This window comes from Acinetobacter sp. KB005, assembly GCF_049949095.1.
Classification (GTDB): Bacteria; Pseudomonadota; Gammaproteobacteria; order Pseudomonadales; family Moraxellaceae; genus Acinetobacter; species Acinetobacter calcoaceticus.
Genome location: NZ_CP188191.1, coordinates 1,498,671 through 1,556,341, shown reverse-complemented (window position 1 = coordinate 1,556,341; position 57,671 = coordinate 1,498,671). Strand labels below are relative to the sequence as shown.

48 protein-coding genes, 2 tRNA genes and 3 rRNA genes (2 of these 53 cut by a window edge) are annotated in these 57,671 nt (G+C 38.9%); 17 read left to right on the top strand and 36 right to left on the bottom strand.

From position 1 onward, the window contains the following. The 6 genes from filF to filA all read right to left on the bottom strand — a co-directional run. Window positions 1-854 carry the beginning of a putative pilus system protein FilF gene (filF, locus tag ACPF64_RS07575; RefSeq protein WP_426455923.1) on the bottom strand. It extends 1,096 nt beyond the left edge of the window, so the window shows 854 of its 1,950 coding nt (coding positions 1-854); the start codon lies at window positions 852-854; its stop codon lies off the left edge, out of view. An 18-nt stretch (window positions 855-872) separates the two neighbouring features. Further along, a complete protein-coding gene (gene filE / locus ACPF64_RS07570; protein ID WP_426456120.1) occupies window positions 873-2,225 on the bottom strand; it encodes a putative pilus assembly protein FilE in 1,353 nt (450 codons plus the stop codon). A gap of 14 nt (window positions 2,226-2,239) precedes the next feature. After that, window positions 2,240-3,904 (bottom strand): putative pilus system OmpP1/FadL family transporter FilD, encoded by a 1,665-nt coding sequence (filD, locus tag ACPF64_RS07565; RefSeq protein ID WP_426455922.1) that lies wholly within the window; start codon window positions 3,902-3,904, stop codon window positions 2,240-2,242. Window positions 3,905-3,922: 18 nt separating this feature from the next. After that, window positions 3,923-5,089, bottom strand: coding sequence for a putative pilus system protein FilC (gene filC / locus ACPF64_RS07560; protein WP_426455921.1), 1,167 nt, complete (start codon window positions 5,087-5,089; stop codon window positions 3,923-3,925). A gap of 44 nt (window positions 5,090-5,133) precedes the next feature. After that, window positions 5,134-5,967: a putative pilus system C39 family peptidase FilB gene (filB, locus tag ACPF64_RS07555; protein ID WP_426455920.1), complete on the bottom strand. Its 834-nt coding sequence runs from the start codon at window positions 5,965-5,967 to the stop codon at window positions 5,134-5,136. 308 nt (window positions 5,968-6,275) lie between these two features. Continuing rightward, complete coding sequence (filA, locus tag ACPF64_RS07550; protein WP_198078959.1) at window positions 6,276-7,151, bottom strand: putative pilus system protein FilA; 876 nt, start codon at window positions 7,149-7,151, stop codon at window positions 6,276-6,278. Window positions 7,152-7,506: 355 nt separating this feature from the next. Here filA and ACPF64_RS07545 point away from each other — a divergent pair, with 355 nt between their 5' ends. Beyond that, window positions 7,507-8,865 (top strand): anthranilate synthase component I family protein, encoded by a 1,359-nt coding sequence (locus tag ACPF64_RS07545; protein ID WP_426455919.1) that lies wholly within the window; start codon window positions 7,507-7,509, stop codon window positions 8,863-8,865. A gap of 3 nt (window positions 8,866-8,868) precedes the next feature. Here ACPF64_RS07545 and hisC read toward each other — a convergent pair whose 3' ends face one another. The 12 genes from hisC to ACPF64_RS07485 all read right to left on the bottom strand — a co-directional run bounded on the left by hisC (window position 8,869) and on the right by ACPF64_RS07485 (window position 21,344). Then, window positions 8,869-9,954, bottom strand: coding sequence for a histidinol-phosphate transaminase (hisC, locus tag ACPF64_RS07540; protein WP_426455918.1), 1,086 nt, complete (start codon window positions 9,952-9,954; stop codon window positions 8,869-8,871). A gap of 69 nt (window positions 9,955-10,023) precedes the next feature. Continuing rightward, window positions 10,024-11,313, bottom strand: coding sequence for a histidinol dehydrogenase (gene hisD / locus ACPF64_RS07535; protein ID WP_005043028.1), 1,290 nt, complete (start codon window positions 11,311-11,313; stop codon window positions 10,024-10,026). A gap of 106 nt (window positions 11,314-11,419) precedes the next feature. Beyond that, window positions 11,420-12,103: an ATP phosphoribosyltransferase gene (hisG, locus tag ACPF64_RS07530; RefSeq protein WP_003655841.1), complete on the bottom strand. Its 684-nt coding sequence runs from the start codon at window positions 12,101-12,103 to the stop codon at window positions 11,420-11,422. After that, window positions 12,103-13,359 carry a UDP-N-acetylglucosamine 1-carboxyvinyltransferase gene (gene murA, locus ACPF64_RS07525; RefSeq protein ID WP_092711078.1) on the bottom strand — a complete coding sequence of 419 codons (1,257 nt, stop codon included), beginning with the start codon at window positions 13,357-13,359 and terminating at the stop codon, window positions 12,103-12,105. The genes hisG and murA overlap by 1 nt, the downstream gene beginning before the upstream one ends. A 6-nt stretch (window positions 13,360-13,365) precedes the next feature. Further along, on the bottom strand, window positions 13,366-13,617 hold the full coding sequence (gene ibaG, locus ACPF64_RS07520) for a BolA family iron metabolism protein IbaG (protein ID WP_004641297.1): 252 nt from the start codon (window positions 13,615-13,617) through the stop codon (window positions 13,366-13,368). Between the two features lie 138 nt (window positions 13,618-13,755). Next, window positions 13,756-14,094 carry a ribosome hibernation-promoting factor, HPF/YfiA family gene (gene hpf, locus ACPF64_RS07515; RefSeq protein WP_049838342.1) on the bottom strand — a complete coding sequence of 113 codons (339 nt, stop codon included), beginning with the start codon at window positions 14,092-14,094 and terminating at the stop codon, window positions 13,756-13,758. A gap of 167 nt (window positions 14,095-14,261) precedes the next feature. Next, window positions 14,262-15,710, bottom strand: coding sequence for an RNA polymerase factor sigma-54 (locus tag ACPF64_RS07510; RefSeq protein WP_151745347.1), 1,449 nt, complete (start codon window positions 15,708-15,710; stop codon window positions 14,262-14,264). A gap of 267 nt (window positions 15,711-15,977) precedes the next feature. Beyond that, window positions 15,978-16,092: ribosomal RNA gene (gene rrf, locus ACPF64_RS07505) — 5S ribosomal RNA — on the bottom strand. Between the two features lie 182 nt (window positions 16,093-16,274). Next, a 23S ribosomal RNA gene (locus ACPF64_RS07500) occupies window positions 16,275-19,168 on the bottom strand. A gap of 370 nt (window positions 19,169-19,538) precedes the next feature. Then, window positions 19,539-19,614 (bottom strand) — tRNA-Ala (locus ACPF64_RS07495). A gap of 56 nt (window positions 19,615-19,670) precedes the next feature. Beyond that, a tRNA-Ile gene (locus ACPF64_RS07490) sits at window positions 19,671-19,747 on the bottom strand. A 59-nt stretch (window positions 19,748-19,806) separates the two neighbouring features. Next, window positions 19,807-21,344: ribosomal RNA gene (locus tag ACPF64_RS07485) — 16S ribosomal RNA — on the bottom strand. The 16S, 23S and 5S rRNA genes sit together here with 2 tRNA genes alongside, the layout of an rRNA operon. A 573-nt stretch (window positions 21,345-21,917) precedes the next feature. Between ACPF64_RS07485 and ACPF64_RS07480 the strand changes: the two genes are divergently transcribed. The 7 genes from ACPF64_RS07480 (at window position 21,918) to ACPF64_RS07450 (ending at window position 26,863) form a co-directional block, all read left to right on the top strand. After that, window positions 21,918-22,796, top strand: coding sequence for an MlaA family lipoprotein (locus tag ACPF64_RS07480; RefSeq protein WP_426455917.1), 879 nt, complete (start codon window positions 21,918-21,920; stop codon window positions 22,794-22,796). Window positions 22,797-22,907: 111 nt separating this feature from the next. Further along, window positions 22,908-23,876, top strand: coding sequence for an RsbU family protein phosphatase GigA (gene gigA / locus ACPF64_RS07475; RefSeq protein WP_005044699.1), 969 nt, complete (start codon window positions 22,908-22,910; stop codon window positions 23,874-23,876). 102 nt (window positions 23,877-23,978) lie between these two features. Continuing rightward, window positions 23,979-24,500: an anti-anti-sigma factor GigB gene (gigB, locus tag ACPF64_RS07470; protein ID WP_002117273.1), complete on the top strand. Its 522-nt coding sequence runs from the start codon at window positions 23,979-23,981 to the stop codon at window positions 24,498-24,500. 26 nt (window positions 24,501-24,526) lie between these two features. Beyond that, window positions 24,527-25,351: a carbon-nitrogen hydrolase family protein gene (locus tag ACPF64_RS07465; protein WP_426455916.1), complete on the top strand. Its 825-nt coding sequence runs from the start codon at window positions 24,527-24,529 to the stop codon at window positions 25,349-25,351. 14 nt (window positions 25,352-25,365) lie between these two features. After that, on the top strand, window positions 25,366-25,740 hold the full coding sequence (locus tag ACPF64_RS07460; protein ID WP_151744283.1) for a DUF4951 domain-containing protein: 375 nt from the start codon (window positions 25,366-25,368) through the stop codon (window positions 25,738-25,740). Between the two features lie 165 nt (window positions 25,741-25,905). Further along, window positions 25,906-26,343 carry a MarR family winged helix-turn-helix transcriptional regulator gene (locus ACPF64_RS07455; protein ID WP_003655075.1) on the top strand — a complete coding sequence of 146 codons (438 nt, stop codon included), beginning with the start codon at window positions 25,906-25,908 and terminating at the stop codon, window positions 26,341-26,343. A gap of 88 nt (window positions 26,344-26,431) precedes the next feature. Then, window positions 26,432-26,863, top strand: a complete 432-nt coding sequence (locus ACPF64_RS07450) for an organic hydroperoxide resistance protein (protein ID WP_003655074.1) — start codon at window positions 26,432-26,434, stop codon at window positions 26,861-26,863. A 58-nt stretch (window positions 26,864-26,921) separates the two neighbouring features. On the opposite strand, the gene gspE is transcribed toward ACPF64_RS07450, so the two are convergent. Beyond that, a complete protein-coding gene (gene gspE / locus ACPF64_RS07445) occupies window positions 26,922-28,412 on the bottom strand; it encodes a type II secretion system ATPase GspE (protein ID WP_004641278.1) in 1,491 nt (496 codons plus the stop codon). Between the two features lie 96 nt (window positions 28,413-28,508). Between gspE and ACPF64_RS07440 the strand changes: the two genes are divergently transcribed. Both ACPF64_RS07440 and ACPF64_RS07435 read left to right on the top strand, forming a co-directional pair. Beyond that, window positions 28,509-29,330, top strand: coding sequence for a hypothetical protein (locus ACPF64_RS07440; RefSeq protein ID WP_151744286.1), 822 nt, complete (start codon window positions 28,509-28,511; stop codon window positions 29,328-29,330). A gap of 9 nt (window positions 29,331-29,339) precedes the next feature. Beyond that, complete coding sequence (locus ACPF64_RS07435; RefSeq protein WP_045435174.1) at window positions 29,340-30,257, top strand: mechanosensitive ion channel family protein; 918 nt, start codon at window positions 29,340-29,342, stop codon at window positions 30,255-30,257. Here ACPF64_RS07435 and ACPF64_RS07430 read toward each other — a convergent pair. Continuing rightward, window positions 30,247-33,051 (bottom strand): DUF2339 domain-containing protein, encoded by a 2,805-nt coding sequence (locus ACPF64_RS07430; protein ID WP_426455915.1) that lies wholly within the window; start codon window positions 33,049-33,051, stop codon window positions 30,247-30,249. The genes ACPF64_RS07435 and ACPF64_RS07430 overlap by 11 nt on opposite strands. A 154-nt stretch (window positions 33,052-33,205) precedes the next feature. On the opposite strand from ACPF64_RS07430, the gene polA reads away from it, so the two are divergent. After that, entirely contained in the window at window positions 33,206-35,977 is a 2,772-nt protein-coding gene (gene polA, locus ACPF64_RS07425) for a DNA polymerase I (RefSeq protein WP_426455914.1), read from the top strand. Between the two features lie 54 nt (window positions 35,978-36,031). Here polA and ACPF64_RS07420 read toward each other — a convergent pair whose 3' ends face one another. From ACPF64_RS07420 to ppx, 5 genes are read right to left on the bottom strand one after another with little or no spacing between them, the layout of a single operon-like run. Next, window positions 36,032-36,601 carry a YggT family protein gene (locus tag ACPF64_RS07420; protein WP_003655065.1) on the bottom strand — a complete coding sequence of 190 codons (570 nt, stop codon included), beginning with the start codon at window positions 36,599-36,601 and terminating at the stop codon, window positions 36,032-36,034. Window positions 36,602-36,622: 21 nt separating this feature from the next. Beyond that, window positions 36,623-37,459 (bottom strand): pyrroline-5-carboxylate reductase, encoded by an 837-nt coding sequence (proC, locus tag ACPF64_RS07415; RefSeq protein WP_426456119.1) that lies wholly within the window; start codon window positions 37,457-37,459, stop codon window positions 36,623-36,625. Further along, window positions 37,431-38,714, bottom strand: coding sequence for a tRNA lysidine(34) synthetase TilS (tilS, locus tag ACPF64_RS07410; RefSeq protein ID WP_426456118.1), 1,284 nt, complete (start codon window positions 38,712-38,714; stop codon window positions 37,431-37,433). The genes proC and tilS overlap by 29 nt, the downstream gene beginning before the upstream one ends. 56 nt (window positions 38,715-38,770) lie before the next feature. Then, the gene (locus ACPF64_RS07405; RefSeq protein ID WP_003655062.1) at window positions 38,771-39,592 is read right to left on the bottom strand and encodes an acetyl-CoA carboxylase carboxyltransferase subunit alpha; all 822 of its coding nucleotides are present in this window, start codon (window positions 39,590-39,592) and stop codon (window positions 38,771-38,773) included. Between the two features lie 18 nt (window positions 39,593-39,610). Continuing rightward, window positions 39,611-41,131 carry an exopolyphosphatase gene (gene ppx / locus ACPF64_RS07400; protein ID WP_017388337.1) on the bottom strand — a complete coding sequence of 507 codons (1,521 nt, stop codon included), beginning with the start codon at window positions 41,129-41,131 and terminating at the stop codon, window positions 39,611-39,613. 279 nt (window positions 41,132-41,410) lie between these two features. On the opposite strand from ppx, the gene trxA reads away from it, so the two are divergent. Next, window positions 41,411-41,737, top strand: a complete 327-nt coding sequence (trxA, locus tag ACPF64_RS07395; RefSeq protein ID WP_003655060.1) for a thioredoxin — start codon at window positions 41,411-41,413, stop codon at window positions 41,735-41,737. Between the two features lie 322 nt (window positions 41,738-42,059). Continuing rightward, a complete protein-coding gene (gene rho / locus ACPF64_RS07390; protein ID WP_003655059.1) occupies window positions 42,060-43,328 on the top strand; it encodes a transcription termination factor Rho in 1,269 nt (422 codons plus the stop codon). A 164-nt stretch (window positions 43,329-43,492) separates the two neighbouring features. Here rho and ACPF64_RS07385 read toward each other — a convergent pair whose 3' ends face one another. Further along, on the bottom strand, window positions 43,493-43,645 hold the full coding sequence (locus tag ACPF64_RS07385; protein ID WP_080026324.1) for a hypothetical protein: 153 nt from the start codon (window positions 43,643-43,645) through the stop codon (window positions 43,493-43,495). 94 nt (window positions 43,646-43,739) lie between these two features. Here ACPF64_RS07385 and ACPF64_RS07380 point away from each other — a divergent pair, with 94 nt between their 5' ends. Beyond that, on the top strand, window positions 43,740-43,982 hold the full coding sequence (locus ACPF64_RS07380) for a hypothetical protein (protein WP_198078968.1): 243 nt from the start codon (window positions 43,740-43,742) through the stop codon (window positions 43,980-43,982). Window positions 43,983-44,150: 168 nt separating this feature from the next. On the opposite strand, the gene ACPF64_RS07375 is transcribed toward ACPF64_RS07380, so the two are convergent. From ACPF64_RS07375 to pheS, 3 genes are read right to left on the bottom strand one after another with little or no spacing between them, the layout of a single operon-like run. After that, window positions 44,151-44,447 (bottom strand): integration host factor subunit alpha, encoded by a 297-nt coding sequence (locus tag ACPF64_RS07375; RefSeq protein ID WP_000126166.1) that lies wholly within the window; start codon window positions 44,445-44,447, stop codon window positions 44,151-44,153. Continuing rightward, the gene (gene pheT / locus ACPF64_RS07370; RefSeq protein ID WP_426455913.1) at window positions 44,444-46,825 is read right to left on the bottom strand and encodes a phenylalanine--tRNA ligase subunit beta; all 2,382 of its coding nucleotides are present in this window, start codon (window positions 46,823-46,825) and stop codon (window positions 44,444-44,446) included. The genes ACPF64_RS07375 and pheT overlap by 4 nt, the downstream gene beginning before the upstream one ends. A 32-nt stretch (window positions 46,826-46,857) precedes the next feature. Beyond that, window positions 46,858-47,838, bottom strand: coding sequence for a phenylalanine--tRNA ligase subunit alpha (gene pheS / locus ACPF64_RS07365; RefSeq protein WP_003655056.1), 981 nt, complete (start codon window positions 47,836-47,838; stop codon window positions 46,858-46,860). A gap of 159 nt (window positions 47,839-47,997) precedes the next feature. Here pheS and ACPF64_RS07360 point away from each other — a divergent pair, with 159 nt between their 5' ends. Beyond that, window positions 47,998-48,990, top strand: coding sequence for a hypothetical protein (locus ACPF64_RS07360; protein WP_426456117.1), 993 nt, complete (start codon window positions 47,998-48,000; stop codon window positions 48,988-48,990). A gap of 273 nt (window positions 48,991-49,263) precedes the next feature. Here the strand turns inward: ACPF64_RS07360 and ACPF64_RS07355 are convergent, their stop codons facing one another. From ACPF64_RS07355 to rpmI, 3 genes are all read right to left on the bottom strand, one after another. Beyond that, window positions 49,264-50,514: a hypothetical protein gene (locus ACPF64_RS07355; protein ID WP_426455912.1), complete on the bottom strand. Its 1,251-nt coding sequence runs from the start codon at window positions 50,512-50,514 to the stop codon at window positions 49,264-49,266. A 228-nt stretch (window positions 50,515-50,742) separates the two neighbouring features. Further along, window positions 50,743-51,102 (bottom strand): 50S ribosomal protein L20, encoded by a 360-nt coding sequence (gene rplT / locus ACPF64_RS07350; protein WP_000124858.1) that lies wholly within the window; start codon window positions 51,100-51,102, stop codon window positions 50,743-50,745. A gap of 11 nt (window positions 51,103-51,113) precedes the next feature. Beyond that, window positions 51,114-51,308, bottom strand: a complete 195-nt coding sequence (gene rpmI, locus ACPF64_RS07345) for a 50S ribosomal protein L35 (RefSeq protein WP_003655048.1) — start codon at window positions 51,306-51,308, stop codon at window positions 51,114-51,116. Window positions 51,309-51,544: 236 nt separating this feature from the next. On the opposite strand from rpmI, the gene nreB reads away from it, so the two are divergent. Further along, entirely contained in the window at window positions 51,545-52,798 is a 1,254-nt protein-coding gene (gene nreB, locus ACPF64_RS07340) for a nickel resistance MFS transporter NreB (RefSeq protein ID WP_426455911.1), read from the top strand. A gap of 42 nt (window positions 52,799-52,840) precedes the next feature. Here nreB and ACPF64_RS07335 read toward each other — a convergent pair whose 3' ends face one another. The 4 genes from ACPF64_RS07335 to thrS form a co-directional block, all read right to left on the bottom strand. Next, a complete protein-coding gene (locus tag ACPF64_RS07335; RefSeq protein WP_426455910.1) occupies window positions 52,841-53,269 on the bottom strand; it encodes a YqaA family protein in 429 nt (142 codons plus the stop codon). A 57-nt stretch (window positions 53,270-53,326) separates the two neighbouring features. Then, the gene (locus tag ACPF64_RS07330; protein WP_003655042.1) at window positions 53,327-53,947 is read right to left on the bottom strand and encodes a glutathione S-transferase N-terminal domain-containing protein; all 621 of its coding nucleotides are present in this window, start codon (window positions 53,945-53,947) and stop codon (window positions 53,327-53,329) included. A 229-nt stretch (window positions 53,948-54,176) separates the two neighbouring features. Next, window positions 54,177-54,728: a translation initiation factor IF-3 gene (gene infC, locus ACPF64_RS07325; RefSeq protein WP_080592984.1), complete on the bottom strand. Its 552-nt coding sequence runs from the start codon at window positions 54,726-54,728 to the stop codon at window positions 54,177-54,179. Window positions 54,729-54,733: 5 nt separating this feature from the next. Further along, window positions 54,734-56,656: a threonine--tRNA ligase gene (thrS, locus tag ACPF64_RS07320; protein ID WP_005302419.1), complete on the bottom strand. Its 1,923-nt coding sequence runs from the start codon at window positions 56,654-56,656 to the stop codon at window positions 54,734-54,736. 393 nt (window positions 56,657-57,049) lie between these two features. Between thrS and ACPF64_RS07315 the strand changes: the two genes are divergently transcribed. Beyond that, a protein-coding gene (locus ACPF64_RS07315) for an acyl-CoA synthetase (protein WP_426455909.1) crosses the window boundary here: on the top strand, window positions 57,050-57,671 show its 5' portion. It continues 1,016 nt past the right edge of the window; only the first 622 of its 1,638 coding nucleotides appear in the window; the start codon lies at window positions 57,050-57,052; its stop codon lies off the right edge, out of view.

The window sequence follows — 57,671 nt, the reverse complement described above, 5'->3', positions numbered from 1 at the left end:
TGGGTATTAACCCCATTTTTTGGACAATCCGCCAAATTCGTTAGATTACATCCATAAAAATTTTCAGCTACTAAAGAAGGTTGATTCGATCCTAAAACAGGTTTAACCAAAGTAAGATAATCAGATTGATATAGTCCTACTAAACTTAAGTTTGCTAATTGTATTACTAGTTCAAAAGCTTGTTCATCTGATATCTGATTTACATCTAACCAAGGTTTCAAAATATTGGCATAAGCACCATTTTTCCATTCTGTAGCGGTAATATTTTGAACTAAAATATTTAGAGTATTTTTCTTGTCATCGGTAAATCGTGTTGGCTGCAAATCGCCAACAACATTCTCACCGCGCTCTAAGCCAATGCTTTGAAAGAGTTTTACCAATGCCATTGCAACACGAACTGTAGGATCATCTTGGCTAAGTGATGTTGGAGTTTGTCCAGTTAATCCGATAGCCATATCCATAACTTTTAAACGTGGTGGAACAGTCATCTGAATTTTTGAAACAGTGTCCAGCTTGACGGAGCCTAGTTCAATTTTTCTTGTATTTTTAGCATCTTGCAAATAAAAATTAGCAGTATCTCCAACTTTACAAGATCCAATAACACTATTACCTGAAGCCTTAGTAACAAAGCTTAGATTGGCCGCACTACTACATGTAAAATTAAGACCAGCAATTGGGTAATCTAAAGAAAATTGTAGACAATCACTGCTTGTTACCGAACAACTTCCATTAGCGGTAGCTCCTCCTGATCCATTTGTAGGATTCTCATTTATTGTGGAACTACCACCACCACATCCATTTAGCATAATCGCTAATGTGGTTAATGCAAAAGGCCATAAAACTTTTTTATTCATTAGATACCCTACTTATTTTTAACGTAATACGGAAATTTGAATTTGTCCCTGATTAGATAACTCGGTTTCTGCAACATCTACGGCAGAGGATAAAGGTGTCATCATCATGTAATGTGCTGATGGTGGTACTTTTAAAACGCCTTGAATTGATGCATGTTGTAACATGGTAGAAGGATAAGATTTACTCTTAAATCCACTTACTCCCTCTAAAATACAACCTTTGTCATCTAAAAAAACAGCTAAAGGCCAATAATATAAAGGTTTCTCATTACTAGCAGCGAACGACATAAGTTTTAAATGTTGGACTGAGGGATCAAGCTTAATCAACTCATACTCAAACTTCTCTTTCAGTGGTTTTCTTGGCCATACATTTACTTCCTTATTTATACTAAGCGTCTTAATTGACTTGTTATAACCCTTAATAAAACATTGATCTTGTTCAAAAGCTGCTACTAAGTCTTTCGAAGATAAACGCATATATGTTGGTGCTAATACAACTGTAGACTCTTTATCTTGAGTATGGCGATTAAAAAGCTGATCTAACGTTGATCGGCTTACACCTTTTTTCCGCTCTACTGATTCGGTTCTTCCTAAGCCATCTGGCACCAGATAAAAACGTTTTTTTCCTTCAAGATTAAACTCCTGATCTTCAAGATATTCATTATTTACATATTCTACGCCATCGATAGTAGTAAATTTAGACTTATCTTGTGTATAAGTTGACGCTGGGGAAGCTTGCGAAGTATTTTTTATCGGTGGTGGAATTAAGAGTAACTGTTTTTGCCATTCGTTCTTAGATGCCGTTTGAACTTTTACATTTTCAAGATTTTTATTTTTTTCAATAGGTGTTTTTAATTCACGACTTTCTGCTAAGGCAGACTGAGTATCCTTCTGAGTTTTTTGTGGTGCAGTTGGTGCAGTTGGTGCAGTTGGTGCAGTTGGTGCAGTTGGTGCAGTTGGTGCAGTTGGTGCAGTTGGTGCAGTTGGTGCAGTTGGTGCAGTTGGTGCAGTTGGTGCAGTTGGTGCAGTTGGTGCAGTTGGTGCAGTTGGTGCAGTTGGTGCAGTTGGTGCAGTTGGTGCAGTATTTAATTTATTTTCTACTTGTTGTTCTAATTTTTTCGGTAAATCTTTAATTTGCTCTTTTTCTTTATAATTTTTTTGAGAAGGAAGAATTACCGTCTTATCTGGTGAATTTTGAGGTTGTATTTTTATTTGAGGGATAGACTGTTTTTTTTGATCAACTCTTTTACTAGGCACAATCATAGGACGACCATCTGGGCCGATAATCGTATAGAAACCGTCTGCATAAGATATAGAAACATTTGCTATCGCAATACATAAAATTGAAATAGCAAATTTAGGCCGAAACATCCATTTATATTGTCTTACCATTTTGTTCTGTAACTCAAACCAAGCACTGTAATTTTAGTATTTGTTTTTACATCCAAACCAGCATAAGGATTTAATAAAATATTATCGACACCACATTTATTCGATAAAGTACTCGTACATGCTGGAATATTATCTCGACTGCGTAAGAAACCAACTGAAAGGTCTAGGTCAGTATCTGTATCAAAACGATAACCCAATCCCAAACCAAACAATTGCGCATTGTTAATTGGAACCATAGTATTACGTTTGTCATTAGGAATAGCGCTAGCACGGGGCTCATAACCTGCTCGTAATTTCAAACGATCCGTTGCCGAATACTCTAAGCCAATTCCCCAACTCCATGGTGAAGTAAACTTTAATGGCAATGCTAAAGAGTTATCGGTCACATCATTAGATAATAGTTTTGCAACTTTAAGTAATGAAATCTGGCGATCAAACTCAAATTTAAATTTATCCCATGCTGAATAATCGGTCCATCCAACATCAAAGTTTACTTGTAAGTCTGGAAAAATCTTATATTTAATACCTGCCTGAAAATGTGCGGGATATTCTAAATCCATCGCTACTAAACCCGATTCAATATCAGGTACATAGCCAGGCAAGCCTAGAATTCGCGCTAAAATTTGTCCGGTCGCAGATGAGTTCAGCCCGCGTATCAATTCTTGAGGCGCTTTAGCATTATCAATCATGTATTTGCCTTTCATACGCATCTTGGCTGAACTTTGGTAGACCATACCCAAGCCAAAATCATCTGTCGGCTCCCACAGCAAGCCCAAGTTATAACTTGGGCTTAAAGACTGCTCCATGGAAACTTGTAAGGCTCCCATTTTATTAAATGGATTCATGCCTTCTTGAGCATTACACATCCCGAATAATAATAGACTAGTAATCATGTCATTATTATTCTTAAATGGCGCACAAACCACTTCATCAACCATGCGTAAGACACCAATCATCTCATTCGGAAAACGAAGATCTGTCTTTAATGCTAGTGCGTTATATGACATACCAATTGAAGCACCAATTGATAAATGGTCATTCACTTGATAACCAAAAGATGGGGATAAATATGTGATTCGCTCTACAGCGACTTGTTGCCCCATATAGTTACCAGCATTACCATTTTCTGCACCGAAACCTGCTACTAATGGTGCATATACTGCTGTTGCATAGGTGACTTTCGAACCTGGAGGCTTATAGGCAATTCCTGCTGTAGGAGCCACGAGTGGATAACCAGCTCCTAAATCAACCATTTTTTTAAGAATGGGCACATATAAGCTGGCATATTCCACATCGCCACGTACAGGCCCTTTAAAGTCTGTACAAATATTAGCAGTAACTTCTGGACCATCATTACAAACCAGAGGGTCATCTGAATAACCAAAAACGTTATAACCAGGGGGGGCTGAAAACTCGCGTTGGATATCAAAATTAGCAAGAATACCCTGTACATCAGTTTGTAGCCCATCAATCTTGGCTAACGCTGCAGGGTTAAAATGAACAGCACTAATTCCTGGCGGATCTGCTGTTACAGCATTCCCCATCGATAATGAACGAATATCAACAGCTAGGTTTTGTCCTAATTGAGCATTGGCAAAGCTAGAAAAACCAGAGATCACAATTGCCACTGTTAAAGGACATAATTTAGGATATTTCACCTGCCTATCTCCTTATTTTTATTTTTTGCGCAAACCTAAGATATCTAGCGGGAACGACAGACCAAGCGAAACATCTGGTGCATCCTCTGTTAAACCAAAGCCAACTGTACCGTTAACAATCGTGTCAGGTGAAACACGTACCCCCAAAGCAAAAGCCATCATCGCACTACTCTGATCTGGCGACTGATATGATTCACCACTTTCAAATTGAAACTCAGAATTTAAGTTAAAACTTTGCTGATATGACATGGTTAATGACACGTCATAGTTAAATGAATAGGCGAAACCGAAAGAGAACCCGCCACTAATTCCAGGATCAAATGACTCTAAAACACGACCACCACCACGTACCTGATTTAAACCAGTCTCTTTAAAACCATAATTGGCAGAGGCAGATGCAAATAAAACAACTGGATCGATGTACTTACGAGTACTCGCTCCTACTCCTACAGAGTAATAACCTTTACCAGTTGAAAGTTCATTTTGGGCAACTTCATATGGGCTATCCCCAGTTTTAGTAGATACACTACCAAACAGGACTAAAGGTAAACGTCCTTGTTTCAATGGGAAAGGTTCCCAACGTGCACCTAGAGAAATATCACCCAATCCTGCAGTAGTTGAATCACTAGCAATATCAGATTTAGCAACTAGAGGTACTGTTGCTGAAAGTGTTAAATTATCTAAAACACCATATTGAGCTGTAAAACTGTTAGTCAAAGTATGTTGAGCATCTTCCCTAATACTTAAACGACTAATACTAGAGTTATCATCAGCTAGTGCTAAATCCAAAATACTATCGCGGTAATAGGTATAATCAAGATCATAATATGTAGAAATTTCCCCTCTTTTAATTAACGAATATTGTCGTTCATTCGAGGTAAATACTTCTTGTAAGTTTGTTTCTTGACTCGCATCGCCTTCTTTTTTCTGCAAAGCGGTAGCAGCTTGATTAGCTCCAGTATTTGCTGTTACAGGATCACTAGTTGCCACGTCTGTAGACGAAGTTACACTTCCATTTTGAACTGAATCTGTTGCTGGCGTTACTTCTGAGGCCGTATTCGGTTCAGAAACAACTGCAGTATTTTGAACTTCCGTTTGCGCAACTTGATCCTTTGCATAGATTGTTCCTGTAATGGCACTCATACTTAAAGCCAATACACTCATCTTCATCCATCGATTATTCATATTCCTTCCACCCAATTTATTTATTTTACTAAATCAAAAATTCATTACTTACGTTTGTAATAAAGACGCATAAAAGTTTCTATCGGCTGATTATGATTTGAAGAATGACTGTCATTATCCAAAACCCGTCGCATTGTTGAGGCTTTATTTGCTAAACGATCATAATTAAATGTCGGATATTGCACATCAACAAAGGCATAACGGTTAACAGTTGCATCTTCTACATGACGCATATCCGCATCTTTCAATGCCAATAAGTCTTTACGTTGTGATTCAGGAACAGAGATAACAAATAAAGTATTATTATCCCAAATTTCTTTAAAGCGATTTTCATCAAAGCTGATATTACCTAGTGCTGGATCAGCAACATAGACTCGTCCATCTTTATAAGCTTTATATACGACAAAATGTTTAAATCCAGCATATGAAATGGGAACAATTGCAGGCTGACCTAATCTAACTAAATCAGAGAACTCACCCCGATATCCCCCACTATCTAAACCAATAGCAGTCACAAAACGCTTCATATCAAGTAGAGAGAAACTGCGACGTTCAATAATGCGTTGATATTCGCCGTACTGTAGCAAACCACTCATCGTTTGTTGCTCAGTCAAGCTAGTGCCCACATAACCATTTAGCAAAGTGGTAAGTGCAGCCGAACCACAACTATAGTCATAGGCTTGTCGAACAATACCGCGAAATTGATCCTCTATCGCAGGTCTAATCGTAACGGGCTCAATATGATTTCGGCGAAAAGATAAATTACGTGAATCGGCAGTCTCTGTGTAATAAACAGTTCCCGGCGGCTTTTTTTCTATTTCGAAGGCTTCTGTCGCAAAGTAATATATCAATGCTGAGCCTAAAACAATCTCTAACATAAGCACTTGGTCTAAATGGTGGCCTAACTGGCCTTATTCATTTTATTCTTAGAGCAATAGCTCTACATCCCTGTGACTTGAAGATACCTTGTTTTTTTGTAAAAAACAGCTTTTTTTTAATCTTTTTGATGAACGCATAGTTCTAGTCTAACTAAACTGTTAATTAGCTCTCATTCTTAACTATGAACACTTTTAATATATTTAGTATACATATAACAATATTATTAATTCTTAAGAGAAATTTAATTAAAACCTCAATAAAAAAGCGCGTATAAAACGCGCTTTTTTAAATTTTGGACTTTTTTAAATTAGTGACCAGAAATTGTAATTGTAGAAGTACCTACATTAATACCCTGAAGTTCAACATCTCCAATTGATGCATTACCCGCAGCACCTAAGTGTATGCCTTGAGCATAAACATTCATGCCTTGAGTACTATTATTTTGAATTTTCAAGCCAGTTGGTACAACCGAAATATTAGCATCTACATCTAAATTACCAGTTGTATTACCAGCACCACGTACCATTACTTTGTCTAGAACGATTTTACCACCACCAGTAGCATCGTTAATACCTAAGTTAGATAGTGTTAAACCACCTTGTAAACTTGAATTTACCTTAATCATTGCACCTTGTGGAGTAGCACCCAATTGTACATTCGCAGAAATTGCACCTAAAGATAAATCTAGACCAGAAATAATTTCAGTTGGCGCTGCTTCTGTAATACCACGTATAGCAGTTGTTTCATTCAAAGTACCAGAACTACCAACACCAATAGACCCAACTTTCACATTAACGGCCCCTACGTTTGCAGCAACATTTAAAAATGCGCCATTTGTACCAGATGCACCAACGCTATCAATTTTAAGGTCTAATAGGTTCTTTGTTGCATCTACCTGCGTAAGAGTTATCGCTTTACCACCTGTTGCCGTTGTACCCGTAATTGTAATTGCACCGGCAGTTGCTGCAGCACCAGTAATACCTGTAGAAGTAGCTAAACCATCGTTATCATGAATATATAATTTGTCGATAGAAATACCGCCAGAACCTAGAGCGATACCGATGTTAATACCATCTTGACCTGTAGCAGCACTTAGCGCAGCATCATCCATTGACTGCATTGCCATTGCATTTGCGCTGATAGCTAAAGAAGAAACTAAAGCAAGTTTAGTGAACATTTTCATTGAGCACTCTCCCAAGAGCATTTATTTTTTGACTTTAACCACTCTCATTGTCTCAAGTTGCATTTTTCTTTATATAGCAACCGAAACTTCCAATCCTTGAGTAGTTTTGCTTAGCAATTACTAAATTACATCTACGTTACTTTTTGTTCAACTAGTGTTGTGCATTTTTTGCCAACTACCCGACAAACGGTACGCTCAATTTATTCAGCATTTAACTTCCAAATATCCCCCAATCCCATATTAAAATTCGACTATTTTATCAGCAAAAAACACCTCCTCTATAAGTCTTCTCCCTGACGATCCACAAGTTGTAGTAAACTAATATTTCCCTCATTAACTATTCTCTTATTTAAAAATGTCTCAGTTAAAGAAAAAAATCTCATTAAATGGTAAAAATTCTGCCGAGATTTTAAAAAATTTACAAGGATTAACTGGGCTCATTTATTTAAATGACAATAATAATCCTATTATTGGCTTTCTTCCTCAACAATACATTCTTATTCAAAATAAAAATGATTTAGTTTTTCAGCGTCAAAATTTTAATGAATATAAAAATATATCAAAATCGAATCAGTTATTAGATTTTATTCAACTTAAAGAAAATAATTTAAAAGAAAATAAAGATAATAAATCGATAACAAGTTTTAACGGTGGCTATATTGGTTTTATTAGTTATGATTTTTCTGCACATCAATTTATTAACGGTCAGAATCATATACAGCCATCTTTATTCTTAGGCCAATATCGTTCTTTTTTAAAATATATAGATAATGACTGGTATTTTTTTAGCGATGAAGAAAACGCTCTTGATCTCGTCACATATATTGAAAAAGAATTAGAGACTCCTATTGTCAATAATTCTAAAAATACATTTAAATTAAAGAATGCTATTCAGCCAAGGTGGTCTAAAGAACAATATTTTGAAGCCTTTTATAAAATACAAGAATATATTAAAGCTGGCGATTGTTATCAAATTAATTTAACCCAAGAATTTAAAACATCTTTCACAGGGTCGCTATTAAATAAAGCAGAAGATTTATGGAATCTTACTAATGCACCATATGCAGGTTATTTAAAATTAGATCAATTTGAGTTATTAAGTTGTTCCCCTGAGCTTTTCATTGAATTCAATCAAAATAAACAAATTAAGACCAGACCGATTAAGGGAACTATGCCTCGATATGAGAATATTGAAAGAGATTTTATTTCTAAACAAACTTTAAAAAACTCGCAAAAAGATCAGGCAGAGAATGTCATGATTGTTGATTTATTACGTAATGATTTGAGCATTTATGCCAATACAGGGTCGGTAAAAACAACACAATTATTCGAAATCGAAAGTTTTAATCAAGTCCATCATATGGTCAGTGAGATTGTTGCGACTCTTAAAGATGATATCAACCCTATGCAAATGTTGCTCTCTGCTTTACCGGGAGGATCAATTACAGGGGCACCAAAAATTCGGGCAATGCAAATTATTGAAGAATTAGAAGAAGAAGCAAGAGGTGCATATTGCGGGACATTAGGTTACTTCAATTTTGATGGAACGGGTCGCTGGAATATTCTTATCCGCAGCTTTCAACAATATCAAAATCAGCTCTCTTTATGGGCGGGTGGTGGTATTACGATTGCCTCAAATGCAGAAGCAGAATATCAAGAAAGCCTTGATAAAATTTCTGCCATGCTGAACTTGATGAACAGCACAGCAGACTAAAACTTAAAGAATATCTTGTTTTAACGTTTGCACTAAACGCATATTCTGCTCATCAGTACCCACTGTAATACGCAAAAATTGATTAATACGAGGCTTATTGAAATAACGCACAATAATACCTTGTTCACGTAATTGCTGTGCAAGTTTGCCTGCATCATGGACTGAGTGTGAAGCAAAAATAAAGTTCGCTTTAGAAGGTAAAATTTTAAAGCCCAAAGCAGTTAAGTCATCTACTAGCTTTTCACGACTGGAAATAACTCTCTGAAGTTGCTCTTCAAAATAAGCCTGATCTTCAAAAGAAGCTACCGCGGCTGCAATTGCAAAACGGTCAATAGGATATGAGTTAAAACTATTTTTGACAGCTTCAAGCGCTGCAATTAAATGTGGCTGAGCGATTGCAAAACCAACGCGCAAACCAGCTAATGAACGAGACTTCGAAGTTGTTTGACAAACAACCAAATTCTCATAGCGATTTACAAGACCAACTGCAGATTCTGCTCCAAAATCAACATAAGCCTCGTCGATCACCACCACCCGATCTGGATTTGCTTTTAAGATTTGCTCGATATCAGGCAAACCCATTGCAATACTGGTTGGTGCATTAGGGTTTGTAATAACAATCCCGCCATTTGGTTGTATATAGTCCTTAGCTTCTATCTCGAAATTCTCATTAAGTGGAATTTCTTTAGTTTTTGTTCCAAAGAACTGACTATAAACTGGATAAAAACTATAAGTAATATCTGGATAAAGAATCGGTTCATCTTGAAGGAAAAATGCTTTAAAAATATGAGCAAGTACTTCGTCTGAGCCGTTACCCACAAAAACTTGAGAAATCTCAATATTCTGTTGCTTAGCAATTGCTTGCTTTAAAGCTGTAGCATCTGGGTCTGGATATAAACGCAATGCATCAGCTTGCTGAGTTAAAACAGCTTGAACTGCTTCAACTACTTTTGGTGATGGCGGATATGGATTTTCATTCGTATTAAGTTTCAATAAATTCTGAATTTTAGGCTGTTCACCAGGAACATAAGGCTCTAATTCACGAACTTCTGGACTCCAAAAGCGCATTTGTGCTGTAGATAAAGTCATGGTCTTATCTCAAAAAAGGGCTGAAAATCAGCCCTGAGTAATAATTAAAAAACTACAAGGTTTATAAGCTTATTGATAACGATAGCGTGCTGAGCGTGCATGGGCATCTAAGTTCTCTTGGACAGCTAATATGTCGGCTGTTTTAGCTAAGGTTTTAACCCCATCTTTCGAACACATAATCAAGCTCGAACGTTTTTGGAAATCATAAACGCCTAATGGAGAAGAAAAACGAGCAGTTCCAGATGTCGGTAATACATGGTTTGGACCCGCACAATAGTCACCGATTGCTTCAGGTGTATAACGCCCCATGAAAATTGCTCCAGCATGACGAATATCTTCACTCATTGCTTCTGCGTCATCTAGACACAGTTCCAAATGCTCTGGTGCAACCTGATTAATCAACTCAATTGCTTCTGCACGGTCTTTGACCAATACCAAAGCACCACGGTTTTCAATTGAAGTTCGCGCAATATCTGCCTTTGGCAATTCATTTAAATGCTTTTCAATTGCCAACTCTACTGCATTGAGCAAAGCTTCATCTGGAGTTATAAAAATAGCTTGAGCCACTGTGTCATGTTCAGCTTGTGATAAAACATCCATAGCCAACCAATCAGCATTATTCTCACCTTCTGCATATACTAAAATTTCAGAAGGCCCAGCAATCATGTCGATGCCGACTTGACCAAATACAGCACGTTTAGCAGCGGCTACAAAACGATTCCCCGGACCGGTAATTTTATCTACTGGTGGAATGGTCTGAGTACCATAAGCCAAAGCTGCTACAGCCTGTGCCCCACCAATGGTAAATACTCGGCTAACTCCCGCAAGATAAGCTGCGGCAAGAACCAATGGATTTAACTCACCATTCGGTGCTGGAACAACCATAATAATTTCAGGTACACCCGCAACATGAGCAGGTACAGCATTCATTAGAACTGAAGATGGATAAGAGGCTAAACCACCTGGCACATAAATACCGACACGGTCTAGAGGCGTAACTTTTTGTCCTAGTGTATTGCCCAAGTCATCTATATAAGTCCAGCTATCTTGTTTCTGAGCTTCATGAAATGTACGAATACGCTTTGCGGCTAACTCTAGAGCATCACGAATTTCTGGGCTTAAATTATCAAAAGCAGTTTTAAGTTGTTCTTGAGATAATTCTAAATCTGAAAATTGATGCGCAGGATGTCGATCGAACTGTTGAGTAAGCTTTAAAACATGATCATCACCATGCTGACGAACATCAGCAATAATTTGATCTACTGTTTGCACTAAATTAAGATCATTCACGGTTTCAAATGCCAATAGCTCAGCAAAAACCTGTTTAAAGTTTTGATCTTGAGTCGATAAACGTCGCATCAATTTACCCACAAGGCGAAAAAGAAAAAGTAAGTTTACCCTTTTTCTATGCGCTTGTGGGCATCATCTAGCTTAACTATCGCAAAAGCATGATGGGAAATTGCTTTTAACGCGATTGAACAGCTTGCTCAAGCTGTGAAATGATTGGATTTAACAAAGTTTGTTTACGTTTAAAACTGGCTTTATTTACAATTAATCGAGAAGATACTTTGCAAATCTCTTCTAATGGCTCAAGACCATTCGCTCTTAAAGTATTACCAGTATCAACCACATCTACAATGTAATCGCCTAAACCAACCAAAGGTGCCAGCTCCATAGAACCATAGAGCTTAATAACATCAACCTGCTCACCTAAGCTTGCATAGTATTGACGTGTAAGATTGACATATTTCGTGGCAATTTTTAAACGACCCTTTGGATGCTCCATGCCTACTTTACCAGCAGTCATTAACTTACATTTAGCAATTTGCAGGTCAAGTAACTCATAGACATGCTGAGCACCATGTTCCATCAACACATCTTTACCTGCTACACCTATATCTGCTGCACCATTTTCTACATAGGTCGGTACATCAGACGCACGTAAAATCAAAATACGTACTTGTTTATGCGTAGTAGGGAAAATGAGCTTACGAGACTTTTCCGGATCTTCGAGCAAATTAATACCCGCTGTAGCCAATAAAGGTAACGTCTCTTTTAAAATACGCCCTTTACTTAATGCCAAGGTCAAACCATGATCAAAATTACCCATCACATCAAAATTAGGATCATCGTTTCTTACATCATTCATTAACTTACTCGCTTAATTTTGGCACCTAAACCTTGAAGCTTCTCTTCGACATGTTCATAACCACGGTCAATATGGTAGATACGATCAATTAAGGTATCACCCTCTGCAACTAAAGCAGCCAGAACTAAAGAGAATGAAGCACGTAAATCTGTTGCCATAACAGGTGCTGCCTGTAAGGTTTCAACTCCGGTTACAACAGCATCGTGACCTTCCACCTGAATATTAGCGCCCATTCGTGACAATTCAGGAACATGCATAAAACGATTTTCAAAAATCGTTTCAGAGATTGTCGCGAATCCACGGCCAATAACATTTACTGCCATCAATTGTGCTTGCATATCAGTTGGGAATTCTGGATGTGGCAAAGTTCTAAAACTTACAGCTTTAGGACGTTTACCCATCATATCAAGTTCAATCCAGTCATCACCACGAGTGACTTCAGCACCCATTTCTTCAAACTTATCCAGAACAGACTCAAGCAATGCCGGATCCGTATGAGTTGTTTTTATACGTCCACCCGTAATTGCAGCAGCAGCTAAATAAGAACCTGTTTCAATACGATCAGCAACAACGGCATATTCACAGCCATGTAAACTTTCTACGCCAGTTACAACAAGAGTATCTGTATCAAGACCTTCAATCTTTGCGCCCATTTTAATTAACATTTGAGCAAGGTCAGTAATCTCAGGTTCACGTGCTGCATTACGAATAGTTGTAACACCGTCTGCCAATGCTGCTGCCATTAAGATGTTTTCGGTACCGCCAACAGTCACCATATCAAAAACAACTTCACCACCTTTTAAGCGACCATCAACAGAAGCATGGACATAACCATTTTCAACTTCAATATGTGCACCCAAAGCTTCTAAAGCTTTTAAATGCTGGTCCACAGGTCTTGAACCAATCGCACAACCACCTGGTAAAGAAACTTTAGCATTACCATAACGTGCTAATAATGGTCCTAAAACCAAAATTGAGGCACGCATTGTTTTTACTAGTTCATAAGGTGCAAACTGATTATCTAAAGTAGAGGTATCTGCTTTTACTGTGTCATTTTCATAGCCAATCGTTACCCCTAATCCACCAATTAGCTTTACCAAAGTATTAACATCTTTAAGATTTGGAACATTGGTTATTGTAATTGGAGAATCTGCAAGAATAGTTGCAGCAAGTAAGGGTAAAGCAGCATTTTTAGCACCAGAAATGCGCACTTCACCTTCGAGCTTAACACCACCCGTAATTAAAAATTTATCCATTAATATTTAAGCTCCGAAAAGGCTTGCTTTACGCCATTCATCTTTGGTCATTGCACGAATTGTTACCGCGTGAACTTCCCCACTTGCAATATAAGTATTTAATGGTGCATAAACTAACTGTTGACGAGCCACTGTACGCTTACCTTCAAATTGATCATCCACTATACGGAGGTCAAATTTTCCGGCCTGTCCGCTCACCACCACTTCCGCTACAGGGAAAGCTTCTTTTAAAATTTGAGTGAGCTGTTCACTATTCATTGCAAAGACCTCTGACACAACCTAAGGGGTAAAACGGAGTATTTTACTATAACTTTTTCCAAGAATTCAGTACGTGTTTATATTTTATCAATAAAAAAGAGGCTATCTTTCAAGCCTCTCTTAACTTCAAAAAACTTATTAAATAGAAACAGTAACTTGCGAATAAGTACATTGCATTTTTCGATATCTTAATAATTGTCTTTTTAATTTTTCAGTCAATTTTTTAATTGAAGTATACATATCATCAGCAGTTGCCTGAGCAAACAACTCAATCCCCGGCAATCTTACAATAGCCTCTGCAACATGATTTGAACTGCCCTTATGAGAGCGCTTATCAATTTGATGATCTTTTGTTAATTTAATCTGCATACTGTTCACCTGATCTAGGTGTTTCGTTAATTGATTAAATTTTGATTTAATATTTTCTTCTATAGCTGGTGTAATTGCTAAATGATGACCACGAATCGTTATTTGCATAATTCTATCCCTCACCTTTTTTAGGTTATTTAAAGAAGAACCAAAACGATTTAATGCTATCAAAAAGAAACTTAGGACAACTAAACCATTTTAGCTACTCCTCTTGGTGAAATTGAAATTTCATTATTTCGTCATAATGAATCTCTAGAATAGCCATACTTCAAAATTCAGATCAAGACTTTTCTTTCAGACGATGAAGGAATATGTAACGATTCTCGATATTTTGCGACAGTTCTTCTTGCCACTTCAATCCCCTCATCTTTTAATAATGTAGCAATCACATTATCTGACAAGGGTTTACGTGGATTTTCATTTGCTACAAGTTTTTTAATCATTGCACGAATTGCAGTAGAAGAAGCCTCCCCTCCAGCAGTTGTGCCTACATGGCTAGAGAAAAAATATTTCAACTCAAAAAGGCCACGTGGGGTAAGCATATACTTATTTGTTGTTACACGAGAAACTGTAGATTCATGTAATTCTACTTCTTCAGCGACATCTCGAAGAACCAGCGGTTTCATTGCCTCTGCACCGATCTCCAAAAAAGCTTTCTGATGCTCTACAATACATGATGCTACTTTTAATAGCGTTTTATGTCTTTCATCAATGCTTTTGATAAAGTTTTTCGCCTCAAGCATCTGATTACGCAAATATAAATTATCTTCACTCTGATCTGCTCTACGAATCATACTAGAGTAAAAACTATTAATTCTTAATTTAGGCAGCACATCTGGATTTAGTTGAACCTGCCAATGTAAATCTTTTTTAGAAACCACCACATCTGGAATTTGATAGTCTGATTCTTCTTTATCAAAGTCCATACCAGGATAGGGTTTTAATGTTTTTAAAAGATTGATTGCAAACTTCAATTGATCTTTCGTTAGGCCTGTCTGCTTGAGTAATTTATTTAGATCATTTGCTATTAAAAGCTCATAATATTGCAATAGGCTTTTTGCCTCATTTAAATATTCAACGTCTTTAGATAAAAATTCGAGTTGTATCTTTAAACATTCTGCTAAATTACGAGAACCAATTCCTAATGGATCAAGTCTTTGAATATGTTTTAAAACAACTAAAACTTCATCTTCCTCTATCTCTTCCTCGATATCCATTTCATTCAATAATTGCTGTGACGCTAAAATGATTTCCTCTAATTCAGCATCCAAGAATCCTTTATCATCTAATGCATCAACAATACAGTAAGCAATTAATTGATCTATTTTAGAAAAGTGCAGAAGATTAACTTGTTCTAGAATATGTTCTTTTAAAGATAATTGAACTTGGCGATTATCCTCTCGCTCTTCAAATTCTGGAGTGGCCAAAGCCGTCGATTGATGAGTATAAATATCATCCCACTCTGTATCGACTGGTAAATCATCAGGTAAATGGTTTGCATTTAATTCAGTTGTTAAGTCATCAGAGTCTTTGCTTTCTAATGCAGACAGACTTTCTGTTAATGACTCTTCTTCTATTTTTTCAAGTAAAGGATTACTATCTAGTTGGATCTGAATTTCTTGTTCAAGCTCTAAACTAGAGAGTTGTAACAAACGAATTGCCTGCTGCAATTGAGGTGTTAACGATAGAGAATTCGCAACTTTCAACCCAACAGATAATTTCATATATTTTAAATTCCATAAAACAAGCAAAAATCATGCCTATTCAATATTTATAACATATAGTTTCTATTTATCATACATGTCAGTTTAAAATTTTCAGAAGAAAAAGTGGATTTTTTATTAAAAAGCCTTGCTAAAGAATAACCTTATTTATCGATTAGCTATTTTTATTAATTAATTGATACTTACGCTAAATTCTTTATTTTCGTCATTTAATTTAGTCATAAAAAAACACCCCCAACTGTTAAGTTGAGGGTGTTTTGAATAATGAGCTGGCGATGACTTACTCTCACATGGGAAACCCCACACTACCATCAGCGCTAAGAGGTTTCACTTCTGAGTTCGGGAAGGGATCAGGTGGTTCACTCTTGCTATGGTCGCCAGCACAACTGGTATGGATACTTGCATTGGTCTTATTGGCTGCCGATGCGTTTTCCAAATCTTTACAGATGGGCTGATTGAATCTTACTTTATTTTGTTCATTTTAGCTAAGCGTATAACTAAATCAAGTTGCTTTGCATATTAATGAATCGATTGATGCTTTATATACAACTGCTTGGGTGTTGTATAGTCAAGCCTCACGAGCAATTAGTATTGGTCAGCTTCACATATCACTATGCTTCCACATCCAACCTATCAACGTCCTAGTCTCGAACGGCTCTTTAGAGGACATAAAGTCCTAGGGAAATCTTATCTTGAGGTAGGCTTCCCGCTTAGATGCTTTCAGCGGTTATCCCTTCCGAACATAGCTACCCGGCGATGCGACTGGCGTCACAACCGGTACACCAGAGGTTCGTCCACTCTGGTCCTCTCGTACTAGGAGCAGATCCTCTCAAATTTCCAGCGCCCACGGTAGATAGGGACCGAACTGTCTCACGACGTTCTAAACCCAGCTCGCGTACCTCTTTAAATGGCGAACAGCCATACCCTTGGGACCTGCTTCAGCCCCAGGATGAGATGAGCCGACATCGAGGTGCCAAACACCGCCGTCGATATGAACTCTTGGGCGGTATCAGCCTGTTATCCCCAGAGTACCTTTTATCCGTTGAGCGATGGCCCTTCCATACAGAACCACCGGATCACTAAGACCTACTTTCGTACCTGCTCGACTTGTGGGTCTCGCAGTTAAGCGCGCTTTTGCCTTTATACTCTACGCGTGATTTCCGACCACGCTGAGCGCACCTTCGTACTCCTCCGTTACTCTTTAGGAGGAGACCGCCCCAGTCAAACTACCCACCAGACATGGTCCTCGCCCCGGATTACGGGGCAGAGTTAGAACCTCAACATTACCAGGGTGGTATTTCAAGGACGGCTCCATTGGAACTAGCGTTCCAACTTCAAAGCCTCCCACCTATCCTACACAAGTAAGGTCAAAGTTCAATGTCAAGCTGCAGTAAAGGTTCACGGGGTCTTTCCGTCTAGCCGCGGGTACACTGCATCTTCACAGCGATTTCGATTTCACTGAGCCTCTGCTGGAGACAGCGCCGCCATCATTATGCCATTCGTGCAGGTCGGAACTTACCCGACAAGGAATTTCGCTACCTTAGGACCGTTATAGTTACGGCCGCCGTTTACTGGGGCTTCGATCAAGAGCTTCGCTTACGCTAACCCCATCAATTAACCTTCCAGCACCGGGCAGGCATCACACCCTATACGTCCACTTTCGTGTTTGCAGAGTGCTATGTTTTTAATAAACAGTTGCAGCGGCCTGGTTTCTGTGGCTGTCATCAGCTCAGGAAGCAAGTTCCATCACCAACAACAGCGTACCTTCTCCCGAAGTTACGGTACCATTTTGCCTAGTTCCTTCAGCAGAGTTCTCTCAAGCGCCTTGGTCTACTCGACCTGACCACCTGTGTCGGTTTAGGGTACGATTCCTGTGTAACTGAAGCTTAGAGACTTTTCCTGGAAGCATGGTATCAGCCACTTCGCTGTACAAGTACAGCTTGCTATCAGATCTCAGCATAGAGCACCCCGGATTTGCCTAAGATGCATGCCTACTTCCTTTCACCTGGACAACCAACGCCAGGCTGACTTAACCTTCTCCGTCCTCTCATCGCATTACACAGAAGTATTGGAATATTAACCAATTTCCCATCGACTACGCCTTTCGGCCTCGCCTTAGGGGTCGACTCACCCAGCCCCGATTAACGTTGGACTGGAACCCTTGGTCTTTCGGCGAACGGGTTTTTCACCCGTTTTGTCGTTACTCACGTCAGCATTCGCACTTCTGATACCTCCAGCATACTTCTCAATACACCTTCATCGGCTTACAGAACGCTCCCCTACCACTTGACTTAAAAGTCAAATCCGCAGCTTCGGCACATAGTTTTAGCCCCGTTACATCTTCCGCGCAGGCCGACTCGACTAGTGAGCTATTACGCTTTCTTTAAAGGGTGGCTGCTTCTAAGCCAACCTCCTAGCTGTCTATGCCTTCCCACATCGTTTCCCACTTAACTATGATTTTGGGGCCTTAGCTGGCGGTCTGGATTGTTTTCCTCTTGACTACGGACGTTAGCACCCGCAGTCTGTCTCCCGGATAGTACTCATAGGTATTCGGAGTTTGCATCGGTTTGGTAAGTCGGGATGACCCCCTAGCCGAAACAGTGCTCTACCCCCTATGGTATTCGTCCGAGGCGCTACCTAAATAGCTTTCGGGGAGAACCAGCTATCACCAGGCTTGATTAGCCTTTCACCCCTATCCACAAGTCATCCCCTGGCTTTTCAACGACAGTGGGTTCGGTCCTCCAGTTAGTGTTACCCAACCTTCAACCTGCTCATGGATAGATCGCCTGGTTTCGGGTCTATACCCAGCAACTAAACGCCCTATTAAGACTCGATTTCTCTACGGCTCCCCTATACGGTTAACCTCGCTACTGAATATAAGTCGCTGACCCATTATACAAAAGGTACGCAGTCACCGAACAAGTCGGCTCCCACTGCTTGTATGCATGCGGTTTCAGGATCTATTTCACTCCCCTCACAGGGGTTCTTTTCGCCTTTCCCTCACGGTACTGGTTCACTATCGGTCAGTCAGGAGTATTTAGCCTTGGAGGATGGTCCCCCCATATTCAGACAAGGTTTCACGTGCCTCGCCCTACTCGTCATCATTATGTGTGCCCTTTCGTGTACGGGAATATCACCCTCTACGTTCGCACTTCCCAGAGCGTTCCACTAAAACACACATAACTTAATGGGCTGATCCCCGTTCGCTCGCCGCTACTAAGGGAATCTCAATTGATTTCTTTTCCTAAGGGTACTGAGATGTTTCACTTCCCCTCGTTCGCCTTGCAACACTATGTATTCATGTTGCAATACCTACCTTAAAGTAGGTGGGTTCCCCCATTCAGAAATCTCCGGATCAAAGGATATTTGCCGCCTCCCCGGAGCTTATCGCAGGCTATTACGTCTTTCATCGCCTCTGACTGCCAAGGCATCCACCACATGCACTTAATTACTTGACTATACAACCCCAAACAGTCGTTATTACCTACAAGGAGTAATAAGACATGATCAATGATTTCTCATCAATCTCTTACAGTTTGAAGTACTGTGTATTTAAACACTGTACAGCTTCAATCTAATTCATATACCAAAACGCTTGATTCAGTTAATTTGCTAGTTCTCAATTAATTCCAAGATCAGAATTACTTCCTCTCTTTTCATTATTGAGTGAACAATTTATTTCAGACTCAATTTTGCCAATCTGTTAATGAATAAACATGCCTTCGTCAGGTCATGCTTAATACCGTGATACTTAAATCACAGAAGTTAATAAACCAAGATCTAAATCTTTATTTACTAATTTCTGTAATCCGAACTTCTCTTAAGTTCTGGTGGAGACTAGGAGAGTCGAACTCCTGACCTCCTGCGTGCAAAGCAGGCGCTCTACCAACTAAGCTAAGTCCCCAGCTTACATCATCAGTTATGTATCTTCTTTTCTATAACTTCAACCAGTCAAAGTCATGGTGGGTCTGACAAGACTTGAACTTGTGACCCCACGCTTATCAAGCGTGTGCTCTAACCAACTGAGCTACAGACCCTCAGATACATCTATGAAGAACAACTTGTTGTGGATTCTTACCAATCGTCAATCTTTCGTTAAGGAGGTGATCCAGCCGCAGGTTCCCCTACGGCTACCTTGTTACGACTTCACCCCAGTCATCGGCCACACCGTGGTAAGCGTCCTCCTTGCGGTTAGACTACCTACTTCTGGTGCAACAAACTCCCATGGTGTGACGGGCGGTGTGTACAAGGCCCGGGAACGTATTCACCGCGGCATTCTGATCCGCGATTACTAGCGATTCCGACTTCATGGAGTCGAGTTGCAGACTCCAATCCGGACTACGATCGGCTTTTTGAGATTAGCATCCTATCGCTAGGTAGCAACCCTTTGTACCGACCATTGTAGCACGTGTGTAGCCCTGGCCGTAAGGGCCATGATGACTTGACGTCGTCCCCGCCTTCCTCCAGTTTGTCACTGGCAGTATCCTTAAAGTTCCCGACATTACTCGCTGGCAAATAAGGAAAAGGGTTGCGCTCGTTGCGGGACTTAACCCAACATCTCACGACACGAGCTGACGACAGCCATGCAGCACCTGTATGTAAGTTCCCGAAGGCACCAATCCATCTCTGGAAAGTTCTTACTATGTCAAGGCCAGGTAAGGTTCTTCGCGTTGCATCGAATTAAACCACATGCTCCACCGCTTGTGCGGGCCCCCGTCAATTCATTTGAGTTTTAGTCTTGCGACCGTACTCCCCAGGCGGTCTACTTATCGCGTTAGCTGCGCCACTAAAGCCTCAAAGGCCCCAACGGCTAGTAGACATCGTTTACGGCATGGACTACCAGGGTATCTAATCCTGTTTGCTCCCCATGCTTTCGCACCTCAGCGTCAGTGTTAGGCCAGATGGCTGCCTTCGCCATCGGTATTCCTCCAGATCTCTACGCATTTCACCGCTACACCTGGAATTCTACCATCCTCTCCCACACTCTAGCTAACCAGTATCGAATGCAATTCCCAAGTTAAGCTCGGGGATTTCACATTTGACTTAATTAGCCGCCTACGCGCGCTTTACGCCCAGTAAATCCGATTAACGCTTGCACCCTCTGTATTACCGCGGCTGCTGGCACAGAGTTAGCCGGTGCTTATTCTGCGAGTAACGTCCACTATCTGAAGGTATTAACTTCAGTAGCCTCCTCCTCGCTTAAAGTGCTTTACAACCATAAGGCCTTCTTCACACACGCGGCATGGCTGGATCAGGCTTGCGCCCATTGTCCAATATTCCCCACTGCTGCCTCCCGTAGGAGTCTGGGCCGTGTCTCAGTCCCAGTGTGGCGGATCATCCTCTCAGACCCGCTACAGATCGTCGCCTTGGTAGGCCTTTACCCCACCAACTAGCTAATCCGACTTAGGCTCATCTATTAGCGCAAGGTCCGAAGATCCCCTGCTTTCTCCCGTAGGACGTATGCGGTATTAGCATTCCTTTCGAAATGTTGTCCCCCACTAATAGGCAGATTCCTAAGCATTACTCACCCGTCCGCCGCTAAGTGATAGTGCAAGCACCATCACTCCGCTCGACTTGCATGTGTTAAGCCTGCCGCCAGCGTTCAATCTGAGCCATGATCAAACTCTTCAGTTAAAAATCATTTTGCACCTTATTAAAGACAAGGTGCCAATTCTGGCTCATCAATTTTCTGACTTAAATTTCGCTCAAATAAACTTCGAGTAATTTAAACCAATCAATCAATGATAATATTTCGATCAATCAATCAGTAAAAATCCACACAAGTTGTTCTTCATAATCTCTTAATGATCTTCTTACTGGTTCATCACCAGCAAGCTAGGTCGGCTATATTACTCTTAATCTCTTAAAAGTCAACAGGTAATTTCGATATTTTTAAAACTTATTCTCAAAACCAACTTCTTATCAAATCTACTGCTCAAAGCAATCAACTTAATTCCAAGTAACTGTTTTTCAACAAGTTTCTATCTGCATCACCGCCGATGGATGTGCATTATAGAGGATTAATAACCCTTTGCAATATCTTTTTTAAATTAATCATATCGCATGGCTACTTTTTAGCCATTTTAGCATATTATCTATATTATTTGATCAATTTTACATTGATAATAGGTTATCGATTTTGTATTAAAACATATCTCCACCCAACTGCACATTAAGTATTAGCCTGGCTGGCGGTTAAGGAATTATATGAATTATTCTAATTTAATTTTACTAAGCGTGTTATCTGTAGGTGTTTGTACCTCTATATATGCTCAAGAAAACACGATAAGTGAATCTCCTAATGCTAACTCAGCAGCAGAAGTTGGATCTCATCATGTTCGATCACAAATTATTAATGATTTAAAAAATATTAAAGTTAAAGATTTAAAAATTAATGCAAATGCAGCACAACCAGATCCTGTAAAAGATCCTTTGCAATCTCTGAACCGTCCAATTTATTCTTTTAATGACATGTTGGACCGAAACTTTTTGCGTCCTGTTGCAGTTCAATATAAAGAAAAAACACCAGAAGACGTACGCGGTTCTTATCGCCAGTTCCGTAAAAACCTAGGAGAACCATGGAATGCTGTTAATCAGCTTATTCAAGGTCGCCCGAGTCGTGCAGCAAAAACTTTAGGTCGATTTACAATTAATACCTTAACTACTCTTGGTTTGGCAGACCCAGCCAGCCGCCTAGGTTTACCAACTGAGGAAGAGAATTTTGGTGTAACTCTCGGTTACTATGGTGTGCCTTCTGGTCCATTCCTTATGCTACCTTTCTTTGGGCCGAGTACTTTACGTGATGGTTTTGGTTTGGCAGTAGATGCCCAAGCTCGTCCACAAAAATATGTTATGGATGATCAAGACGGTATTTATTGGTCGAGTAACTTATTACAAGCTGTTGATACCCGTGCTCAATATCTGGACTTGGATCAAACTTTACAGGGTGATCAATACGCTATGATTCGAGACTTGTACCTCCAACGTAAAGCATTCCAGATTGCAGAGAAAAAGGGCGACTCAGCTGATGTGTCTTTTATTGATGATGACTCAGAAGATACACCGGATGAGAATCAAAACCCTTAAAAGATGAAATCAAGGTATTGCTTGGATTGAGAATTCGGCAATACCTTGATTTTGATGATACATACTCTATGATGAATAAAGTGATCATATAAAAGGACTACCATATCTTCTATGTATTTTATTAAACCGACACGCTCTATCCCTTATTTAGAGCAAGCTTTGGATAAACTACCAGGCTTACAAGTCATTAACATAGATGATTTAGACTTATATGATCCAACCATTATTGCAATTGCAGATGTACAAGATTTCCTGACTTTTAAGTGGAATTTACCGACTATTGTAATTGCCTTTGAAAATGAAGGTGGCGCTTTAGCTCATGCATGGGAAGCAGGTGCTCTTGCAGGTTGGGTATGGAATCAACTACCTAACGATTTAAACAAAGCCTTATCAAGAATTGATGCTCAATATAAGCGTAATCAAGATAGCCGTGACTTACCTTCGGCTGCTGAATTGCAAAAACGATTATTACCAAACCCCATCGATTTATTAAATTATGAAGTCGAAACTTTCTTTCAGCCTTCGGCTTATCTTTCCGGTGATTGGTATGACTATTGGAAATTAAACGATAAAGAGGTTTTATTTTATCTTGCAGATGTTTCAGGTCATGGTGTAACGAGTAGTTTGCTAACATCATGGATGGCAGCTTTCCATGGTCGATCTAAAACCCCAAGACAATTAATTAAAAAATTAAACGGGATGTTGGTTCAAGAAAATATTGAAAAGCACATTACGATTGTTGTGGGTATTTTAAATCTTGAAACGCACACTCTTCGTTGGTCAAGTGCAGGGCATTATCCCCCTCCTATCATTTTTGAGCCCAATCAAGCACCTAAAATTCTAACAACGAGCAGTTTTCCATTAGGTTTAACTGATGAACTCGAAGTTGAAGAACATATTTGTACACTAAATCGCCATGCGCGCTTCATTGTTTGCTCTGATGGAGCCCTCGAACCCTTTGATGGTGGTTTGAATGATCAGTTCCAACAATTGGTCCATCATTTGCAAAATCAATCATTTCAAGCACCCGATCATGTGGCCGATGATATTGCTATCTTCAGTCTTTGTCGAATGAATTAATTTACGAATCAATTAATTACATAATATACGACCTAAGGACTCTTGAGTCTGAGATGGCACTATGTGATAATTTTTCTATCCTTCTCTGAAAATGGCATTTATATGTCAACAGGTCATGTTGAATATGCAAGCTTAAATGGAACGCATATTTTCAAACTTATTGGTGAAGTGCGAGCCCATTCTTGTATAAGTCTAGACAAACTTTTAAACAGAATTGAACAGCAAGAGAATGTTGTTGGTGCAATCGTTGATTTAACCCAAACAACATTTATTGATAGTACTGTGTTAGGTATCTTAGCTAAGCTAGGTTTAAAGCTGAAACAGACTCATCATATTCAAGCTGTGATGCTATCTACCAATCCAGATATCACAACCTTAGCCAACAGTATGGGGCTAGGGCAGGTTTTTGTCATTTTGAATTATTGTGGTGATCCTAATGTTTGTACGTTAACGTTAACAGATGAACAAATCACTCATAATGCAATGCTAAGAACTGTTCTGGATGCACATAAGACATTGATGAAACTCAATGCAAACAATCAGAATATGTTTGAGCCACTTGTGAAGCAGTTACAGAAAGAACAAGATACGCTTGAGCAGGTATCGGATAAGCAAAATGCCTGATTTTCACGATTAAGCCGGATTAGAATATGACTCTTGTTTCTGTTGCTCAAATGAACTCTCAAGATGATATTGAAAATAATTTTCAAGTCATTGAGTCTTTGATTAAACAAAGCAAGGCGCAAAATGCTAGCCTGATTGTTTTCCCTGAAAACTTTGTATGTTTTGCTGCTGGAAAACAACGTGAAACTGCTGAGCAATTTGAATCTATTCAACAAAGGCTTGAGCAACTAGCACATCAATATCAAATCTGGATTGTGGCTGGGACCTTACCATGTCCATTCCGTCCAGATGGATCTACGATTCAAGATGGTCGCGTCCGAACCGTTAGCCTCTGTATCAGTCCTGAGCGTACAGAAGCACGTTATGACAAGATCCATTTATTTGATGTACAAGTTGGTGATGCGGTCGGTGGTTATCAAGAGTCTCTTTTCTTTGAACCAGGAACAGACGTAGTAGTCACATCTACCCCTTTTGGCAATATTGGCTTAATGGTATGTTATGACTTACGTTTTCCAGAGCTTGCTCTAACACTAAGACAACAAGGCGCTCATCTTCTTACTGCTCCTGCTGCATTTACCTACACAACTGGACAAATGCATTGGCAACTTCTGCTACAGGCTCGAGCAATGGATAGCCAATGTTATGTTTTAGGTGCAGCACAACAGGGCTGGCATGGTGAAAAACGACAAACCTGGGGACACTCTGGGGCAACAGATAGTCGTGGTCAAATTTTAAGTATGATTGGATATGAAGGGAATGGTTTAATCACTGTACCTTTTGATTTAACAGCACAAGATCTCGTCCGCTCTTCAATGCCTCTAATGACACACCGTAAATTGATTCACTATTAAAAGTTTAATTATTCATGTGGAAATACTTATTTAGCTTTTTTTGCTTGGGGGCAAATATTCATTGTTATGCAGAGTTTGGTACAACGAATCATTTCGTTTCACCAACCGCACAACTCAAATCAGATATTCTTCCCTCTACTCCTAAAGATATTCCTTTGCCTGCATTTGGCCAAAGAATAATTGGATGGGGAACTGGCGCAGAAGGTGCAAGACAACGTTTAGAAAATATTCAACCAGCAGATGTTTCTATGATTAAAAAACAAGGAACAACACTTGAAATGATTACTGCTTGGCAAAATTTTTATGAACAAGAGCAACAACGTAGTGTAAATAATCCGACTGCTAAATATCGTGCACGTTTAATGAAAAAAATTGCAGATCTATGGTAGACAATTTTATCTAAAAGATTTTTATCTTATGGAATAATTGATTTAATTATTCCATTTTTTATGCCCCTTAATTTACTTTATTCATAACCTATTCTTATGAACATTTAAGAAACTGAATAGAACGCGATATACTACAAAAGCAATATTAGTTTCTTTGAGGAAGATATGGACCAAGACTGTAAAAACTTAAAGCTTGAGAATCAACTATGTTTCCTCGTCTATTCAACAAATTTAGCTCTTAATCAGCTCTACCGAAAACTCCTAACGCCTTTGGGTATTACTTATCCTCAGTATTTGGTGATGTTAGTTTTATGGGAACAGGATGAAGTTACTGTTTCAGAAATTGGTGCTAAGCTTTTTTTAGAATCATCAACTCTCACCCCTATTCTGAAAAAATTAGAAGCCCTACATTTTCTTCACCGCACTCGCTCAACGCAAGATGAACGCCAAGTTATTATTACGTTAAGCGATGAAGGAAAAAAATTAAAAGATCAGGCAATGAATATTCCAGCCGAAGTACTAGATGCAAGTTCATGCGATATGACAACGCTACTGGACCTAAAAGATCAACTTACTAAACTCCGTACAAACCTAGTCAAATAAACAGCAATTTTTTCAAAAAATATACTTGTCAAAATATTTAAGTCGTGTACGATATATTTGTATTCAATTTATTTTGGGAATAAAAACGATGTCATTAGAAAAAGTTGTTTATCGCGCAAAAGCTAAGGCAACCGGTGGTCGTGATGGCCGCGCAACCTCATCAGACGGTGTATTAGATGTACAACTTGGCGTACCTAAAGAAATGGGTGGCGCTGGTGGTGCTGTAACAAATCCTGAGCAATTATTTGCAGCTGGTTATTCAGCATGCTTTTTAGGTGCTTTAAAATTTGTTGCAAACCGCGATAAATTTAATATTAGCAAAGATGCGTATGTAGAAGGCGAAGTAGGTATTGGTCCAATTCCTACAGGTTTTAGTATTGAAGTAACTTTAAATGTTTACTTAGTTGGCATGGACCGTGAAGAAGCTGAAAAATTAGTTGCAGCAGCTCATATCGTTTGCCCATATTCAAATGCAACTCGCAATAATATTGATGTGAACTTTAATATTGTGACTGAGTAATTTTTTAAGTTTAAAAAAATGCCCGAATCTTATCGGGCATTTTATTGCACGTTACAAATTATGCTTCACTTGCTTCATTGGTTACTCGAAGCACTTCTTCGAGTGTAGTTTTACCTGTAAGTACTTTGCGTAAACCATCATCACGAATAGAGCCAGAGTACTGACGAGCATGATTTTCTAATTCATATTCAGCCGCATTTCCGTGAATCTGACGGCGCATAGAATCATCAACAGGCACGATTTCATAAATAGCTGTACGCCCATTAAAACCTAAATGTGAACAATGATCACATCCTTGAGCCTGTGGTAACTTCAACATAGACTCACTATGAATATGCTGAAATACCTGCCTTTCGAAAGTATCTGCTTCACGCCATGTCATACAATGTTGGCATAAGGTACGAACCAAACGTTGAGCAATCACTCCAATTAAAGAGCTCGATAATAAGAATGGTTCAATCCCCATATCTTTAAGTCGGGTGACCGCACCAATAGCTGTATTGGTGTGCAGCGTAGATAAAACCAAATGACCTGTTAGTGATGCTTGTACTGCAATTTCTGCTGTTTCTAAATCACGAATCTCACCAACCATGACTACATCGGGATCTTGACGCAACATTGCCTTTAGAGCACGAGCAAAAGTCATATCCACTTTAGTATTGACTTGTGTCTGCCCAATACCTTCAAGTTGATATTCAATCGGATCTTCAGCTGTCAAAATGTTACGCGTATTGTCATTTAGATCCGATAAGGCTGCATACAAGGTCGTCGTTTTCCCCGAGCCTGTAGGACCTGTTACTAAAATAATGCCATGGGGACGATGTACGAGTTGAGTTAAACGCTCATAGTCATTTGCCATCAGACCCAAATGGATCATATTAAGACGACCAGCTTGTTTATCAAGCAAACGCATTACAACCCTTTCACCATGCGATGAAGGTAAAGTCGAAACACGTACATCTACTTCACGCCCAGCAAGACGTAAAGAAATGCGGCCATCTTGCGGCACCCGTTTTTCCGCAATATCGAGTTTTGCCATGACTTTAATACGTGAAACCAGCAAAGGTGCCAACTCACGGCGTGGCTGTACAATTTCACGTAATTGACCATCTACACGCAATCGTACAGATAATTTCTTTTCAAAAGCCTCAATATGAATATCAGAAGCTCCTACCCGTATTGCTTCTGAAAGTAGCGCATTAATAAGACGAACAATTGGGGCATCATCTTCTTGGTCCATCAGATCTTCTGTTTCTGGAACTTGATCGGCCAAGCTTAATAAATCAGGATGATCTTCTAAACCTGCTGCAACTTCTTGTGACTCCCCCGTATCTCGCGCATAACTTGTACTAAGCAGTGCATTAAATTCTTGTTCAGTACATAATTGGTAGTGAGCTGGCTTACCTAGAATTCGTCTTGCTTCCTGCAATGCAATTTTTTCAGTATTTTGACGTCTAATAATAAATACTTGATCACCGTCATAACGAAATAAAACACCATGACGCTTGGCAAAACTATATGGAACTTGTATTTGTTTCAATATTTGCATCACAATTTATAATGATGAGTAAGATGATTTTGAGTGTACTCTAAGCAGATTACAGCGTGAAGTCTGTTTAACAACTCGGTAGAGGAATTTTACGTCTTGTTTGAAAATAATGAATATCAGCCTCGTCCCCAGAATTCTTTAAAATGGTGGGGCGAACAGCACTTTGAAATTAATCAGGCTAAAGCATGGCAATTCGGTTCAATGCTTTTTCGTCTAACGCGCGGTATAAAAGAATGGCGTATCGAATATTATCGCCCATCTCTTCAAGACGATAATGAGCAAGATTGGCACCCAATCGCAGATCCGAATTTTGCCTTTCCGCATACCGTTCAAGTAGAACGCTACATGTTCCGGAAAACTAATCCAGAATTTCTACTTATGCCACGTCTGGCAGACCGTTCCGTAGTAATTAAACCCGTTGATCCTATCTACATTCCAGCGGGACAACGCGGAACTCTTTATATCAGTACACCACTATGGATTGCCGGTTTAGTTGAAAGTCAGCATGAGCCTTTGTTTGAAATTCCTCTAATTCAGCCCAAAGATACATGGTTTGGTCCAAATGCCCAGCAAGGCGAAATCTGTTATGCCACTTCGGTAGATGGACGTACCGATTTGAACTTATTAACACCCCGTGCATTTCGTGCCGTTACTCCAATTGATTTTCACAATACCAGTAATCATCAATTGCGTTTTGACCGCATGAATGTACCAGTTACCGCCCTGCCTCTTTTTTATAGTGAAAGTACGGGGCGTTTATGGACTTCTCAAATTAAAGTTTATTATGAAGGCTCTGATCGTCCCGCACGCATTCGTATTGAAAACCGCACTCCACCACTTGCGGGTGAAGTGACCTATGTTCATCCACCACGTTCACCTGGTGGAGCATTATTCAATATGTTTGATTCATTCTTTTAAGAGGTTTATATGGCTGATACAAGTATTCCTAAGGATATCGCTGATAGCCTCACCAGTATATTTACCAATATCAATACCGAACGTATTAGTGAAATTTTAGTCGGTGTTGTGCTCTGTTTTATTGGTTTTGTTCTTGCCCGTATTATTTCAAATACATTTATTAGAACCATTGGCTCACGTTTTAATGCTCATCAACGTTTGGTGTGGCGGCGCGGTATTTTCTATTTTATTTTCTTACTCTTCATTATGACGAGTTTAAAAGAAGCTGGTTTTAAACTCAGTGTATTCCTTGGCGCGGCAGGGATTCTAACAGTAGCACTTGGTTTCGCATCGCAAACGTCTGCCAGTAACTTAATCAGTGGTTTATTTTTAATTGGTGAAGGTTCGTTTGAAGTCGGTGATACGATCCAGATTACTCTCATTCGTGGAAATACGATTGAAGGTGAAGTGATCTCGATTGATTTGCTCTCTGTAAAATTACTTACACTCGACAATGTTTATATTCGTCTGCCAAACGAACAGCTTATTCGTGCGCCTGTACACAACTTATCTAAATACCCAATACGGCGTATTCCAATTACACTTGCAATTAACTTCCATGAAGACATCATTAAAGTTCGCGAAGTTCTACTGAATGTAGCAGCGCATTATCCGCTTGTGTTAGATGACCCAAAGCCTGCTGTTACAGTTACTGCATTCAGAGAATCATCGATTGAGCTTTTATTCACGATGTGGTGTCGACAAGAGAACTCTTTAAAAGTTCGGGATGAAATGCAAGAAAGAATTCGAAATGGATTTTTAGATAACCGAATTGAAATTCCTGTTCCTAAAATGGGATTGATTGATCGACCATCTACTGTTTTTGCTGAAGATGATATCGATCAATACACTAATCAAAATGAGTTAAAACGAGAGCCTAAAGCTTAGGCTCTTCATTTTTCTGTACAGCGGATGACGGTGGTAATGGTGCAATATAAGCAATAATTAGCATTACCCCACCTGCTCCAATAAATGAAATGACCCGAGTTAAAGTCGCACTTTGCGATAGATCAAGTAAAATTAGTTTTAATACGACAATTCCTAAAAGCGCAGCACCCACAAACCACAATTGACGAATCATTTTTCGACTTGAGAATGTGGTTAAAATGAACGCTAATACGACCCAAAGTAATGTCAAACTTAACTGTACTACGCCATTTGTCCAAATTGCAGCGCTCCATAGTGGCGTCGCCCAGTAATGGTGCAAACCTCTGACCACCACACTACTGAATACTAATAATCCCACTAGAATTGTTGTAATTTTAAAAGTCCACTCAAGCGATTTATCTTGATCAAAAGCATGTTGATAGATAATAAAGAGAAGACCTGCAAATACTGCAATTGAAAGGAAGTCAGTTAAGTTGAACAAAGGAACAAAATAAAGGTACTCAGCAGAATGAATATCAACACTCACCGCAAGCAACCAGAGTAGACTTAAACACCACACTGGAATTTGATGTAACAAAGCAGTTTTATGAGACTTATATGCCCAGAGTGAATAAACTACGGGTACAAAAGCCAGAGCAACAAGTGGCATTTGTGGAAAGATCGCCAGCCCCACCGTTGCTAATGCCGACCAACTTAAACCAGCCCAGACCTTTAAAGATCCAAACTGACCTGATTGCGGTTGAGCCATAACGAATAAAGAACTAAGAAGCGTTGCTGTGATGAGAAAAGTACCCTGCTGTAATATACTCGGCCATTTAAACATGGTGAATACTTGGCTGGAAAAGACCTCACCAAAAATTAACAACAGTAACAGGCTAACTAAAATTAACTGCAAACTTTGCCATTGCACACGTAATTTATAGTGCACGACTAAACTAAATATTGATAATAATAGTATCGCAATCATCAAATATGGACTTAAGTCGTGATGTTGCCATGTCAAAATTTCTATACCAGCGATAGCACCTGCATACATCCCTAAGCACAAGAAAATACCGCTAAACATACTGGCACTAAAATAGTGTTGCTCTTTGCTGTTGTACTGCAACAAATAGAAGGCTGAAATAAATTGAGCAATTGCATAAATGCTTGTGCTTAGAGTCGGGAACTCTGCATTCGCCCAAATCTGATAAAACAGTGCAAGAGAGCTGAGTAAGACTAAAACTACACCAATATATCGGCTTAAACGGTAGCGCTCAGTTACTCCCCATACAATGAGGGCCGTACCTTGAGCAACCCAACCAATTGCAGTCCAATGTGCCCCTTTCGCAAGTGGAAAGATTAAAGCAAAGAATGCAACGGCAAGAATGAAAAAGCTTTTTGCTAGTACTGAAAGTTGAGGATGACTCTTTTTGATCCAGAAAGTTAATACTGCATAGGTACCCGCTAATACTGCAGCACCAATCGTCAACGCTTGTGTAGACTCATGAACTAAATAGGCATGTAATGTAAAACCTAATACTGGAACACTAAAAATAAGACCAACATCCAACAAAGGGGGTAAACGAATGCCTTCTTGTTGTTCACGTGCTGAAACTCGAGATATATTTTGGCTATAACGAACACTAAGCCAAATAAACAGGGCTATATGTAGCCATAAAATCCAGTCTAATGTGTCAAATTTTGCTGGTTCTGCATAAAATGCGATTGCCGTACCACCAATAAACATCGTGGCAAAGAAAGCGATTTGATTTAAGATTTTCCAAGGTTGAATAAAATTAACGGCGGCAACCGCAAGATTAATAACCAAATAGTAGCTGAATAAGAAAACCACATCAGGGTGATATTGCGGAATCACCAATGGGGCAGCATAAGCCATGCCGAGTGCTAAAATTGCCAAATAAATAGCTTGTTGTTTTAAACTCAGGAATACCGTAATAGCTAATAAGATCGTAAACAGAATACTCGCTGTAGTTAGATTGGCAATCACACCAAAATGATGCGAGAACACAAGTGTTAGGAACACAACTGCTAGCCCTACACCTTGCAATGCCACAGCAAAAAGCTGATTTTTCTTTTGTAAGGTATATCCAAATGCGGTTAATACACCTCCAGCAATAGCGATAAATCCAAGTTTCACACCTAAACTCAGCTGCCAGTGTTCACTTGCAAAACGCAGTAATAACACTACCCCAACCATGAGCACAGCAACAGCAACTCTTAAAATTGGATTACCATGGACCATCCAGTCGACTGCTGGTTGCCACCATGCAGTTTGTACAGGAACTAGATTTTCTTTTTGATCTAAAGTGTTCGTTGCAGGTATAGCTGGCTTGATCATATTGTTTGGATCAATTGGCTCTAGTACGGGTGTTACAGCATCTGTATTTACAACTTCATTTACATGAACAGTTTGTTTTGCTGACTCGATATACAACAGTCGAGTATGAAATGCACTAATCATTTGGACCAAACATAACAATAAAACTAGTAATGCACCGCCAGCAATCCACATCCAATGATTCATATAAGCAACTAATGCAACCAAAGCGGCTGCATAAATTGCTGTTGTTTGCATATGAATAGAATAAAGAGAAGTTGCTTGATGAGAAAACTGTTGTTCTAAATGTGTCAAACGCTGATGCAGATTTGACAATAACTGAACCAGTACTACCACGAGTGCAATAGATAAAACAACAACGGCACTATGAAATTTAAAACCAATTGATATGGCTAAAAACAAAGTCAAAGCGATCAAAACAATGATCATTCCCTGTTTGTCTTTTTTATACATGGGCTTAGCAATATGACACCTTCATTACATGTCATCTTACTTTAAGCAAATACAAGCGTATATTTATACATACAAAATACTGCAAAAATCATAAATCTGCATTCATATCCGTTTTCACGTAAAATACCCGTAATTCAGATTAAGGAATTGTTCAATGCCACCATTTGTCTTGGTTGATGGGTCCTATTTTTTATTTCGTGCATATCATGCATTACCACCATTGACGACCTCTACAGGGTTACATACCAATGCAATACGTGGAGCAATTTCTGCGATTCAAAAATTGATGCGTCGTATGCAACCTACGCATATGGCTGTAATTTTTGATACCCCCGAACCAACCTTCCGTCATAAGCTTTCACCGATCTATAAAGGTGACCGCCCGAGCATGCCCGAAGAGTTGTCTCAACAAATTCCATATTTACATGCATTGATTAAAGCTCAAGGTATTCCTTTATATAGTCTCCCTGGCGCAGAAGCAGATGACATTATCGGTACACTTGCTAAACGTGCCGTACTCGAAGGACACCATGTTCTTATCTCGACTGGAGATAAAGACATGGCTCAATTAGTTAATGATCATGTAAAGTTAGAAGATAGTTTTAAAGATCGGGTAATGGACACCGATGGTGTTTTTGAAAAATTTGGAGTTTGGCCAAATCAGATTATCGACTACTTGACTCTGATGGGCGATGCATCTGACGGAATTATGGGTGTACCAGGTGTAGGAGCAAAGACAGCAGCTAAGTTACTAACTGAATATGGCACGTTGGACAATATCATTGCCAATGCAGACCAACTTAAAGGCAAGATTAGCCAGAATATCAAAGATAACTTAGACAATATTAAGCTTGATCATCAGTTAGCAAGCATTGTGTGCGATCTTCCTTTAGAACTCGATTGGCATGAATTAAAGCTTATCGACCCAAATGTTGATGCTTTGCGCAACCTATATACTGAGCTTGAATTTAGAAATCAGTTACAGTCGCTTGATCATCCAAATAATCCGAACAGCTCTAGCTATAAACAACAAGTTTCACAGGTCGTAGTTCAAGATGAAGTTAAACCGGCTGATTCTATAGAAACTGAAGATCAGGCAAGCTTAACCAGTCAAGATGACCAACTTGGAACCGCCAATTACCACACTGTTTTAACTCAAGAAGCATGGGATCAACTCTGGCAACGCATGCAAAATTCCGATCATTTTGCCATTGATACAGAAACTACAAGTCTTGACTATCGTATTGCGGAGATGGTCGGTTTTTCAATCGCCTTTGATGCACAAGATGCTTATTATGTTCCTTTAGCGCATACCTATGAAAATGCTCCACAGCAACTGAACCGTGAGCAAATTCTGGCTCAAATTAAACCTGTACTAGAAAATGAAGCGGTTAAAAAAATTGGCCATCATCTTAAATATGATGCACACATTTTTGCGAACCACGGCATTGAGCTAAAAGGCTGGTATTTCGATACCATGTTGGCATCTTACGTATTGAATGCGGCAGCGACTCGTCATGGAATGGATGATGTTGCTCGTGTCTACTTAAGTCACTTAACAACGACTTTTGAGCAAATTGCCGGCAAAGGTGCAAAGCAGAAAACATTTAATCAAATTGAGATTGAAGTCGCTGCTCATTATGCAGCAGAAGATGCGCATGTGACCTATCGTTTGTATGAAGTACTTTCAAATAAACTTAAGCCATTCCCTGAGCTAGAAAATATTTTATATAACATCGAAATGCCAGTTGCACGAATTTTGTCAGGCATGGAAGAAAATGGCATTCGTTTAGATCATGCATTCCTAGATAACTTAAGTGTTGAATTTGCAAAAACTATGGAAGGTCTTGAAAATCAAGCCATGGAAATTGCAGATGAAACTTTTAATATTGCTTCACCTAAACAAGTAGGCGAAATTCTATTTGATAAATTAGGAATCAAAGGTGGTAAAAAAACCGCAACTGGGCAATACAGTACAAGCGAAAGTGTTTTAGAAAAAATTGAACATCCTTTAGCGGAAATTATTTTAGAACATCGCGGATTGGCAAAACTAAAGAGTACTTATACGGACCGTTTGGTTGAACAGTCTCATAATGATACGCATCGTGTACATACGAGCTATCATCAAGCTTTAACAGCAACAGGCCGCCTCTCCTCTTCTGATCCTAACCTACAAAATATTCCAATTCGTAGACAAATTGGTCGTCAAATTCGTAAAGCATTCATTGCACCAGAAGGCCGAGTTCTATTGGCTGCCGATTACTCGCAAATTGAACTACGTTTAATGGCACATTTTTCTCAAGATGATGCTTTAGTACATGCATTCCAGCATGGGCAAGATGTTCACCGCCGTACTGCTGCCGAAGTATTGGGTATTGCAATTGAAGATGTGACTAATGACCAGCGTCGTCAAGCCAAAGCAGTAAACTTTGGTCTACTTTATGGTATGTCTGAGTTTGGCTTAATTCGTCAATTAGGCTTCACACGTCAAGAATCGCAAAACTATATCAAGCAATATTTCCAACGTTATCCTGGTATCTATGAATATATGCAACGCACGCGTCAAGTTGCATCAGAGCAAGGATTTGTTGAAACCATTTTAGGTCGTCGTCTTTATACACCTGATATTGATGCACGAAATGTGATGGTGCGTAAGGCTGCCGAACGTGCTGCGATCAATGCACCTTTACAAGGTAGTGCAGCTGATATTATTAAACTTGCGATGATTGAAGTAGATAAAATTCTACCGAAAGATCAGGCAAAATTACTTCTTCAAGTACACGATGAATTAGTTTTTGAAGTAGATCAAAACATTGCTGATGAGCTTTCTAAGCAAATTGCAAATGTCATGGAATCAGTTGTAGAAATTTCTGTGCCTTTAGTGGTTGAGGTAGGACAAGGTCTAAACTGGGATGATGCTCATTAATTAACAGAAATAAAAAAAGGGCTGTGAAATACAGCCCTTTTTTATTGAGTCAGCTTAAAGTCCTGTTAATAGAACTTTCGCTACTTCATTCATTAATATCTCGGCAATATAGAGTGCCAAAAATGCCAAAATTGGAGATAAATCAATCATTCCCATATTAGGCAATAAACGACGGAATGGTGCGAGTAATGGTTCAGCCAAATCTTGAATCACCTCAATATAAGGTGAACGCGATTGAGTGAACATAACAACCCAACTCAAAATGATTGTTGCGAAAATTAAATAACGGCAGAAACGAATCAAGTCCTGAATCATGGTTACAAATGTCAGAATCAGTAAATGAATCGGACTATTTGGCATAGAACCAGAAAGATACATCACACCGAAAATTTTCAGTAAATACAATGTAATTAAAAGAACCAACGCAGCCAAATTAAATCGGCCTTTTGCGACCGTCGGAAAAATTCGGCCAAAAATATCAACAATCTTAGTCGCTTTTACGGTCGATAAAACCACAGGATTATAAGGACTTACTGCCGCTAATTGCATTAAAAAACGGAAAAAGACCAATAAAATCGCGACATTAATTAAAATTCCAAAAATTAGCGCAGAATTTGCACCCATAGTTGTCTTATCCTATTTAAGCTATTTCGCACTGTCACTCAATTCTTGAGCCAATTCTTGGCTACGCTTCTGTGCAGCAGCCAATGCAGATTGAATATTTTGGGAGATTTGTGCACGGTCAAAAACTTCAAGTGCAGCTTGTGTTGTACCATTTGGCGATGTCACATTCTTACGAAGTTCAGATGGAGTATTTGAACTGGTAATTGCCATTTGAGCTGCACCTAACGCCGTTTGAAGAGTCAAAGCGGTTGCAACTTTTTCATCTAGTCCTAAATTTTTACCCGCACGGATCATACTTTCCATGAGATAGAAAAAATATGCAGGACCTGAGCCAGAAACTGCTGTTACCGCATCAATTTGAGCTTCGGAGTTTACCCAAATTGTTAAGCCTGTGGCTGCTAAAATCTGACTTGTTAATTCACGATCTGAAGTACCCACTACATCATTTGCGTAAATACCATGAGCGCCTGTTTGAACCAGAGCTGGTGTATTTGGCATAACTCGCACAATTCGATCGCTATCAACTAAATTTGATATCGTTTGAATTTCAGCACCAGCAATAATTGAAATGACCAATTTATCTGATAACAGACCTTTTAAGGGACGTAAAACAGTCGCCAGAACTTGAGGCTTTACCGCCAATACGACAACATCAGCGTTTTGAATTGCAGCCACGTTATCTTGTGTTACGTGGACTTCTTTCTCTTGTAATAATTGACGGATCTGTTCAACAGGATCTGAAACTGTAATACGTGTCGGTGGTAAACCTCTTGAAACCAGCCCGCCAATTAAAGCTTGGGCCATATTACCGCCACCAATAAAACAGATATTACAATTTACTGCACTTGCCATAACCATATTCGCCATTTACCAGATTACAAGAATGAGAAATTAAATCTGGTTGCCATCCTCCTTGCTCACAATACGGAGACTGAGCCAACCAAAATCCTTTCGGTGTAAAAACCCCAAGCATAACATTATCTATGACTAATATTTGAATTGTATGACGAAGCCAAGGCAAAATATGTGCTTCTTGAATTGCTTTTTTTAATGGCCATTGACCAATACGGCCATATAAATGGACTTTTTCCCCACCTTGACGTCGAATTATTCTCAATTTTTCATTTAATAAAGATGAAGCCAAACCGATTTTTTTTTGTTTAATCTGAAAATTTCCTGAAGCGTAATGCACTATTTCTCCCATTTGGAAGTGATGCTCCGATTCAGCTTCAACTGGACTTAATGTTTCAGCAAGAAAAGCCTGCTTACTCAATCTATAAAGATGATGTTGATAACGGACATAGTAAAACTGATTCCAGTGTAATGCAGCTTGTGCATCAGACTTTGAATCAATCACTTCATTTTTTAAGCGCTCGACCATTTCAAATGCAGGTCGATATTGCCCATCACCTTTCATCCAAACCGAAAGCAACTGGCGCTGACGGGCAGCCGATAAATCTAACAATTTAGTTAAGTCTAAACACTCAGCAGTGCCACAATGCTTTAAATCGACTATCAAAACTTCTTCTAAAATTTCAGAAGCATCTTGCATCAAATGACTGGTTCGACTAAGTGCTTTCTGCATTTTAGGAAAGCGGTTTTGTAAAAAAGGCCAAAGTTCCTCACGTGACCATGCTCGATCATAGTGAATATCGTAATTTGTAGGGTCATTTACATACTCAATTTCAAGTTGAGTAGTCCAATCGGCAATTTGCTCACGAGTTAAATCTAAAAAAGGACGCCAAATTGTCATGTCTACACGGTAATCAATGGATTGCATTGCAGCCAATCCATCAACACCTGCACCCGATAACAACCTCAACATTACTGTTTCAGCCTGATCTTGCTGATGATGAGCAAGCACTAAAATTTCGTTGGCTTGTAAATGCTGTCGATAAGCTTGATAACGTGCCTGACGTGCTTGAGCTTCCAAATTACCGTCGGTAACTTGAACTTTTTGAATAATATAAGGAAGATCTAAGCGAGTAGCTTGTTTAGAAACGAGTTTCCCCCATTCTGCACTTTGTGATTGCAGTTGATGATCGATATAAATCGCTCGGATCTTTTGAGGGAAAATTTGAGACATCAAATGTAGTAGCAGCATTGAATCCATGCCGCCACTACATCCAATAAGAAAAGAACTATTTTCTGAAAACAGTTGAGCCTGCTTTAAGACATTATGCCTAAATTTGCGCTGCCAAACTTCATTAAACGTTGATAACGTGCTTCGCATCGTTCATTTGCATCCAGTGGTAGCAATTCATCCAAAGCTTGCTTCAAAACTACTTTTAGGTTTTGCATGACTTGCTCAGGGTCTAAATGTGCCCCTTCGCCTTCATCTACTACATATTCAACAATACCTAGAGATTGTAATTTGTCTGCTGTCAAACCTAAAGCTTCGCTCGCTTGAGCCGCTTTTTCAGCAGTTTTCCATAAAATAGATGCACAGCCTTCTGGTGAAATCACAGAGTAAATACTGTGGGATAACATAATTACTCTGTCAGCCACACCAATACCTAAAGCACCACCAGAACCGCCTTCACCCAGTACTGTTGCAACAACAGGAACTTTCAAACGTGAAAGTTGAGCAAGGCTAGTTGCAATTGCTTCGGCTTGTCCACGCTCTTCAGCACCAACACCCGGGTAAGCACCCATAGTATCAATAAACGTGAAAACCGGAAGATTAAAACGCTCAGCCATATCTAATAGACGCTGAGATTTACGGTAACCTTCAGGGTTAGCCATACCGAAGTTATGCTTTAATTTTTCACGGGTACTACGACCACGGTGTTGTCCAATGACCATCACAGGTTGACCGTCAAAACGAGCAAGACCACCTACCATCGCACCATCGTCACCAAACAAACGATCACCATGCAAGGCGTCAAACTCTGTAAAGATTTCACCGACATAATCTAGAAACTGCGGACGTTCAGGATGACGTGCAATTTGAACCGTTGTCCAAGCTTTGGACTGAGTAGATTTTTTCATAGGTCGAATATTATCCCTTTAATCGATAAATTTTTCCGACTGAATATTCAATTCAATGTCCCAATGCTTAAACTGCTCTTGCTCATCATGCAAGTCGGCAACTAACAATGGCCATTGTTTGGCATCACCAGAAACACTAAGCTGCCATTGTTGATCATTTATGATGGTCAGTTCAATGGCAGGAAGCATCTGATCACTTCGACTATGGTTGAGTAAAACTGCTAGGCGAAGCAATAAACTTAAGTAAAGTAATTTATGACCACCAGCCTTCAAAATTTCGTTTTTTACATCATTTCGTAATTTACGACGATGATGAGCAACTAAATGTGAAAGATGATTTTGATCAATTTGCGAGAAACCTGGAATATCAGAATGCTGTAATAAATAAGCACCATGGCGATGATAACCACCATGACTAATTGCTAAACCAATTTCATGTAAATAAGCTGACCGACGCAGTAAGTCACTGTCTTCACTCGTTAAATTAAGAGATTTAGCAACACCATCAAATAATTGTTGTGCTGTCTTGACAACACGTTCTGCTTGTTTAGGGTCGGCATTATAACGGCCCATTAGAGCTTGTACACTGCGGTCGCGGATATCTTCATGTTTAAATCGACCTAATAGGTCATACATAACACCTTCGCGTAATGCACCATCAGAATATGCCAAACGATCAATTTCTAGAACTTCAAAAACTGCGTACAAAATTGCCAATCCGGCTGGCAAAACTGCTCGTCGATCCTCTCTTAATCCTTCAAAATCAATTTCAGAAACATTTTTAAACTTAAGTAATTTATCTTTAAGTTTGTATAACCCTTCTCGAGTGACATTTTCTTGTTCATCACTTAAGCCCATATTAACCATAATTTGGCGACAGGCTTTAATCGTTCCACTCGAACCAACGACAGTATCCCACCCTTCCATTTTATAAGTCGTTGCAATAGCAGAAAGCTCTTTACGGGCAGCAACTACGGCCTTATCAAATGATTTCTGAGTAATTTCCCCATCAGCAAAATAAGCTGTTGTATAGGCCACACAACCCATTTGTAATGATTCGGTGTAAATCGGTTCAAACTCTTCACCGATAATGAATTCAGTAGAACCCCCACCAATATCAACAACTAAGCGACGTCCACCATTAGCCATGGTATGCGATACGCCCAAATAGATCAGACGAGCTTCTTCTCGCCCTGCAATAATTTCAATAGGTTTAGGTAAAATTTCTGCAGCTTTTTGGATAAATTCATGACCATTTTTTGCCTGACGCAAGGCATTAGTAGCCACAATTCGTAAACGATTAGGTTGAACAGAACTCAATCTTCCAACAAAACGCGCTAGACATGCCAAACCACGTTGCTGAGCTGCTTCTGTTAAATTTTTATTCTCATCTAAACCAGCTGCAAGCTGTACTTTTTCTGACATCGAAGCAACTTTTTTAACTTCACCATGATCTACCCGTGCAATTGCAAGGTGAAAACTGTTCGACCCCATATCTATGGCGGCAAGTAATTCTTCATCAATCAGAAAGTCAGACATTATTGAACTAAACCCATAACAATTCACGCCTAGAGTAATTCACAAGAATGCAATTGAAAAGCCATTTTCATCAACAATTAACTGTCATTTATATTTTTCTATTTATGAGTTGATTGTACAAGTCGATGATGAATATCGTGAGCATCCATTAGACAAATTTAGTTAAGCCTTGAATAATAGCATCAAACCCTTACATTGAACTAAGTAGCTATGTAATACTGATAGAGATAATTTTCTCCTGTAGTAATAGCACTTTTTTCTAAAAATTGGAGCCGTACCATGTCTGCGACTATTGTAAATACAACTGATGATAACTTCCAAGCAGATGTTCTAGACGCTGAAACACCTGTACTTGTTGACTTCTGGGCCGGTTGGTGTGCACCTTGTAAAGCAATTGCACCTGTTCTTGAAGACTTATCAAGTGAATATGCTGGTAAAGTAAAAATTGTTAAAGTTGATGTGACTTCTTGCGAAGATATTGCAGTGAAATACAATATCCGTAATATTCCTGCTTTATTACTTTTCAAAAATGGTGAAGTCGTAGCTCAACAAATTGGCGCTGTACCTCGCTCTAAACTCGTTAGCTTTATTGATGAAAATGTTTAAGTCAAAATGCTAAGAATGAAAATACGCTATACTTTTTTATAGCGTATTTTTTTCGGCTATAAATTGACAAATTAACTAAGCTGGCTTATATTACATGCTCAAGAGGCACTGAAGGGAATCATCTTCGTCCGGCTTCTTACAAGACACAAACATAAAGATCGCCACTCGGCAACAGAAATTGTTTTTTCACATTTTTCTTCGAAACAATCAATCAGACTTCTGAATTGTTATTGTGTAAATACAATTGCGATAATCTTTTTTGTATGCGAGCGATTTTTCTTCTTTTTAAACCACACTCTACTCTTTCCTAATTCTGACCCTTATGAATTTAACTGAACTCAAGAAAAAACCAATTGGTGAATTAATTAAAATTGCTGAATTTATGGGCCTGGAAGGTATGGCTCGTAACCGAAAGCAAGATATTATCTTTGCCATTTTGAAACGCCATGCGATGAATGGCGAAGAAATTTTTGGTGATGGCGTTCTTGAAATTCTCTCTGATGGTTTTGGTTTTTTGCGCTCTGCCGCAGGTTCGTATTTAGCAGGTCCGGATGATATTTATGTGAGTCCCTCACAAATCCGACGCTTTAACTTGCGTACAGGCGATACCATCACAGGTACTATTCGCCCTCCAAAAGAAGGTGAGCGTTATTTTGCGTTGCTCAAAGTTAACCAGATTAACTATGACACGCCAGAAAATTCTCGAAATAAAATTCTATTTGAAAACTTAACCCCCCTTTTCCCAACCGAACAATTGGTTATGGAACTAGGTAATGGTACGACAGAAGACTTAACTTCTCGTGTTGTTGACTTAGTTGCGCCAATTGGTAAGGGTCAACGTTCTATTATTGTTGCACCGCCAAAAGCGGGTAAAACAATGTTACTTCAAAATATTGCTCAATCTATTGTTAGAAACAATCCTGAAGTATTCCTGATTGTTCTATTAATTGACGAGCGTCCAGAAGAAGTAACCGAAATGGAACGTACTGTTCGCGGTGAAGTCATTGCTTCAACCTTCGATGAAGCTCCTGCCCGCCATGTACAAGTTGCAGAAATGGTTATTGAAAAAGCAAAACGTCTTGTTGAACATAAAAAAGACGTTGTGATTCTGCTTGACTCTATTACCCGTTTAGCACGTGCATATAACACTGTCATTCCTTCATCAGGTAAAGTATTAACTGGTGGTGTAGATGCTCACGCATTAGAGCGTCCTAAACGTTTCTTCGGTGCTGCACGTAATATTGAAGAAGGTGGATCTCTTACGATCATCTCAACTGCCTTGATTGAAACAGGCAGTAAAATGGATGACGTAATTTATGAAGAATTCAAAGGTACAGGTAACCAAGAGATTACTCTTGATCGCCGTATTGCTGAAAAACGCGTCTTCCCTGCTATGAATATTAAGAAATCTGGTACCCGTCGTGAAGAACGCTTAATGGATGACGATAACTTACGTAAAGTATGGATCCTCCGCAAGCTTCTTCATCCTATGGATGAGTTAGCGGCAATGGAATTCTTACTTGATCGCATGAAAGAAACTAAAACAAATGATGATTTCTTCGATCAAATGAAACGTAAAGCTTCAACTTAATCGGTTAATCTTCAATAAAAAGCCACTCTTTTGAGTGGCTTTTTATTTGGTTGACAAGCTTTACACAAAAATACATTTTGCAGTTTTTTATGTAAAATTATTTATAAGATTTTGATAATAAATATTTTTGAATTAAAAAAATTAAGTTTTTTAGTGGCTTACCTCTACCTTTTCCAATGCACTCGGGCTGATTGATTGTTTTTTTCTGTTAAAAAACAGACTGTTTTTCTCTTTTTCATACGTTTTTTTGACAGACGGCAGTAGTATTTCAGCATTTGCAGTGATAGCATAGCGGCAGACCAGTTAGACTGCTCCATGCGTTGTTACCTAGCTACGTTTTAGGAATAATAAAAGCAAAACAGTCCAACTTAGGTTTTTTTAATCTCAAATCTTTTTTGTGAGAGTGATGCCATGTTATTCAAAAAATTTGCTGTTGCTGCTGCTGTAGCTGCTACTTTAGCTTTCGTTGGTTGTTCTAAGAAAGAAGAAGCTCCTGCTGCTGCTGCTTCTGAAGCTGTAGCTGCTGCTTCTGAAGCTACTACTGCTGCTTCTGAAGCTGCTGTAGCTGTTGATGCTGCTGCTTCTGACGTTGCTGCTGCTGCTTCTGACGTTGCTGCTTCTGCTTCTGACGCTGCTGCTTCTGCTGCACACTAATCTATAATCTAGATTAGATAAAAAGAGGACATTTTGTCCTCTTTTTTTATGCCTAAATTTTAAGTTCTAATAATCACCACGCCCTACAATACCGTTCTAAAGCAGAACATCAGTAAAGTTAAATAAGATTATATAAAGCCATTTAAAATATAAATAAAAAAAAGCAGATCAATCGATCTGCTCATTTCCAACGCGTTGTCTAAATTTCTGACCCGCTCTGAAGGTTACTACACGACGAGCAGAAATCGGAATTTCTTCGCCTGTCTTCGGATTACGTCCTGGACGTTCGCGTTTATCTCTTAATTCAAAATTACCAAAACCAGAGAGCTTAACCTGCTCCCCTGCAATAAGTGCTTGGCTAATTTCGTCGAAGAACAACTCGACCATTTGTTTTGCTTCACGGCGATTTAAGCTGGTTAACTCACTTAAATGATCAGCCATGTCTGCTTTAGTTAATGCTGTCATGAGGCCCTCAATGTCGCTTGATAAGTGTTTTCTAACACTTGGATAATATTGTCCATACCAGATTTAATTTCAGCATCTTCAAGCGTACGTGAAGGATGTTGCCACAATAGTGCAAACGCTAATGAGCGCTTACCATCTTCGACACCCTGCCCCGTATACACATCGAATAACCATGTAGAGTCTAAAAGCTCTCCACCAGTTTGTTCGATTAACTGCTGAATATCTCTAACATTTATATTATCAGAGATTAAAAGCGCAATATCACGTCTAACCGAAGGAAAACGTGATAATTCTGTAAAATTAGATACATAAGATTGCAAAACAGCTGTTTGATCGAGTTCAGCAACCCAAGTAGTGCTTAAATCAAGCTCATTTTCTAGAGATGGATGCAAACGGCCCAAATAACCAATTGACTTACCATCTACTAAAATGTCAGCCGATTGCCCTGGGTGCAACCACGCACGTTCTGAACGAACGTATTCAACACTTACACGCCCAGCAGCCAAAATCTCTTCTACTTCACCTTTGAAATCAAAGAAATCCATTGGTTGAGGCTTAACATGCCAAGATTCTGGTGCTTGCGAGCCTACTGCCACTAGAGCCAAGGTAGGAGTCTGTTGCAAGTCTTCAATACTCTTAGCATTTTGATAATCAAAACGCAGTCCGAACTCAAAGAAACGAACACGACTTTGCTGACGGTTGAGATTATATTGTACGCAAGGAATTAAACTAGAAAGTAAAGTACTACGCATCGCAGCCAAATCACTTGAAATTGGATTTGCTAGCATCAGTGGCTTAACTTCTGGATTTAATTGCTTTTCAAGTTTAGCATCTGCAAAGCTAAAGCTAATTGCTTCTTGATAACCTAATGTCACAATCGTTTGACGCAGCTCAGCGAGCTCAAAGCGATCTTGATATTTAGCAAATTTAACATCCATGCTTGGTAAGCTAATCTGGATATTGTCATAGCCATCGATACGCGCAACTTCTTCAATTAAGTCTTGATAAATTGCCATATCATAGCGATGTGATGGTGGAACTACACTCCACTCACCTTCAGCTTTAACAGTTACCTCACACCCTAGTCGGGTTAAAGCATCTGCAATGAACTCACCCGCAACTTGATATCCCAATAATTGATCTACCTGAACTTGTTTCAGTTCAATGGCTTCACGTTTTGGAAGTAAGTCAGTTTTTTCAGCTACAGTAATTGGGCCAAATTCACCACCCGCCAACTCTTGAATAAGCTGCGAAGCACGGTTCATCGCAATTAACGGCAATTCAAAATCTACACCACGTTCATAACGCTGCGAAGAGTCTGTATGCAAACCAAAACGACGAGCACGACCAGCAATCGCGAGTGGTGCGAAGAACGCACTTTCTAGGAAAATATCAGTCGTGTCATCAGTTACACTTGATGCTAAACCACCCATAATTCCAGCAATTGCCAAAGCTTTTTGGTCATCAGCAATCACCATAATATCTTCTTGCAACTCAACTTCTTGATCATTCAGAAGTTGTAACTTTTCTTGTTGTGTTGCTTGACGAACATGTACAGTCCCTTCGATTTTAGACAAATCGAATGCATGCATTGGTTGACCCAATTCCATTAAGACGTAGTTGGTCACATCAACCAAAATACTATGAGTACGAATTCCTGAACGCGATAACGCTTGTTGCATCCATTCGGGAGTAGCAGCTTTTACATTAACGTTTTTAACTACACGCCCTAAATAACGGGGAGCACCTTCAGTACTGATAACTACTTTTTTCTCATCAGCAATGGTGGCATCAACCGTGTTAATTACGGGCTCATTCATTTGTAGCTTATTAATAACTGCAATTTCACGAGCAATACCACGAATACTAAAACAGTCACCACGGTTTGGCGTAATACTGATATCAATGACATTGTCATCAAGTTTGAGGTATTCACGGATATTTACTCCTACTGGAGCATCCGCTGGCAGTTCGAGCAAACCATCGATTTTATCTTCAAGATCAATCTCAGAAGCACCACAAAGCATCCCTTGTGACTCAACTCCACGAAGCTTACCTTTTTTGATTTTAAAATCGCCAGGCAATACGGCCCCAATGGTTGCAACTGGAGCTTTCATTCCAACGCGAACGTTAGGTGCGCCACATACAATTTGCAGAGGCTCACCTGAACCAATATTAATAGTTGTTACACGCAGACGGTCTGCATCAGGATGCTGCTCAACAGTTAATACTTCACCGATTACAACACCTGTAAATGGTTTAGCCACAGGTGCTAATTCATCAACTTCAAGACCAAGCATCGTTAACTGATCAGACAATGTATCACTATCAATTGCTGGGTTAACCCATGTGCGTAGCCAATTTTCGCTAATCTTCATCTTTATAAACCTTTTTTAATCCTGAAAAACTGTTAGGCAAATTGGCGTAAGAAACGCACATCATTTTGATAGAACATACGCAAGTCATTAATGCCATAACGCAACATAGCAAAGCGCTCTACCCCTAAACCAAAAGCAAAGCCTTTGTATTTATCAGGATCAATACCCGCAGCACGCAGTACATTTGGATGCACCATGCCACAGCCTAAAACCTCTAACCAACGGCCACGTTCATCCATAATATCTACTTCTGCACTTGGCTCAGTAAACGGGAAATATGATGGACGGAAACGTACCTTTAAATCTTTTTCGAAAAATTCATTCAGCAGGTTAATTAATAAACCTTTTAATTCAGCAAAGCTGGTGTTCTCGGCAACGTATAGACCTTCAATCTGATGGAACATTGGCGAATGCGTTTGATCTGAGTCACAACGATAAACACGCCCAGGACATACAATACGAATTGGTGGCTCACTTGTTTCCATTGTACGAATCTGTACACCAGAAGTATGCGTACGCAGTAAATGAGTGGCATCAAAATAGAAAGTATCGTGCATAGCACGCGCTGGATGGTGACCAGGAATATTTAATGCTTCAAAATTATGATAGTCATCTTCAACTTCTGGACCAGTCGCGACTGTAAAACCAGCTTTAGTGAAGAACTGACAAATTCTTTCTTGTACTTGGGTAACAGGGTGGACTGTACCAACACGCTGACCGCGGCCCGGCAAAGTAATATCAATCGTTTCACTTGCTAGCTTTTGCTCAAGTGCTGCCTGCTGTAATGCTGCTTGACGTTCTGTTAAAGCAGTATTAATTGTTTCTCGAACAGCATGAATCGCAGCACCTTGTACTTTGCGTTCTTCAGGGTCCATTTTCCCTAATGCTTTCGATTGTTCTGCAAGCTGGCTTTTTTTCCCTGTAAATTGCACACGTACCTGATCAAGTGCAACAAGGTCTTGAGCTGCTGCAATGGCAGCAAGCGCTTCTGTGGTCAGGGCTTCCAGTGACATATTAACTCTCAAAGCAACAAATTAAAAAAAATATAATAAAACACTGCATTCTAACAGTTTTTCATCGAATTGATGAAGTTTATCCATCATGAAAAATGTATTAGGCAACAAAAAGATAAAACGTATAAGATAATAGCATCGTCAATGAGATCAACTATTATGGCGCTCAATCAGATTTGGAAACAACAACTTACGCTTGTGACGTATGGTAATGAATACCTCCGCCAAAATTTAAGCTTTACCCAATGGCGACAACATCATATTTTTGACCACCATAGTTTTCAGTTTCGTGACTTAACTTCTCAGCATTTACTTGCCCAACACTTTCAAGTTTGGTTAGAAGCTTTAAAAAAACAAGGTACCACTCAGCTTAGCTTACATCTATCAAGCCTTCTTAATGAAGAGCAAAATCCAAACAGCAATGTTGAGCTTTTACCTTATACTCATTTTATTGTGAGCCATGAAAATAATAAGAAATTTGCATGGATTTTCGGCCATGAACTTGCTGAATGGTATAACAATGATAATGAGTTTGAAGCCCCTCCTTCACAAACCTGCGAACTTCGTTTAGAAACTTTCTGGCGTTTTGAACTAACTGAAAAATTATCAAAAAAAATTGAAGCAGATTTAAAAAATCCGCCATGGCAAGAAATAGCGGACTTTATGGATAGTGAATTATTTCGTAGTAAATATGCAGCAGGTTTTGAAGAACCAGAGTTTCAAAAAGCTTATTTTGATGGCACAAAAATTATGAGCCAAGAACCAAGACTTGCTTTAATTCCAGAGAATTATTCTGCAGATTATGCTCACCAGCTTTTATCTCGTACTCAAGCATTAACCAACTATTTAGAACAAAAGAAGCGACTTGCAAATGATCCTTTAGGAGAAGAGCTAGACCAAGAACAACTCATTAATTTAAGAAATTTTACGCAAAAAACTGATGATTTGTTTGCCAAGCTTATTGTTAAGACGGCTAATCACTACCACACAGCTCAAATAATTCCAGTCGTTAAGGCTTCCCCATTTGAACAATCAAATGAAAATCCACAGCATTTTAAGTCTCACCACCATAAAGGCAATGGTTTAGGCGTTATTAAGCTGATTGTTTTGACGATTATTATTTGTGCTTTGGCTTATTATTTTGGTCTTTAAATTTCACTTAAACTATTTAATCATTTTAATAAAAGCCACACTTAAGAATTTAATCTCACTATATATTGTAGATTAATATCATAATTAAGCTTTTTTAAACTATAAGCGACAAGAAACACATAGCATTACCCTCTACAGAGTAATGCTATAAAATCAGCTTTTACCACAACATTAAATCTATCAAATACAATTTTAAAAACAATAAGATTTATAAAATATTTAACACCAACCAATAGTTTATTTAAATATTTTTTGAATATTACTTTAGATAATTTAATAAAAAACTTTCAAATTTTCATTCAAATCCTTTTTTTGTAGTTCTCCTGGTTTTTCAAACCATCCCTTTACAGGATCAGCAAAATCTGAATACACAGAAGTCATCAGATCCTGTCCAGATGTTATTCTCCCCTCCTTTTGAACAAACTGCTGAGATTGCTTATCCCAAATGTATAATTCTTCAGGAAGAGATCGCACACTTGAAAAAGAAGGTATTTTGACAGTATCAGTATCAGTATCAGTATCAGTATCAGTATCAGTATCAGTATCAGTATCAGTATCAAGCATACCTGCAAATCCTTTGGTACGGATTTGATAATTCAGTGTATCAGGATCTATTTGATAGAAATTCTTTGATCTCAGTTCAACATATTGATGTTTAAATGCACCCCATCCAGAGTTATATTCAAACTTTGGTTTAACCAAGGATAATAATATATTATTACCAGTTATAGTATAAACTTTTGTAGAAGTGGCATACGTACCTGTTCCCGATATCGTTTGATACTCAACTTCCACTATAGCATTAGGATTGGTTTTTTTATTAAAATCTATGATTTTAACCCCTAAAATTCCAAGCCCCATATCTGGATCATCATATACTACCGTATTTTTTTTAATATCTATAAAAAATATATATCCTTTTAAAGTTAACAATATATACTCCCCCACCATATAAGTCTTAATATCAAAACCAAGACCATCACTTTCTGAAGTAAAAAGATTTTTCAAAGTATCTCCCCAAGGATTATTTAATACAAACTCCCTTAATAAACTTGTAGGATTTATTTTTAAATCCTCATTATTTATATTTTTTGAATTATTTATTTCCAAGATTTTACTATGTAACTTATAAGCTGGAAATTCATCTAATATTTCCATATTATTTATAGGTTGAGGATTACTATCTGGAGATATCCAATGATGAAGATCTAATGGTATTCGAAAAAAAATAGAAGTAAATAAACTCAAACTGATTAGTATAAAAAATATTAAAACAAACCACGTGAAAGACATTATTGGTATAAACATTTTTGTACTATTGATAGAGGTCATTCTTGCGAAGATAACCAATACCCCCATCAAAATTAAAACTACTATTGTTCCTATAATAGCTATTGTTGGACTAAGACCAAATAAGTTTATGATAATAGCAACTATTGAAGCTACACCTCCTATCCCTAGAGCATATTTCACAGAAGGAACTGCTTTTATTGCCTCTCTGAGCATATCAATCGGATTTATCATTTTCTTTTCCCTCTTGAATGTTTCAATTCCATTATTTTTATTATATTAATAGATATACCCTTTTTTATTATTCAATTACAATAGCTAAATCAATCTGCCCTATATTTTTTATAATTAAATATATTATTTTTATAAATAATAACAATTGATTAACCCTTAAATTTGAAAAATAAAAAAACCACCAATGGTGGTTTTTTTATTTGTTAAAGGTGTATAAACCTCTTTAACTTATGCAGCTAATGCACCTTTAGCTTTTTCAGCTAAAGCAGCAAATGCTACTGCATCATGCATAGCGATGTCAGCTAATACGCGACGGTCGATGATCACTTGAGCTTTTTTCAAGCCATCGATCATACGGCTGTAAGACAAACCGTTTTGACGAGCACCAGCATTGATACGCGCAATCCATAGAGCACGGAATTGACGTTTCTTTTGACGGCGGTCACGATAAGCGTATTGACCAGCTTTGATTACCGCTTGGAACGCTACGCGGTAAACGCGTGAACGAGCACCATAGTAACCTTTAGCGCGAGCAAGAATTTTTTTGTGACGACGATGAGCCACTACACCACGTTTTACACGAGCCATTTATAATCTCCTTAGATGTATGGGCACATACGACGAACTGAGTTCACGTCAGAAACATGAACCATTACACAGCCGCGTAATTGACGGATACGTTTAGCAGATTTTTTGGTCAAAATGTGGCGCTTAAATGCTTGTTTGCGCTTAAAACCGTGTGCAGTCGCCTTGAAGCGTTTAGCAGCACCGCGGCGAGTTTTCATCTTAGGCATAACAACCTCTTTTGAACACCTGTTCGGAACGTTTGCACCATTGCAAAAACGACCTGCAGGTAAGGGAGCCGACATTCTAAAGCATCCCAACTTAAAACAAAAGTAAAATGCTCATTTTTTGATATTAAATTGTCTATTTTATATAAACGTTATTCTCTATAATCAATTATCAAATTACGAGAAAATCCATAAAATCATCCCCTATAATAAGTGCAATCGCTTAAATTCAAAAGAATATGAATATACAAAATGATGCTTTCGCTGCATTACGGTATCGAGACTTCTCTATCGTTACGATCAATCAATTTTGCTTAACGCTCGCAATTTTGATTCAAGAAATTATTGTTGCCTACTCATTATATCAAATCACCAAAGATCCACTGACCTTAGGTTTAATCGGACTTGCAGAAGCAATTCCATTTATTGCCCTTTCTCTTTGGGGAGGTTATTTCGCAGATAGGTTTAATAAACAGCTCATTATGAAAATCTGTTTATTTTTTTCGGTTCCTCTCCCCTTGGTTTTATGGTTACTTTTCCACTTACATGGTTTAGGGCATATCAGTGTTAGCTTCCTTTCTTGGGGCATTTATGCTGTTATTTTTGGTTTAGGAACAATCCGCGGTTTCTACAATCCTTCTGCAACATCATTAAAACCATTTTTAATTCCGCGCGAACTCTATGCAAATGGTGCGACATGGACAACGATAGGCTGGCAAAGTGGTGTAATTATCGGCCCAATGCTTGGTGGTTTTATGCTTGCTTATTTAGGCAGAGAAACCAGTCTATTTAGTGTCGCTGCTTTACTCGCTATTTGCTTTATTTTAATTAACTTACTGCATAAACGTAGTTTCCCTAAAATTGAAACTGACAATATTTTAGAAAGTCTAGGAGACGGTTTCCGTTTTATCTGGAAAACCAAAATTGTTCTTTGGGCAATTTCTCTTGATTTAGCTTCTGTTTTATTTGGGGGTGTCATCGCGTTATTACCCATTTTTGCAGAAGATATATTAAAAGTCGGTCCTGAAGGGCTTGGATATTTACGTGCGGCTCCATCTATTGGTGCGCTTGTTACCATGATTGCCTTAACCCGCTTCCCTCCTACTCAACATGCATGGCGTAACATGTTACTTGCTGTAGCAGGTTTTGGAATATTTACTATTTTATTCGCCTTCTCAAACAATATGTGGTTATCTCTTTTTGCGCTTGCTATGACAGGTGCATGTGACAGTATTTCTGTTGTTGTAAGACAAACCATTTTGCAAATTTTCCCACCAGAAAATATGCGGGGACGCGTAGCCGCTGTAAATGGCATGTTTGTGTCTTCGAGTAATGAATTAGGAGCTTTTGAGTCAGGCTTAGCAGCTAAATATTTGGGAACTATTACAGCGACTATTTTTGGAGGCTGTATGACTCTAGTTGTTGTGACTTTCTGTTGGCTCAAAACGAATGATCTATTTAAAGTAGACATTACCAAAAGCTCAGAAGACTAAATACATATTTATAATTTAAGCATCTTCGGATGCTTTTTTATTTTAAATAAAACCCATTACTACCCAGTAAATAAACAGATAACGCCCTGCTTTAGCAATAATGACTATACCAAGGAAGCGCCAAAAATTTTCTTTGAACAGCCCAGCAACCAAAGTAATAGGATCGCCAATAATAGGCGTCCAACTCAAAAGTAAGGAGTAAAATCCATATTTATGATAAAAGCTCTGCGCTTGTTGTAACCGCTTTTCAGAAACTGGAAACCACTTACGATGTTTAAATTGTTCTATCTTTAGACCTAGCCACCAATTAACGCAAGAACCCAACACATTACCCAAAGTAGCTATGCTAATTAAAAGCAAAGCTGAATATTGCTCCTTTAATAATAAGGTTACCAATACCGCTTCAGACTGTAGAGGTAGTAATGTCGCAGCGCCAAAAGCACTAATAAAAAGCAAAAAGTAACTCAGCATAATCAATCACACCAAACGACTTTTTGCTTCAAGTATTCACTAAATCCAAGCAAGAAATTAGGCCACTTTAATCGATAGTGCTTTCTGAACTGCGGGGCGTGCTGTTAAACGTACAATATATTCTTGTACGTATGGATAATCTTCAATCTGAATACCTTGCCATTCATAACGTAAAATCCAAGGTAAAATTGCCATGTCCGCAATAGAGTATTCACCAGCGACAAACTTCTGACCAATGAGTTGTTTGTTAAGTACACCATATAAACGTTTAGTTTCATTAATATAGCGGTCTATCGCATAGGGGATTTTTTCTGGGGCAAAACGATTGAAATGATGATTTTGCCCAAGCATAGGCCCTAAACCACCCATTTGCCACATGAGCCATTGCTCAACCTCAACTCGCTCTTGCTCATCTGTTGGGTAAAACAATCCAGTTTTTCTACCTAAATATTGCAAGATAGCGCCTGACTCAAATATAGAAATTGGCTCACCACGGGGTCCATCTTGATCAACAATCGCAGGAATTTTATTATTCGGAGAAATTCTCAGGAAGTCTGGTTGAAATTGATCATTTTCTAAAATATTGATTGGATAAAGAGTGTAATCCAGTCCCATTTCTTCTAAGGCAATTGTGATTTTATGTCCATTGGGAGTTCCCCAATAATATAGATCAATCATTCTATTTTCCTACTCATCGTTATCATGACTGCGTCTTGGTTTATATCATGTTTTAAGGGAGACGATTAGATTTGCAACACTAAAAAATACATAAAATTCGTGAATTGAATTTCTTAAAAAAATATACCAATTGTCTTAAATAAAACTGAATAAAGAAAAGTTAAATGATCTTTTTTTATTGATATGTGGATAAAAAAAAGCACTGCTTTTGCAGTGCTTTTTTTGAGTATTACTTTTTCTTTTTCGGTCCAAGTAACATACCCATTTGACGGCCTTCCATTTTTGGTGCTTGTTCCACAACCCCAAACTCAGCTACATCCGCTTCAATTTTTTGTAATTGAGCTAAGCCAAGCTGTTGGTGAGCCATTTCACGACCACGGAAACGTAAAGTAATCTTCACTTTGTTTCCTTCTTCAAGGAATTTCAAAATAGCACGAAGCTTAACTTGATAATCACCAACATCAGTTGCAGGGCGCAGTTTGATTTCCTTCACTTGCACTTGATGCTGTTTTTTCTTCGCATCTTTTTGCTTCTGCTTCAGGTCAAACAAGTGCTTGTTGTAATCCATAATTTTACAAACAGGCGGCTCGGCGTTTGCAACGATCTCAACAAGATCAAGTTCAACCTCTTCAGCAGCACGCAGTGCTTCACTTAATGAAACAATTCCTTTTTGCTCACCTTCAGCACCGACGAGGCGTACTTCTTTTGCACGGATCTCATCATTAATTGCTGGACGGTTGCTTTTTGCACCTTGTTGTTGGTTACGGTCAGGCTGTTTAATCTTTCTTACTCCACAATATACCGGCCACGTTCGGCGACGGCAGACTTCACTAAGTCAATGAATGCATCTACTGACATAGTACCTAAATTTTTTCCTGAGCGGGTACGTACATTCACTGTACCTTCTTCAACTTCTCGATCACCAAGAACTAACAAGTAAGGAATACGCTCTAGAGTACGCTCACGAATCTTAAATCCGATTTTTTCATTTCTCAAGTCAGAAATGGCACGAAGACCATTTTCTTTGAGTTTTGCTACGACTTTCTCACAAGCTTCAGCTTGAGAGTCCGTGATATTCATGACACATGCTTGTAACGGTGACAACCAAGGTGGCATGAAACCAGCGTAGTGTTCAATTAGTATACCAATAAAACGCTCAAAACTGCCAAGAATTGCACGATGCAACATAACAGGCTGATCACGATCATTGTCTTCAGTCACATAAGACGCATCTAAACGCTCTGGTAAGTTGAAGTCACACTGAATAGTACCACATTGCCATACACGTCCGAGACAGTCTTTCAATGAGAATTCAATTTTTGGACCATAGAACGCACCTTCACCAGGTTGTAATTCCCATTCTAATCCTGCTGCATCTAAAGCATCTGCTAAAGATTTCTCAGCCATATCCCAAAGTGCATCATCACCCACACGTTTTTCTGGACGTGTAGAAAGTTTCATTTGCACTTCTTCAAAGCCAAAATCTTTATAAACATCAAGCGTCAGTTTAATAAAATCTGCAACTTCTTGACCGATTTGTTCTTTAGTACAGAAGATATGTGCATCATCTTGTGTAAAGCCACGTACACGCATAATGCCGTGTAAAGAACCAGATGGTTCATTACGATGACAAGAACCGAACTCTGCTAAACGAATTGGCAAATCACGGTAAGACTTCAAACCTTGGTTGAAAACTTGTACGTGACATGGGCAGTTCATTGGTTTAACCGCATAATTACGACTTTCAGAATGAGTCGTAAACATGTTGTCTGCATAGTTCGCTGCATGGCCTGATTTTTCCCAAAGCGTAAAGTCTACGATTTGTGGTGTTTTAATCTCAAGGTAACCATTGTCTTGCTGAACTTTACGCATGTATTGTTCAAGAACTTGGTAAATCGTCCAACCGTTTGGATGCCAGAACACCATACCTGGTGCTTCTTCTTGCATATGGAACAAGTCTAGAGCTTTACCAATTTTACGGTGGTCGCGCTTTTCAGCTTCTTCAATACGTTTGATGTATGCAGCAAGCTGTTTCTTATCAGCCCATGCAGTACCATAAATACGTTGAAGCTGTTCGTTCTTCGCATCACCACGCCAGTAAGCTCCAGAGATTTTTGTCAGCTTAAACGATTTTAAAAATTTAGTGTTCGGTACGTGTGGACCACGACACATATCTAAATAATCTTGATGGTAGTACAAGCCCATTTGTGTTTCTTCAGGCATGTCTGCAATCAAACGTAATTTGTATTCTTCGCCACGTGCAGTAAATTCAGCAATTACTTCATCACGTGGTGTCATTTTTTTAACGACATCATAATCTTGATCGATGAGCTTTTTCATGCGCTCTTCGACAGCTGCCATATCGTCTAATGTAAAAGGACGTGGCATCCAGATGTCGTAGTAAAAACCTTCTTCAATGACTGGACCAATCACCATCTTGGCTTCAGGGAAAAGCTGTTTAACAGCATGTCCGACAAGGTGTGCACAAGAATGGCGAATAATTTCAAGACCTTCTTCATCTTTTGGAGTGATAATTTGTAAGGTCGAATCTTCGGTAATTAAGTCACATGCATCAACTAAGCGATCATTCACACGTCCAGCAACAGTATTTTTTGCTAGACCAGGCCCGATACTTTGGGCAACTTCCATAACAGATACAGCGTGATCAAAACTCTTTTGATCGCCATTTGGCAATGTGATAATTGGCATAAAAAAATCCTTAAGGAGTGATGCCCTATACGAAGGAGCATTTCACCGCGAGATTATGATCGAGGCGAACCTCAAAATATAAAAACGGTGTAAATCAAAATTAAAAAACCTGAAAGATTTTACACTTGTTCAAGCAAAGTGAAAACCTTTGAGCCCATAAAATCATAAATACATTTTGCTTATCAGGTAAACAGCAATAAATGACTTAAAAACATATTGAGATGATTTTTTAAACATGTTCAACACAAGTGGTTTAAGATGAAGAAAATAGCATTTCTGCTCATTTTCTGACTGGAGGGTATTTCCCTTTAAGACTAAAGCATAGATGCTTTGATGAGTATTAAGTCATATTTTCAAAGAATGAATTAAAAATAGAACACGGAGTTGTTTCACATGGTTAGTGCTTATGATGAATTGCCACGCACACCCGCAAACTTTGTTGCGTTATCGCCTCTACGCTACCTAGAGCGTGCAGCTTATATTTATCCAAATCACGCTTCGATTATTCACGGTAAACGCCAAATTTCATGGAAAGAAACTTACCAACGTTGTTGCCAGTTTGCTTCTCAGCTCAAACAACTCGGAATTGGTAAAAATGATACGGTATCAGTTTTATTGCCTAATGTGCCAGCGATGATCGAAGCACATTTTGCAGTACCGATGACCGGAGCTGTGCTCAATACGCTCAATACACGCTTAGATGCAAAAACAATAGCTTTCATGTTAGAACATGCTGAAAGCAAAGTGCTTTTGGTTGACCCTGAATTTGTTAATCTAGCAAGAGAAGCCCTCTCTCTTATTCCCGACCAACACATTATTGTGATTGATGTAGCTGATGATGAATATGAGGGCGAGAATCAGTTTATTGGCTCTTTTGAATATGAAGAATGGATAGCTCAAGGCGACATTAATTTTTTATGGCATTTACCAGATGATGAGTGGGATGCAATTAGCTTAAGCTACACTTCAGGCACAACAGGTAATCCTAAAGGCGTTGTTTATCATCATCGGGGCG

Bases quoted from the DNA above. Each gene is read 5' to 3' on its own strand.
- ACPF64_RS07510 (WP_151745347.1), bottom strand. From the start codon at position 15,710: ATGAAATTATCTGTTGGGTTGAAAGTTGCGAATTCTCTATCGTTAACA.
- ACPF64_RS07335 (WP_426455910.1), bottom strand. From the start codon at position 53,269: ATGCTGAGTTACTTTTTGCTTTTTATTAGTGCTTTTGGCGCTGCGACA.
- ibaG (WP_004641297.1), bottom strand. From the start codon at position 13,617: ATGAATAGTGAACAGCTCACTCAAATTTTAAAAGAAGCTTTCCCTGTA.
- gigB (WP_002117273.1), top strand. From the start codon at position 23,979: ATGTCAACAGGTCATGTTGAATATGCAAGCTTAAATGGAACGCATATT.
- nreB (WP_426455911.1), top strand. From the start codon at position 51,545: ATGAATATACAAAATGATGCTTTCGCTGCATTACGGTATCGAGACTTC.
- ACPF64_RS07450 (WP_003655074.1), top strand. From the start codon at position 26,432: ATGTCATTAGAAAAAGTTGTTTATCGCGCAAAAGCTAAGGCAACCGGT.
- rpmI (WP_003655048.1), bottom strand. From the start codon at position 51,308: ATGCCTAAGATGAAAACTCGCCGCGGTGCTGCTAAACGCTTCAAGGCG.
- ACPF64_RS07375 (WP_000126166.1), bottom strand. From the start codon at position 44,447: ATGACAGCATTAACTAAAGCAGACATGGCTGATCATTTAAGTGAGTTA.
- ACPF64_RS07545 (WP_426455919.1), top strand. From the start codon at position 7,507: ATGTCTCAGTTAAAGAAAAAAATCTCATTAAATGGTAAAAATTCTGCC.
- pheS (WP_003655056.1), bottom strand. From the start codon at position 47,838: ATGTCACTGGAAGCCCTGACCACAGAAGCGCTTGCTGCCATTGCAGCA.
- ACPF64_RS07435 (WP_045435174.1), top strand. From the start codon at position 29,340: ATGGCTGATACAAGTATTCCTAAGGATATCGCTGATAGCCTCACCAGT.
- filA (WP_198078959.1), bottom strand. From the start codon at position 7,151: ATGAAAATGTTCACTAAACTTGCTTTAGTTTCTTCTTTAGCTATCAGC.
- rplT (WP_000124858.1), bottom strand. From the start codon at position 51,102: ATGGCTCGTGTAAAACGTGGTGTAGTGGCTCATCGTCGTCACAAAAAA.
- ACPF64_RS07420 (WP_003655065.1), bottom strand. From the start codon at position 36,601: ATGGGTGCAAATTCTGCGCTAATTTTTGGAATTTTAATTAATGTCGCG.
- ACPF64_RS07405 (WP_003655062.1), bottom strand. From the start codon at position 39,592: ATGAAAAAATCTACTCAGTCCAAAGCTTGGACAACGGTTCAAATTGCA.
- ACPF64_RS07455 (WP_003655075.1), top strand. From the start codon at position 25,906: ATGGACCAAGACTGTAAAAACTTAAAGCTTGAGAATCAACTATGTTTC.
- filB (WP_426455920.1), bottom strand. From the start codon at position 5,967: ATGTTAGAGATTGTTTTAGGCTCAGCATTGATATATTACTTTGCGACA.
- gspE (WP_004641278.1), bottom strand. From the start codon at position 28,412: ATGCAAATATTGAAACAAATACAAGTTCCATATAGTTTTGCCAAGCGT.
- hpf (WP_049838342.1), bottom strand. From the start codon at position 14,094: ATGCAAATAACGATTCGTGGTCATCATTTAGCAATTACACCAGCTATA.
- ACPF64_RS07360 (WP_426456117.1), top strand. From the start codon at position 47,998: ATGGCGCTCAATCAGATTTGGAAACAACAACTTACGCTTGTGACGTAT.
- ACPF64_RS07385 (WP_080026324.1), bottom strand. From the start codon at position 43,645: ATGGAGCAGTCTAACTGGTCTGCCGCTATGCTATCACTGCAAATGCTG.
- hisC (WP_426455918.1), bottom strand. From the start codon at position 9,954: ATGACTTTATCTACAGCACAAATGCGCTTTTGGAGTCCAGAAGTTCGT.
- ACPF64_RS07355 (WP_426455912.1), bottom strand. From the start codon at position 50,514: ATGATAAATCCGATTGATATGCTCAGAGAGGCAATAAAAGCAGTTCCT.
- filC (WP_426455921.1), bottom strand. From the start codon at position 5,089: ATGAATAATCGATGGATGAAGATGAGTGTATTGGCTTTAAGTATGAGT.
- pheT (WP_426455913.1), bottom strand. From the start codon at position 46,825: ATGAAGATTAGCGAAAATTGGCTACGCACATGGGTTAACCCAGCAATT.
- ACPF64_RS07330 (WP_003655042.1), bottom strand. From the start codon at position 53,947: ATGATTGATCTATATTATTGGGGAACTCCCAATGGACATAAAATCACA.
- tilS (WP_426456118.1), bottom strand. From the start codon at position 38,714: ATGGATTCAATGCTGCTACTACATTTGATGTCTCAAATTTTCCCTCAA.
- hisG (WP_003655841.1), bottom strand. From the start codon at position 12,103: ATGAATGATGTAAGAAACGATGATCCTAATTTTGATGTGATGGGTAAT.
- filE (WP_426456120.1), bottom strand. From the start codon at position 2,225: ATGTTTCGGCCTAAATTTGCTATTTCAATTTTATGTATTGCGATAGCA.
- polA (WP_426455914.1), top strand. From the start codon at position 33,206: ATGCCACCATTTGTCTTGGTTGATGGGTCCTATTTTTTATTTCGTGCA.
- hisD (WP_005043028.1), bottom strand. From the start codon at position 11,313: ATGCGACGTTTATCGACTCAAGATCAAAACTTTAAACAGGTTTTTGCT.
- ACPF64_RS07465 (WP_426455916.1), top strand. From the start codon at position 24,527: ATGACTCTTGTTTCTGTTGCTCAAATGAACTCTCAAGATGATATTGAA.
- gigA (WP_005044699.1), top strand. From the start codon at position 22,908: ATGTATTTTATTAAACCGACACGCTCTATCCCTTATTTAGAGCAAGCT.
- ACPF64_RS07430 (WP_426455915.1), bottom strand. From the start codon at position 33,051: ATGTATAAAAAAGACAAACAGGGAATGATCATTGTTTTGATCGCTTTG.
- ppx (WP_017388337.1), bottom strand. From the start codon at position 41,131: ATGTCTGACTTTCTGATTGATGAAGAATTACTTGCCGCCATAGATATG.
- murA (WP_092711078.1), bottom strand. From the start codon at position 13,359: ATGGATAAATTTTTAATTACGGGTGGTGTTAAGCTCGAAGGTGAAGTG.
- trxA (WP_003655060.1), top strand. From the start codon at position 41,411: ATGTCTGCGACTATTGTAAATACAACTGATGATAACTTCCAAGCAGAT.
- rho (WP_003655059.1), top strand. From the start codon at position 42,060: ATGAATTTAACTGAACTCAAGAAAAAACCAATTGGTGAATTAATTAAA.
- ACPF64_RS07480 (WP_426455917.1), top strand. From the start codon at position 21,918: ATGAATTATTCTAATTTAATTTTACTAAGCGTGTTATCTGTAGGTGTT.
- proC (WP_426456119.1), bottom strand. From the start codon at position 37,459: ATGGTTATGGCAAGTGCAGTAAATTGTAATATCTGTTTTATTGGTGGC.
- ACPF64_RS07460 (WP_151744283.1), top strand. From the start codon at position 25,366: ATGTGGAAATACTTATTTAGCTTTTTTTGCTTGGGGGCAAATATTCAT.
- thrS (WP_005302419.1), bottom strand. From the start codon at position 56,656: ATGCCAATTATCACATTGCCAAATGGCGATCAAAAGAGTTTTGATCAC.
- ACPF64_RS07380 (WP_198078968.1), top strand. From the start codon at position 43,740: ATGTTATTCAAAAAATTTGCTGTTGCTGCTGCTGTAGCTGCTACTTTA.